The 55299-nt window shown below is 65.4% G+C and carries 54 protein-coding genes and 2 pseudogenes (1 of these 56 only partly in view); 19 read left to right on the top strand and 37 right to left on the bottom strand.

Going from position 1 to position 55299, the window contains the following annotated elements:
* The 3 genes from ACX80V_RS05650 to ACX80V_RS05660 all read right to left on the bottom strand — a co-directional run.
* A partial coding sequence (locus ACX80V_RS05650; protein WP_485842330.1) for a PKD domain-containing protein occupies positions 1–1759 on the bottom strand: 1759 nt, incomplete at its 3' end.
* A gap of 228 nt (positions 1760–1987) precedes the next feature.
* A complete protein-coding gene (locus tag ACX80V_RS05655) occupies positions 1988–2839 on the bottom strand; it encodes a metallophosphoesterase family protein (RefSeq protein ID WP_485842331.1) in 852 nt (283 codons plus the stop codon).
* Between the two features lie 145 nt (positions 2840–2984).
* Positions 2985–4313: a DUF4241 domain-containing protein gene (locus tag ACX80V_RS05660; RefSeq protein WP_485842332.1), complete on the bottom strand. Its 1329-nt coding sequence runs from the start codon at positions 4311–4313 to the stop codon at positions 2985–2987.
* A 190-nt stretch (positions 4314–4503) separates the two neighbouring features.
* On the opposite strand from ACX80V_RS05660, the gene ACX80V_RS05665 reads away from it, so the two are divergent.
* Positions 4504–5241 (top strand): hypothetical protein, encoded by a 738-nt coding sequence (locus tag ACX80V_RS05665; protein ID WP_485842333.1) that lies wholly within the window; start codon positions 4504–4506, stop codon positions 5239–5241.
* Positions 5242–5258: 17 nt separating this feature from the next.
* Here ACX80V_RS05665 and ACX80V_RS05670 read toward each other — a convergent pair whose 3' ends face one another.
* The 6 genes and pseudogenes from ACX80V_RS05670 to ACX80V_RS05695 all read right to left on the bottom strand — a co-directional run bounded on the left by ACX80V_RS05670 (position 5259) and on the right by ACX80V_RS05695 (position 11153).
* The gene (locus ACX80V_RS05670) at positions 5259–6848 is read right to left on the bottom strand and encodes an alkaline phosphatase D family protein (protein WP_485842334.1); all 1590 of its coding nucleotides are present in this window, start codon (positions 6846–6848) and stop codon (positions 5259–5261) included.
* A 1044-nt stretch (positions 6849–7892) separates the two neighbouring features.
* Positions 7893–8246 carry a hypothetical protein gene (locus tag ACX80V_RS05675; protein ID WP_485842335.1) on the bottom strand — a complete coding sequence of 118 codons (354 nt, stop codon included), beginning with the start codon at positions 8244–8246 and terminating at the stop codon, positions 7893–7895.
* Between the two features lie 5 nt (positions 8247–8251).
* On the bottom strand, positions 8252–9373 hold the full coding sequence (locus ACX80V_RS05680; protein WP_485842336.1) for a DUF6544 family protein: 1122 nt from the start codon (positions 9371–9373) through the stop codon (positions 8252–8254).
* A gap of 349 nt (positions 9374–9722) precedes the next feature.
* A pseudogene (locus ACX80V_RS05685) lies at positions 9723–10147 on the bottom strand (DeoR/GlpR family DNA-binding transcription regulator); the annotation flags it as partial.
* A 188-nt stretch (positions 10148–10335) separates the two neighbouring features.
* A complete protein-coding gene (locus ACX80V_RS05690) occupies positions 10336–10815 on the bottom strand; it encodes an SRPBCC family protein (protein WP_485842337.1) in 480 nt (159 codons plus the stop codon).
* Positions 10812–11153: an ArsR/SmtB family transcription factor gene (locus ACX80V_RS05695; protein WP_485842338.1), complete on the bottom strand. Its 342-nt coding sequence runs from the start codon at positions 11151–11153 to the stop codon at positions 10812–10814. Before ACX80V_RS05695 ends, ACX80V_RS05690 begins: the two co-directional genes overlap by 4 nt.
* A 180-nt stretch (positions 11154–11333) precedes the next feature.
* Here ACX80V_RS05695 and ACX80V_RS05700 point away from each other — a divergent pair, with 180 nt between their 5' ends.
* Positions 11334–11534 carry a hypothetical protein gene (locus tag ACX80V_RS05700; protein WP_485842339.1) on the top strand — a complete coding sequence of 67 codons (201 nt, stop codon included), beginning with the start codon at positions 11334–11336 and terminating at the stop codon, positions 11532–11534.
* Between the two features lie 34 nt (positions 11535–11568).
* Positions 11569–11736 carry a hypothetical protein gene (locus ACX80V_RS05705; RefSeq protein ID WP_485842340.1) on the top strand — a complete coding sequence of 56 codons (168 nt, stop codon included), beginning with the start codon at positions 11569–11571 and terminating at the stop codon, positions 11734–11736.
* Between the two features lie 166 nt (positions 11737–11902).
* On the opposite strand, the gene ACX80V_RS05710 is transcribed toward ACX80V_RS05705, so the two are convergent.
* Positions 11903–12397 carry a GNAT family N-acetyltransferase gene (locus tag ACX80V_RS05710; RefSeq protein WP_485842341.1) on the bottom strand — a complete coding sequence of 165 codons (495 nt, stop codon included), beginning with the start codon at positions 12395–12397 and terminating at the stop codon, positions 11903–11905.
* Positions 12394–13266, bottom strand: coding sequence for a ribokinase (locus tag ACX80V_RS05715; protein ID WP_485842342.1), 873 nt, complete (start codon positions 13264–13266; stop codon positions 12394–12396). Before ACX80V_RS05715 ends, ACX80V_RS05710 begins: the two co-directional genes overlap by 4 nt.
* A gap of 136 nt (positions 13267–13402) precedes the next feature.
* Between ACX80V_RS05715 and ACX80V_RS05720 the strand changes: the two genes are divergently transcribed.
* The 3 genes from ACX80V_RS05720 to ACX80V_RS05730 all read left to right on the top strand — a co-directional run bounded on the left by ACX80V_RS05720 (position 13403) and on the right by ACX80V_RS05730 (position 17181).
* Complete coding sequence (locus tag ACX80V_RS05720; protein ID WP_485842343.1) at positions 13403–14824, top strand: MFS transporter; 1422 nt, start codon at positions 13403–13405, stop codon at positions 14822–14824.
* 29 nt (positions 14825–14853) lie between these two features.
* Positions 14854–15858, top strand: a complete 1005-nt coding sequence (locus tag ACX80V_RS05725) for a nucleoside hydrolase (protein WP_485842344.1) — start codon at positions 14854–14856, stop codon at positions 15856–15858.
* A 63-nt stretch (positions 15859–15921) separates the two neighbouring features.
* A complete protein-coding gene (locus tag ACX80V_RS05730) occupies positions 15922–17181 on the top strand; it encodes a S8 family serine peptidase (RefSeq protein WP_485842345.1) in 1260 nt (419 codons plus the stop codon).
* A gap of 22 nt (positions 17182–17203) precedes the next feature.
* Here ACX80V_RS05730 and ACX80V_RS05735 read toward each other — a convergent pair whose 3' ends face one another.
* From ACX80V_RS05735 to ACX80V_RS05750, 4 genes are all read right to left on the bottom strand, one after another.
* Positions 17204–17986: a GntR family transcriptional regulator gene (locus ACX80V_RS05735; RefSeq protein ID WP_485842346.1), complete on the bottom strand. Its 783-nt coding sequence runs from the start codon at positions 17984–17986 to the stop codon at positions 17204–17206.
* Between the two features lie 150 nt (positions 17987–18136).
* Positions 18137–19441: a diguanylate cyclase domain-containing protein gene (locus ACX80V_RS05740; protein ID WP_485842347.1), complete on the bottom strand. Its 1305-nt coding sequence runs from the start codon at positions 19439–19441 to the stop codon at positions 18137–18139.
* Between the two features lie 86 nt (positions 19442–19527).
* Positions 19528–20061, bottom strand: coding sequence for a GNAT family N-acetyltransferase (locus ACX80V_RS05745; protein ID WP_485842348.1), 534 nt, complete (start codon positions 20059–20061; stop codon positions 19528–19530).
* Entirely contained in the window at positions 20058–20327 is a 270-nt protein-coding gene (locus tag ACX80V_RS05750) for a type II toxin-antitoxin system TacA family antitoxin (RefSeq protein ID WP_485842349.1), read from the bottom strand. Before ACX80V_RS05750 ends, ACX80V_RS05745 begins: the two co-directional genes overlap by 4 nt.
* Between ACX80V_RS05750 and ACX80V_RS05755 the strand changes: the two are divergent.
* Positions 20278–20499 (top strand): annotated as a pseudogene (locus tag ACX80V_RS05755) (hypothetical protein); the annotation flags it as partial. The gene ACX80V_RS05750 and the pseudogene ACX80V_RS05755 sit on opposite strands and share 50 nt — an antisense overlap.
* Positions 20500–20930: 431 nt before the next feature.
* On the opposite strand, the gene ACX80V_RS05760 reads toward ACX80V_RS05755, so the two are convergent.
* The 9 genes from ACX80V_RS05760 to ACX80V_RS05800 form a co-directional block, all read right to left on the bottom strand.
* Complete coding sequence (locus ACX80V_RS05760; protein WP_485842350.1) at positions 20931–21281, bottom strand: ribbon-helix-helix domain-containing protein; 351 nt, start codon at positions 21279–21281, stop codon at positions 20931–20933.
* On the bottom strand, positions 21278–21553 hold the full coding sequence (locus ACX80V_RS05765) for a hypothetical protein (protein WP_485842351.1): 276 nt from the start codon (positions 21551–21553) through the stop codon (positions 21278–21280). Before ACX80V_RS05765 ends, ACX80V_RS05760 begins: the two co-directional genes overlap by 4 nt.
* Before the next feature lie 90 nt (positions 21554–21643).
* Entirely contained in the window at positions 21644–22936 is a 1293-nt protein-coding gene (locus ACX80V_RS05770) for a Wadjet anti-phage system protein JetD domain-containing protein (RefSeq protein WP_485842352.1), read from the bottom strand.
* The gene (locus tag ACX80V_RS05775; protein WP_485842353.1) at positions 22926–26351 is read right to left on the bottom strand and encodes an ATP-binding protein; all 3426 of its coding nucleotides are present in this window, start codon (positions 26349–26351) and stop codon (positions 22926–22928) included. Before ACX80V_RS05775 ends, ACX80V_RS05770 begins: the two co-directional genes overlap by 11 nt.
* Positions 26348–26965 (bottom strand): DUF4194 domain-containing protein, encoded by a 618-nt coding sequence (locus tag ACX80V_RS05780; protein ID WP_485842354.1) that lies wholly within the window; start codon positions 26963–26965, stop codon positions 26348–26350. Before ACX80V_RS05780 ends, ACX80V_RS05775 begins: the two co-directional genes overlap by 4 nt.
* The gene (locus tag ACX80V_RS05785; protein WP_485842355.1) at positions 26962–28404 is read right to left on the bottom strand and encodes a DUF3375 domain-containing protein; all 1443 of its coding nucleotides are present in this window, start codon (positions 28402–28404) and stop codon (positions 26962–26964) included. The genes ACX80V_RS05780 and ACX80V_RS05785 overlap by 4 nt, the downstream gene beginning before the upstream one ends.
* A gap of 129 nt (positions 28405–28533) precedes the next feature.
* Positions 28534–28926 (bottom strand): type II toxin-antitoxin system VapC family toxin, encoded by a 393-nt coding sequence (locus ACX80V_RS05790; protein WP_485842356.1) that lies wholly within the window; start codon positions 28924–28926, stop codon positions 28534–28536.
* The gene (locus ACX80V_RS05795; RefSeq protein WP_485842357.1) at positions 28923–29189 is read right to left on the bottom strand and encodes a type II toxin-antitoxin system Phd/YefM family antitoxin; all 267 of its coding nucleotides are present in this window, start codon (positions 29187–29189) and stop codon (positions 28923–28925) included. The genes ACX80V_RS05790 and ACX80V_RS05795 overlap by 4 nt, the downstream gene beginning before the upstream one ends.
* Before the next feature lie 48 nt (positions 29190–29237).
* The gene (locus ACX80V_RS05800; RefSeq protein WP_485842358.1) at positions 29238–30035 is read right to left on the bottom strand and encodes an alpha/beta fold hydrolase; all 798 of its coding nucleotides are present in this window, start codon (positions 30033–30035) and stop codon (positions 29238–29240) included.
* Between the two features lie 317 nt (positions 30036–30352).
* Here ACX80V_RS05800 and ACX80V_RS05805 point away from each other — a divergent pair, with 317 nt between their 5' ends.
* From ACX80V_RS05805 to ACX80V_RS05815, 3 genes are all read left to right on the top strand, one after another.
* Positions 30353–30556, top strand: a complete 204-nt coding sequence (locus tag ACX80V_RS05805) for a cold-shock protein (RefSeq protein WP_024365339.1) — start codon at positions 30353–30355, stop codon at positions 30554–30556.
* Positions 30557–30749: 193 nt separating this feature from the next.
* A complete protein-coding gene (locus ACX80V_RS05810) occupies positions 30750–31439 on the top strand; it encodes a hypothetical protein (protein ID WP_485842359.1) in 690 nt (229 codons plus the stop codon).
* Positions 31440–31474: 35 nt separating this feature from the next.
* Positions 31475–32494 (top strand): plasmid pRiA4b ORF-3 family protein, encoded by a 1020-nt coding sequence (locus tag ACX80V_RS05815; RefSeq protein WP_485842360.1) that lies wholly within the window; start codon positions 31475–31477, stop codon positions 32492–32494.
* An 86-nt stretch (positions 32495–32580) separates the two neighbouring features.
* Here the strand turns inward: ACX80V_RS05815 and ctaD are convergent, their stop codons facing one another.
* Together ctaD and ACX80V_RS05825 are read right to left on the bottom strand one after the other, a co-directional pair.
* Positions 32581–34335, bottom strand: a complete 1755-nt coding sequence (gene ctaD, locus ACX80V_RS05820) for an aa3-type cytochrome oxidase subunit I (RefSeq protein WP_485842361.1) — start codon at positions 34333–34335, stop codon at positions 32581–32583.
* A 94-nt stretch (positions 34336–34429) separates the two neighbouring features.
* Positions 34430–35164 carry a FadR/GntR family transcriptional regulator gene (locus ACX80V_RS05825; protein WP_485842362.1) on the bottom strand — a complete coding sequence of 245 codons (735 nt, stop codon included), beginning with the start codon at positions 35162–35164 and terminating at the stop codon, positions 34430–34432.
* Between the two features lie 191 nt (positions 35165–35355).
* Here ACX80V_RS05825 and ACX80V_RS05830 point away from each other — a divergent pair, with 191 nt between their 5' ends.
* Together ACX80V_RS05830 and ACX80V_RS05835 are read left to right on the top strand one after the other, a co-directional pair.
* The gene (locus tag ACX80V_RS05830) at positions 35356–35919 is read left to right on the top strand and encodes a gluconokinase (protein WP_485842363.1); all 564 of its coding nucleotides are present in this window, start codon (positions 35356–35358) and stop codon (positions 35917–35919) included.
* A 69-nt stretch (positions 35920–35988) separates the two neighbouring features.
* Positions 35989–37392: a GntP family permease gene (locus tag ACX80V_RS05835; RefSeq protein WP_485842364.1), complete on the top strand. Its 1404-nt coding sequence runs from the start codon at positions 35989–35991 to the stop codon at positions 37390–37392.
* Between the two features lie 94 nt (positions 37393–37486).
* Here ACX80V_RS05835 and ACX80V_RS05840 read toward each other — a convergent pair whose 3' ends face one another.
* Positions 37487–37864 carry a TfoX/Sxy family protein gene (locus tag ACX80V_RS05840; protein WP_485842365.1) on the bottom strand — a complete coding sequence of 126 codons (378 nt, stop codon included), beginning with the start codon at positions 37862–37864 and terminating at the stop codon, positions 37487–37489.
* 139 nt (positions 37865–38003) lie between these two features.
* Between ACX80V_RS05840 and ACX80V_RS05845 the strand changes: the two genes are divergently transcribed.
* From ACX80V_RS05845 to ACX80V_RS05860, 4 genes are all read left to right on the top strand, one after another.
* Positions 38004–38822 (top strand): SDR family NAD(P)-dependent oxidoreductase, encoded by an 819-nt coding sequence (locus ACX80V_RS05845; RefSeq protein WP_485842366.1) that lies wholly within the window; start codon positions 38004–38006, stop codon positions 38820–38822.
* A gap of 194 nt (positions 38823–39016) precedes the next feature.
* Positions 39017–40468, top strand: a complete 1452-nt coding sequence (locus tag ACX80V_RS05850; protein WP_485842367.1) for an amino acid permease — start codon at positions 39017–39019, stop codon at positions 40466–40468.
* An 80-nt stretch (positions 40469–40548) separates the two neighbouring features.
* Positions 40549–41316: an IclR family transcriptional regulator gene (locus ACX80V_RS05855; RefSeq protein ID WP_485842368.1), complete on the top strand. Its 768-nt coding sequence runs from the start codon at positions 40549–40551 to the stop codon at positions 41314–41316.
* Positions 41317–41460: 144 nt separating this feature from the next.
* Positions 41461–41868 (top strand): ester cyclase, encoded by a 408-nt coding sequence (locus ACX80V_RS05860; RefSeq protein WP_485842369.1) that lies wholly within the window; start codon positions 41461–41463, stop codon positions 41866–41868.
* Positions 41869–41976: 108 nt separating this feature from the next.
* On the opposite strand, the gene ACX80V_RS05865 is transcribed toward ACX80V_RS05860, so the two are convergent.
* A complete protein-coding gene (locus ACX80V_RS05865) occupies positions 41977–42798 on the bottom strand; it encodes an IclR family transcriptional regulator (RefSeq protein WP_485842370.1) in 822 nt (273 codons plus the stop codon).
* 127 nt (positions 42799–42925) lie between these two features.
* On the opposite strand from ACX80V_RS05865, the gene mmuM reads away from it, so the two are divergent.
* Positions 42926–43906: a homocysteine S-methyltransferase gene (gene mmuM / locus ACX80V_RS05870; protein ID WP_485842371.1), complete on the top strand. Its 981-nt coding sequence runs from the start codon at positions 42926–42928 to the stop codon at positions 43904–43906.
* A gap of 9 nt (positions 43907–43915) precedes the next feature.
* Here mmuM and ACX80V_RS05875 read toward each other — a convergent pair whose 3' ends face one another.
* The 4 genes from ACX80V_RS05875 to ACX80V_RS05890 form a co-directional block, all read right to left on the bottom strand.
* A complete protein-coding gene (locus ACX80V_RS05875; protein WP_485842372.1) occupies positions 43916–44470 on the bottom strand; it encodes a hypothetical protein in 555 nt (184 codons plus the stop codon).
* A 150-nt stretch (positions 44471–44620) separates the two neighbouring features.
* The gene (locus ACX80V_RS05880; protein ID WP_058929733.1) at positions 44621–44797 is read right to left on the bottom strand and encodes a CsbD family protein; all 177 of its coding nucleotides are present in this window, start codon (positions 44795–44797) and stop codon (positions 44621–44623) included.
* A 162-nt stretch (positions 44798–44959) separates the two neighbouring features.
* Positions 44960–45589 carry an FMN-binding negative transcriptional regulator gene (locus ACX80V_RS05885; protein WP_485842373.1) on the bottom strand — a complete coding sequence of 210 codons (630 nt, stop codon included), beginning with the start codon at positions 45587–45589 and terminating at the stop codon, positions 44960–44962.
* A 4-nt stretch (positions 45590–45593) separates the two neighbouring features.
* Positions 45594–46565 (bottom strand): DMT family transporter, encoded by a 972-nt coding sequence (locus ACX80V_RS05890; RefSeq protein WP_485842374.1) that lies wholly within the window; start codon positions 46563–46565, stop codon positions 45594–45596.
* Between ACX80V_RS05890 and ACX80V_RS05895 the strand changes: the two genes are divergently transcribed.
* Positions 46564–47976 (top strand): aminotransferase-like domain-containing protein, encoded by a 1413-nt coding sequence (locus ACX80V_RS05895; RefSeq protein WP_485842375.1) that lies wholly within the window; start codon positions 46564–46566, stop codon positions 47974–47976. The genes ACX80V_RS05890 and ACX80V_RS05895 overlap by 2 nt on opposite strands.
* 25 nt (positions 47977–48001) lie before the next feature.
* Here the strand turns inward: ACX80V_RS05895 and ACX80V_RS05900 are convergent, their stop codons facing one another.
* Positions 48002–48553 carry a dihydrofolate reductase family protein gene (locus ACX80V_RS05900; protein WP_485842376.1) on the bottom strand — a complete coding sequence of 184 codons (552 nt, stop codon included), beginning with the start codon at positions 48551–48553 and terminating at the stop codon, positions 48002–48004.
* 245 nt (positions 48554–48798) lie between these two features.
* Here ACX80V_RS05900 and ACX80V_RS05905 point away from each other — a divergent pair, with 245 nt between their 5' ends.
* The gene (locus tag ACX80V_RS05905) at positions 48799–49311 is read left to right on the top strand and encodes a hypothetical protein (protein ID WP_485842377.1); all 513 of its coding nucleotides are present in this window, start codon (positions 48799–48801) and stop codon (positions 49309–49311) included.
* 6 nt (positions 49312–49317) lie between these two features.
* On the opposite strand, the gene ACX80V_RS05910 is transcribed toward ACX80V_RS05905, so the two are convergent.
* From ACX80V_RS05910 to ACX80V_RS05925, 4 genes are all read right to left on the bottom strand, one after another.
* Positions 49318–50226 (bottom strand): GGDEF domain-containing protein, encoded by a 909-nt coding sequence (locus ACX80V_RS05910; protein ID WP_485842378.1) that lies wholly within the window; start codon positions 50224–50226, stop codon positions 49318–49320.
* Entirely contained in the window at positions 50223–53741 is a 3519-nt protein-coding gene (locus ACX80V_RS05915; protein ID WP_485842379.1) for a PAS domain-containing hybrid sensor histidine kinase/response regulator, read from the bottom strand. The genes ACX80V_RS05910 and ACX80V_RS05915 overlap by 4 nt, the downstream gene beginning before the upstream one ends.
* A gap of 101 nt (positions 53742–53842) precedes the next feature.
* Positions 53843–55168, bottom strand: a complete 1326-nt coding sequence (locus tag ACX80V_RS05920) for a rhodanese-like domain-containing protein (RefSeq protein ID WP_485842380.1) — start codon at positions 55166–55168, stop codon at positions 53843–53845.
* A gap of 52 nt (positions 55169–55220) precedes the next feature.
* On the bottom strand, positions 55221–55299 hold the 3' portion of the coding sequence (locus ACX80V_RS05925; RefSeq protein ID WP_485842381.1) for a putative bifunctional diguanylate cyclase/phosphodiesterase. Its footprint extends 2048 nt past the window's final position; 79 of the gene's 2127 nt are visible here — the last part of the coding sequence; its start codon lies off the right edge, out of view — the gene reads right to left on this strand; it ends in the stop codon at positions 55221–55223.

Consider the following 55299-nt stretch of genomic DNA (forward strand, 5'->3'; position numbering starts at 1 on the left):
TGGCCGTGAAGGAGGCAACGGGCGGTGGTGCCGGGCTGACCGTGATGGTCGAGGTGGTTGAACTTGAGCCTGTGCTGTTGGTGGCGGTCAGGGTGGCGGTGTAGGTTCCAGCGGCGGTGTAGGTATGGGCTGGGTTCTGCGCGGTGGACGTGTCGCCGTCGCCGAAGGCCCAGGACCACGACGTCGGCGAGTCGGTGGAGGTATCGGTGAAGGCCACGTCCAGGGGCGCGGTGCCGGAAGTGGGGGTGGCCGTGAAGGAGGCAACGGGCGNCGTGAAGGAGGCAACGGGCGCCCGGTCGTAAAAGTGCCAGTACCGGCTGGTGGCGTTCACATCGGCGAGCACCAGCAGACCGCTGTTGGCCGTGCCCCGCGCCGCGCTGTTGAGGTTCTGCTTCGTTGACGTCACGTTGTGGACATACTGGTCGGCGTCCACGATACGAGCCGTCTTCGTCGCGGTGGTGAAGTTGATGTTGTCCAGCGGCGAGGACTTCTCGTAGATCGCACCCCCCGAGTTAGAGCAGACACCAGCGTTCGTCGTGCCATTCGGCTTCGGATAGGTGGCGAAGGTTCGCAGTCTCTGCGTGCTCTCATCAATCAGGACGATCACCCGGTTCGGGCACTCCGACACAGTCGCGATCGTGTGCGCTGACCACGTCGTGCCATTCAATGCCAACAGCTGGATCAGCGGCTGCGGAGCCGACGTGAACGACGTCTTGACAGCGGCGAAAACCCGACCGCCCGAGGAGTCCAGCCACTTCAAATTCATGTGGTCGTCACCGCTGGCCGGCCCCGACACCGCCGCCACAGGTTCGCTCCAGTCGGTGTTCGACGCTCCATCGACGTGGGAGCTCCAGTACATGCCGTCGGTGGCGTTACCGACCTGCCGGCTCCACATCAGACCCATCTTGCCGGGTCCGAATGCGATCACGGCCGAGGTGTCGTCCACAGACACGTTACTCAACGACGCAGGATGCGGGAACGGCGTGCCCCATGTTGTGCCGTCCGTGCCAGTCACGTTCAGATAGATCTTGTTCCCCTGCTGCCACGTGGCCCACACCCGACCCGTCGAGTCCTTATCGATGGTCAGGACCTCAACGCGGTAGTTGTTGATGTTTGTAGGACTCTGCGCCAGCAGCGAGTACGTCTTGGTACTCGAGTTGTAGCTGTAGCGCCGCATCGTCGTCGGGAAGTTCGGCTCAGCCGGCACACCGTCGGCGACGAACCGATGGCTCGCCACATACAACGTCGTCCCGTCCCACAACACGTCATGATGAGTGCTCGCCCGCGGGTCCGTCGCCACACCCGTATCGACCCACGAACTCGACGCGGCATTGAACCGGAAGATATGAAAATCCGAGCTGGCAGTGTCCCACAGGTTCCCCCACCAGAGCCCGTCGTTGAACCACAACGCACTCGCCGCCCGCTTCGTACCCGTCGGCGTCCCCGTCCCCGAATGCGACGGACCCTCAACCCCAACATCACCCTCAGCAGCCGACGCCGCAACCGGCACCACCAGAACACCACCCAGCGCAAGCAGCAGCGCTGTCAGCAGTGCAGGGAGCCGCAGACTCCGCGACCCGCGTAGACGAAGACCAGCCGAGCGACCACCTCCCCGCTTTACGCCAAGCCAGGAGGTCCTGCGACCTCTACCACGCCCGCCCATGTGGGGAAATGCATCGTCCAGTAACGTTGCTCCCCGGAGCTGAACGTCGATCCTCCGGGCGAATGCCGTGATGAACGCGAGCAGGGTCCTTCTCATGGTCTCTTTCCGGCGGATAGTGGATTCTTCGGTTGCCGCCGCTGTCACCGGCGACGGGCATCAGGTTCTGTGAAATTCTTCTCTCTTCGATTTTTGTCAGGCGTCGCGGCAGGCGTCTGGTCAGTGTATGCCCGGGTCAGGAGGCCAACCAGCGTGGTGAGGGGCTGCCGTGTACTCGTATTTCTCGCATGCGCTACCCGTCTTTCAGCCCGGACTACGCGGCTTTTACTACGGTGCGGAACGCGTACCTGCGTCTGCGTCCGTGCCCGACCCCGACGTTGGAACGAAGTTCCAGTCGAAAGACCCGTCGTCTCGGAGTGTCATCCGAAGGAACCCGTGGGTGTCGCTGAACCGCTTCACGATGTACGGCGGACGGCTAGTGAAGGGACGGAGATCGATACCTCCCGTGGAAACCTGGAACGCTGTCATCCCGTCACTGACGCACTGGTCAGCGTTGTTCACCGGACATGACCGTTCGTAGTTGTGCTGTGACCCTGACAGGGTCAGACGGACCCGGTGCTTCCACATCACGTCGATCCACGGCTTGTGGTCAGCGGCCCGCTCATGTTCGTTCGTGTTCGACGTGAAGTATGGTTCGTGGTATGCGACTGCCAGGTGCTTACCCGCCGCCTTAGCAGCAGCGAGGTCGTTGTCGAGCCACGTCGTCAACGCCCGAGCCTGCGTGGGGTTGTACCGCCAGTGCGCCGACGACAGGAACGCGAAGTGCCAGTTCCCGAAGTCCTTCGAGTACGGTTCCCCGTTCCCGATGAACCCACGCTGTTGGTTGATCGCAGCCTTCGCCGCAGACCCCGGGCATTGGCCATTCATGAACTTGCCGAGGTCTTCGTTGCGGCCGGGTTGCCAGTCGTGGTTGGGGGCGGACACCCAGTACAACTTGGGCATCGTGCCACCCCACAACGGCGTCCAGTAGTTCACGTAGTCATCGCAGTACGCCGTGTCGTACTGGAAGTCCCCGAGCCCTAGGAACGCGTCAATGTCGTTGTTCTGAACGAGCCGGGTGATCGCCGCACCGTTCCGACCGGACGGGCTATCAGGCGCATAGTTCTTGACGCCGTTCATGTCACCGACAGCAGCGATCCGAACATCAGGCGGCTCCGGAGCGCTGGTGCAACCCGCGACAGAGACCGCCAGAAGGACCGCGGCGGTTGTGGCCACCTTCCGGAAGGATCTGAAACGAGTGAGCGCTGACTTCATCCGATAACCCTCAGATGTGTCGGTACCCGAGGTACTCGGTGACCTCGAGGACGGAGCCGGGCGGTGGAGGCGCGTCCGGGTTCCACGTCCTGCTGGAGATGCCTCCTGTGATGAAGGTGCCCAGATGGTCTCCGTCCAGAAGGAGCGCGCCGTCCGGTGCCAGCACCCGGAGGCCGGTGATGTCCTCACCCTTGCTGCTGACGACGAACGACCCGTCATCCGCGGTGATCTGCAGTTCGTGACCGGCGAGTTCCGGGGTGCTGACGGGGCCGGGTTGGAACGGCACGCGGCTGGTGCGGAGGATGTTCTCTGCGAGCACCCGGAAATCGATAACGAGTGAGGTGAGACCGCCGTCGGCGGCCAAACCCCAGTAACACGGGTAGGTCCCGTCGCCGTACCCGCTCGAGACCATGACCGCGTCCACCACCTCGCCGGCGAGGCCGAACATTGTGCCCGGCGTCTCCATGAGCCGTTCCACGTGCTCTTGAAACATCGCCTCGACGCGCTGGGCCTGACACTTGACCAGCGATCCGACGTCGAGGAGGGCGACGTTTCCGGCATCGACCCCTACTCCGTGCGTACCGTCGGTGAACTCGGCGGGGTGCCAGCTGACCGCCGGCGCCTCGGAGAGCAGCAGCCGTACTGCGACCGTCACGTCCGCCGCCGTGGCGACTTCGACGGCATACGTCCCCGGCATGATCCGCCGCGCCAAGGGGACGAAGTGTGCGTCAACCGAACCCAAGTCCAAGACCGTGAGCACGCCGGAGGCGCAGGTGAGCTTGCCAAGGTGAAGGACCTCGAGCGGCGCCGGTTCGCCAAACATTGCGACCACCCGGCCCGCCGTAAACAATCCCGGTATGTCGAGCTCCAGATGGGCTGGCAGGTCGGGAAGGGCGGCTTCGGGTGTTGCACTCTGCAAGAGTGCCTCGGCCTGTGCCGGATCGATCAACGGTGTGCCGGGCGGGTCGAGGAAGGTCGAGAGATGGGAGATCCGCCAGCCGTCGTCGCCTCGCAGCAGCTGGTACTCGTAGTAGAAGGTGGTGTTCCCTGCCGTTTGGATGACCGAGCGGACCGTCGCCGTGTCCTCGTCGACCTCGACGTCGGTGATCTGCTCGGCGGACGGGTCGTGCGCGGGACTGGAAGACAACGCACCTTCCTGGCCGGAGCGGACTCCCGGGGTGCAATGGGTCGCGACCAGGTCCGCCAACTCGGCGTCCCAGGCTTCGAACACCCCAGGGTCGAAAGCGAACATGCCCGGCGATTTGCCTGACCGCTGCCACCTCGTGTGGAAATCGGCCACGAAGGCCTCGATCCTGCCGCGTACCTCGTCCTGAGTCATGCGGCACATCCTACCGCCCCACGGTGACCCCTCGTCCTAAGCCATGGGGCAGTGTCCTCTCCATGCGGAGTGTTCGTACAGGGGGTTCAGGTTCAGGACGGACTGCACTACCTTTCTCGTATGGCCATGGGCAAGCAAGGGTGCTCTGACCCCCTACAGGAATTTCTACTCAGAAGGAGTGGGATAGGTCATGAATCAACGATCCAAAATATTCTTTGCTCTCGTCGTCCTGTTGCTTGTTGTTGGCGGGGCGGCACTTTTTGTCTTCGACAACACAAAAAGGAGCAGGGCCGCGGAGTACGATCCGCAGATCAACCCGGCCGATTTCACCACCAAAATTACCAATCAATATTTCGCCCTCCCCGTCGGCAAGAAAATGACTTACGAAACGACCGAGCAAGGACGCGTCACCGAGAGGATTGAAATCGAAATCCTGCAGGAGACCAAGACCATAGAGGGCGTTGAGACGGCCATCTACCTGGACAAGGAATACAAGAACGGGCAGCTCGTAGAGGAAACCCGGGATTACCTGGCGCAACACAAGAACGGTGACGTGTGGTACTTCGGCGAGGACGTGAACAACTATTGGTACGGGATGTTGCTGGACCACGCCGGCAGCTTTGTGCACGGAAAAGATGGCGCAAAAGCCGGCATCTGGATGAAGGCCGAGCAGCGCACCGGCGATTCCTATAGGCAGGAATTTTACGTTGGTCATGCAGAAGACATGCGGGACACCGTCGCTACCGGCGAGACCGTCTCCACGAAAACCCGCACCTACACCGACTGCATCAAGGTTTATGACTGGACGCCGCTTGAAAAGAATTCCCGGGAGCATAAATATCACTGCCCCGAGGTCGGTGCGCTCGTCCTGACCGAGGACCTGCAGACCGGAAAACGGTCAGAACTCGTGAATGTTGTCCAGCCCTAGCCTTCCAACAGCAGGTCCTACGCCCGCGGCACCAGGCCCGGCACTCCGTCCTGGATGGCGTAGGAGGCTTTCGTGCTGACGGGGGATCCCGGCGTCGTGACGTAGTCCAGGACCCGGAAGTCGGCGGTGAGTGCGTCCTTGGTGATCGTGGTGTTCACATAGCCGCGGTTGTCGTTGTAGAACTTCAGGTGCGGGTTCCAGGCCATCACGGGATCCACCGTTGAACCGGTGCCGTTGCCGGTGGAGGTGATGGACGTGCAGACGAGTTCGGAGCCGACTACGGGGAAGGCCGGGTCCTTGTAGTCGACCTTGATGTCGTTGGCCCAGTTGCGGTGCACGTCGCCGGTGAGGACCACGGCGTTGCGGACGTTCGCGTCCACCCAGCCCTGGGTGATGCGGCGGCGGGAGGCGGCGTAGCCGTCCCACCCGTCCATGGAGACGTCGTCGATTTCCGGGGCCTGGTTGCGGTCCTTTTCGGCGAAGAATACCTGCTGGCCCAGGATGTCCCAGCGCTGGGTGGAGTTCTTGAAGCCGTCCAGCAGCCACTTCTCCTGCTCGGCGCCGGTGATGGTGCGGTCCTCGGCGAGACGTTCCGCCACGTTCTTCTTCCAGCCGTCCCCGGCGAGCTGGTCGTCCCGGTACTGCCGGGTATCCATCATGTGGAAGTTCGCCAGCTGGCCCCACTGGATGGTGCGGTAGACCTTCATGTCGAACCCGGCCGGCACGGACGAGGGCCGCAGCGGCATGTTCTCGTAGTACGCCTGGAACGCGGCGGTCCGGCGCTGCCGGAAATGCTCGGTGGTGTCGTTGAGCTGGCTGGCGTCCTTGTTCTCCGGGATCTCGTCCGCCCAGTTGTTGTCCACCTCGTGGTCATCCCACACCACCAGCCACGGCGCGATCGCGTGCGCGGCCTGCAGGTCGGCGTCGGACTTGTACTGCGCGTGGCGCTGCCGGTAACCGGCCAGGCTGGACGTCTCGGGACCCTGGTGGTCGCGCGGGTTGCCGCCGCCGATCACGTAGCTGCCCTTCTTGTACTCGTACATGTAGTCACCGAGGTGCAGCACCAGGTCCGGGTGGTCCTGGGCCAGCCGCGAGTAGGCGGTGAAGTAGCCGTGCTCGTACTGCGAGCAGCTGGCAAACGCCATGGCCAGCGCCGCAGGCGTCTCGTGCGGCGCCGGGCTGGTGAGGGTGCGGCCCACAGCGCTGACGTGCCAGCCGGTGCGGAACCGGTAGAAGTACTCGCGACCCGGGCGGAGGCCCTTGAGTTCGACGTGGACGGAGTGGGCGGTTTCGATCCTGGCCTGCTCGACGCCGCGGGCTACTACGGTGCGCATGCCGGCGTCTTCAGCCACTTCCCACGCCACCGCGACGTTGCGGGAAGGCATGCCGCCCAGGCCGTCCTCGGCGATGGGGTCCAGTGCCAGCCGGGTCCAGATCACGAAGCCGTCCGGCCACGGCTCGCCGGAGGCGATACCCAGCAGGAACGGATCGGTGCGGAGACCGGCGTCGTCCGCTGTGGAAGTGGCGACGGCGGCACCCGGCCAGGCGGCGACGAGCCCGGCCCCGAGGCCGGCGGAAAGGAGGGATCTGCGTGAAATGTTGTCCATGTGTTCGACCGTACGGAGGCCGGTTGGACAGGTTGTAAGGGCGGCGTGAATGCGTGGTTAACTGCGTGACAAAAGCTGTCGATTTGGAGCAGTTTCTACTTGCTGGAGTTCAGCGCGTCGAACTGCTCCTGCCAAAGGGCCAACTCCTCATCGACGTATCGCCTGTGGGCAGGAGTCCATTTGGGCCAGATGTCGGACGAGGCCGGGGCTGGTGCGGGCCGCGGTGCCCGGTCTCGAACCGGAGGTGCTGCCCGGGGCGGAGCCGGGTCCGGGACGGGGCGTTGGACCCGGGGTGGGTCCCGTCTGGCGCTGGTAACTTTCTTCTGACTGGGCCGGGGCTTCAGGCCCAAAATCCAGAACGCCAGACTGGACAGGGCCCAGAGAATGCTGGCCAGGACCAGCACGACAAGTAGGAAGGCAATCCAGAGCAGGAGTCCGATGGCTGGGAAGACCAACATGGTCCATTTTAGCGTCCGGACCCTCGATTGGATCAGGTCTCTGCTGTACTTGATTCCGCCAGGATCCGGCAGGTCTGCACCGAAGCAAGTCGGTTGTGGGCAACGTGCAACACGCGTAGTCGACAACACCAACCCTGCGATGCCCCGCATCACGTAGGCCGGGGAAGTAGAGCACCGTGGGCACCAGGCCGGCCTCCTAGGCCGGTGAGGTCTCGCCAGATGGCCGTGGTGCCGAAGGTGACCTGAAGTCCGGTACTCATGCCGAGTCGGTAGCCGGTTTGCAGATGGCCGGAATCAGGGCCGGGATTCTGCGGGTCCTCTATCAACGAGGTGGTAACCCTTACGACGACGCTTCACGCTTCCTGTGTGTTCCCAAAGCTTTGTTCCGGGGGCTGTTCGGAACACGATGCTCCGGCGTTCGAGCGCGAAGTTCACCGAAAGTCCCAGCAGGCCAGGGCATGGACTTCGGTTCCGAATGCAGCGGCAAGGCGCTGTCCTTGTATGAGCGCTTCAATTGATGCTGGCGAAGCCCGCCGACAATTACTTGGGCCCTGTTTTTCTCCGGGCCTGCTCTCACTGATATCCCTTAGTGCCGTCTCGTAGTTGAGAGGTTTCGCCAGTGAAGGACTCCGGCGGCGATGATGAGCGGAACATGGATTGCCGGGAGGTTTCTCGCCAGCCAGTGCGGAAGGTAGATGTCGGTGACGGATCCTGTGCTGTCTCCCAGGTTTCGGGCGACCGCGGTCAGGGGGCAGCGAAATCCGTTGGCCGCAAACACTAACGTTTCCAGTGCCACGACAGTGGCAGCCAGCCCGGCCCGCCGATCCGACTGTCCCCGGATGCCGGCGTACAGGACGTAGAGCATGCAGGCCTCGATGGTGAACCACGCGAGCGTGTGAAAAGCCTTCACTGCTTTGAGTAGCTTGCCGCGTTCCCCCATGCTCGTCATTGCCGTCCGCTGGGCAGTGCGGCGACGTTGTACTCGATCGAGTCGAGGACGAAACGCAGGTAGGAATAGTCTCCGGCGGGGGCATGCCAGATCCCCTCGCCGCGCTCCATGAGCCGGTGCGGACCGAACTGTCGATAGTCACTCAGTGGGGTGGACCACCGCATCCTGGTGAACGACTTTCCGTCCGCCGACGCCGCGCCGCGTCCGTCAGCAGCAAAATCTATCAGCTCACCGTGATCACTGAACGAGAGGACCGCACTGACGGTGTGGCTACCGTTCGTGAAGGATGCACTGACGGTGTGCGGATTGATCTCGCGCCACTGGATCCCTGGACTGACCAGCGCGCCTGGCGCGAACACGCACAGGTCATTGAACAGCGTCACCGTCTCGGCCTCGTCCATTTCCGGGCCTTTGGCGTCGACCACGGTTACGGCTGAGGCGAGTTTCACCCGCATGGTTGCGGACGGCCCGACGAACCGGTGGAACGCCTGGAACGGGATGCCGGCCCGTGAGGCGTCCATGAGGAAGAGGCGTGATGGCCGGTCGTAGAAGTTGCTTTGCCGTCCCGTGAAGGGCATCCAGGGCGCCGACGGTCCGCTACGGATCTGCCCGTGATAGCGGGCAGAGAAGTTCTGAACCTTCGGAAGGCCTATAGCGCCGCTGAGACGAACATAGCGTTGCACTACGGTGGGGAGCCGCGAGAGATCGGTCTCGGTGAGTACCGGGGACTCGACGGCGCGGGCCAGTCCCTGTGAGATGTCGCGGTCGTATTCGGCGCGGAAGCTCCGGGGCCCTTCCGAGAGGTAGCCGTATACGACGCCGACGAGCACGATGACGTTGGCAATCGTCCCGTAGGCGGCGTCGACCCAGGACGCAATGATCACGATCTGGGAGACGACGATGCCCCCGGCGCCGAACACCCACCATCGTCCCGGCAGGGCGAAGATGGAAACCGAGGCGGCCAGGAAAAGTGTCGCCGCCAATAACCAGAGAACACCCAACAGCAAAGGTATCTGCTGCGTCAGTTGCGGAACGTCGCCGAACCCCAAACCCTTGACAGCGCCGAGCAGATGGATGAGCGCGTGCAAGCCGAGGAAGGCCGCGAAGACTATTTTCACGACAGCGGACCTACCCGCACGGGAGGGAAAGTCACGAGCACGCTTGGACTGTGACACGGGCGGCCTCCTAACGTTCACATGAGCGGCTGGCTAAGAAACGTTCAACGGAGACATCAATCCGGCGGTGCGGTCAGCCCCGGCCACGTAGACGAGGGAACGAAGGGCGATAAAGGATGCCGTGCTGTCGCGTGCATCCAACGCGTCAACGCTGATGCTCCGAGCGTACTCCCCCTGTCCAGAGCAGGCCGGGAGTTTCCCGCAATAACAGCGGTCCCCGGGGAGGTGGTCCAGCACATGCGCGTGCTCGAATTGGACGCGGCCCGAGGCAGCGGGCGGGGACGCCGCCGCCGGCGGCCACCTCTACCGTGACCCCGGCGTCCCGGAACTTCTGCACCTCAGCCGGGGCGGCGCCGTCGTCCGTCACCAGGGTCCGCGGCAGCGCGAGCCGGGCCCGCGCGTGGAATGGCCGCAGGCCCAGCTTGGAGGAGTCCGCCAGGACATTTCCTGCATGGTGTTGATGCCCGGCGTCGTCACGGACAACCGGTCAAAACCCCGCAGTTCGTGGGCCAGGGCACCCACGGTGGAGCCGGCGTCGAGCAGGATGTTCTCTCCGGGCCGGATCACGGACGCCGCCCAGCGGGCGATGGCGTGCTTCTGCTCGAACGCCTCGCCGGTGCGCTGCCGCAGCGATGCTTCCGGGTGTGCGCCCAGCGCCATGGCGCCGCCGTACGTGCGGGCCAGCCGGCCCTGCCCGTTCAGGAGCGCCAGGTCGCGACTGGAACAACAGAGGCGGGGCGGTCAGCAGAAATGCTGTCCGCCTCGCCCAGCACGCGGAAGTCGGCGGTGAGGGCGTCCTTGGTGATCTTTGTGTTCACGTACCCGAGGTTGTCCTTTATCTGCGTGACAAGAACTGTCGTTGGGTTTCTAAAGGGTCGGTTTCGATGGGTTTGACCATCGGCGTCTTACAGCGCCTGTTGCTCTGCGAGTTTGGCGAGTTGCCTCGTGACGGTGCCCCACCCGTCATAGAAGCCCATCTCTTCATGCATGTTTCGATCTGCGTTGTTGCGGTGCATCACGTTGGCGACGTATTCGGTACCTTCCGGGTGGTCCGTCAGCGTGATGATCGCGGTCATGAATGGCTCTTCAGCCGGTCGCCAGCCACCGACCAGGGAATTCGTGAAGACGATTCGCTCGAGTTCATCGATTGCGAGAAAGCACCCCCTCATGTGCGGCATGAACTCGCCGTCGTTTTCGCTGATCTGGGTGAGGAATGATCCACCGGGCCGGAGATCCATTTCCAGGACCTTGCAGGCGGCAGGTGCGGGCACCCACCATTGCTCGAAGCTCGCCCTGTCCGTCCAGGCCCCCCAAACGACGGAGCGGGGCGCGCTGATGATTCGCGAAATTGTCAGATCGAGATCCGGGTGTGTGGCTGAGTTCATTGTTCCTGTTCCTTTTCATGGGTGGTGGTGACGAAGTGCTCGAGCCGGTCAGTGCGGCCTTCCCAGATGTCGCGTTGTTCGGACAGCCATGCCTCGACCACGGCGAACGATTTCTTCTCGATGACGCAAGTGCGCACCCGACCCTCCTTGCGCGTCTGGATCCATCCGCTCTCCTCAAGAAAGTGGATGTGCTTCATGAACGAGGGCAACGCCATATCGAAAGGCTTCGCCAGCTCGCTGATGCTTGCAGGGCCTTGACCCAGCCGCCCCAGCACGGCACGGCGAGTGGGGTCGGCCAGCGCCTGGAAGACGCCATTCAGCTGCGGATACTTAGCCATAAGGCAAAGTATCACGGGGGAACACTAAGTGCAATGGCTAAGTGATTCAGGGAATGTGTCGGGCTCGGTTTCGGAAGGCTCAACCACCGGCCGGCGTGCTATTCCACTGCCCGCTGCTATCCCGCAATTTTTCTTCTATGACCTACTACCGCAGCATCAATCCGGCCACCGGCGAAGCCGTTGCCGAATATCCCCGCCAGCGCGGAACAAATCTCCGCGTCGCTGGACTCGGCCCACGCGGCATTGGGCGGCTCCAAGCTGGAGCAGCTCCAAACCAACATCGCCGCGGCCGCGCAGGGCCCGCTGCCGGCGGACGTGGTGGCCGCCTGTGACGCGGTCGCCGCTGGAATCCGCGGGCCCATGCCCAACTACAACCGATAGCCTGACCGCTCCACCAACTGAAGAGGAGTCTGCCATGAGTGCCGCATCGTTTGCCGCAAAAGCCCGAGCCAATGAGCCCGTCGTCGGATACTGGGTGGTCCAGCGCATTGCGGAGGGCTTTACATTTGTCACCGTGGCGTCCGACCTGACGCACCTGGAAATCGCGGCGGCGAACCACCTGTCCACGGCGCGGGGGGAGTAGTCAGTTCACCCCTCCAGCGCTCTCTCACTTCCTGCAAGTGAATTGGGTGACGCTCTCTCAATTTGCGCAGGTAAGCTCCCCACAGAAAGTGAAAGAGGGTGGCCCAAAAACGTGCAGAAAGAGAGAGTGCCTTGGGGGTTCATGACCGGTCGGCCGGCGGCTATCGTTACAGCTCGAGGCGGAACACCCAGAGGAGGACGTCCTCGCCGGGCACGTACCAGTCGCGCTTCGGGACCCTCTGGAAACCCAGGGATTCGTAGAGAGTATGTGCCCGTTCCATGAACGTCGCGCTCGTGATGCTGATTGCCCGGATGTCAAGCATCGCATGTGCGTGTTCTATGACCCGGCGGACTACAACGCGACCAATCCCGCCGCCCTGAAACGCAGGATCAACGGCCAGCATCCGGAACTCGAGCTCATTGTCCACCGCGATCTCGCTGTACGGCTGGCCTGCGAAGGTCAGCGTCACGGCCGCGACAACCGCGCCGGAGGCTTCGGCCACCCACACCTCGGCATGCTCCGCCCGGTGTTCCACGTCCTCAAGCACGCTCATGTACGGGTGATCGGCGGTGAAATGCCCCGCATGGAGGTACGCCTCCCGAGTGATTCTCCGGACCTCTGAGTGATCGGCGGGCGTTGCCTGCCTGAAGACCATGTTCATCGTCCAGCAACTCCTGCTCCAACTGCGCGGGCAACGTACTCCTCCAGCGGAGCCAGAGCCGGCTGCGACGAGGGATCGCCCACAGCATCCGCCCCCACGGCGTTGGCCGCCGCCAGCGCTGTGGAGTAGTCAAGTCCCGCGCCGAGTGCCAGGACCAGGGCCGCACAAAACGCGTCGCCCGCGCCGATGGTGTTCGCCACCGTCACTGAGGATGCGGGAGCCTCTGCCACCCGGCGCCCGTGCTCGAACATCCCCGAGCCGTCCTTCCCGTACGTCACGGCGACAAGCTTCGCGGTTGCCAGGGCAGGAATCAGGGCATACTCGGTCTCGTTGACGATGACCAGGTCGCAGCGCTCGAGCAGCTCCGCCGGCAGGTCCATGGCCGGGGCCGCATTCAGGACAAAGAAACCGGCCGAACGCCGGGCGGCCTCCACCACCACGGGCAGGCCCACCTCCAGCTGGCACAGCACCGTCTCGCCCGGCCCGAACTCCTGGCCCTCCAGGGAGAAGCCGGAGTTGGCACCCGGGCACACCACGATCTGGTTTTCACCGTCGCGGTCCACCACGATCAGCGCCGTGCCCGTCGCGCCGCCGTCGAGCACGGCAACGGCCGAAGTGTCCACGCCGGCGCCTGACAGGGCGTCCAGCATCAGGGTTCCGGAGGCGTCATCGCCGACCGCCCCAACCATCCGGGTCCTCGCGCCCAAGCGCGCGGCTGCTGCCGCCTGGTTGGCTCCCTTGCCGCCGGGCTGCTGGGTCAGGGCGCCGCCGCCGACAGTCTCTCCGGCTACCGGGAGCCTGTCCGTGGTGGCGATGATGTCGAGGTTGATGCTGCCGACGACGGTGACGGCAGGAAGTCGAATGCTCATGGGAAGTCCTATCGGGGGGCAAAGCGGGTGGATTAGGAAATAGTTTACGGCACGGTTGTACTTGTGCGTCATACATGGTTGTATAACAACTCACATCCCAGGGCAGGAACCGCCCTGCAGAACAAAGGAGTTTGATGTGAACACCCCAACCTCAGTCGCCGCTTCGCCGCCAGCCATCGCCGGGGACGAACAGAAACTCGGCGGCCGCCGCGCCGCCATGCTGATCTCCACCCTGCTGCTCGGCGTGCTGTCCTTCCAGCTCAACGCCAGCATGGTCACCCCGGCGCTGCCGCAGATCGCGGCCTCGTTCGGCCAGGGCGCCGAGAGCGCAGCTCCCGTCCAGTCCATGTTCTTCCTCGCCGGGGCCATCGCCGGGCCCGTCATCGGACGCTGGAGCGACTTCATCGGCCGCCGCGCCGCCCTGCTCCTAGTCCTCGGGATTATGGGCGCGGGAACGCTTCTCTGCATCGCTGCCCCAACTTTGCCGCTGCTCATTGCCGGCAGGTTCCTCCAAGGAGTCTCCAGCGCGGTCTTCGCACTGGCCTACATCGTCCTCAGTGAAAACCTGAAGGCCCGCGTTTTCGGCACATCCGTGGGCATCATCGCCGCCATCAACGGAGGAGTGGGCGGCGTGGACGGCTACGTGGGCGGGCTCATGGCCGAGACCCTCGGCTTCCGCTCCATCTTCGTCGTCGTGCTGGTCCTGACCGCCATCGCCGCCGCCTGCATCATCAAGATTGTTCCGGCCGGACGGCCGCGGGGCGTGCGCGGCGCCATGGACTGGTGGGGCGCCGGATCCCTCTCTGTGTTCCTTGTGTTCATCACCTACTTCGTCTCCGGCGGATCCGCCGCGGGCTGGACAGCGCCCAGCACCCTGGCCCTGCTTGCCGGCACCGTCGTATCCTTCGCCGCCTTCTGGATGATCGAAAAGAAGCGCAGCCACCCCCTCATCGCAGTCCACCACCTGCGCTCCCGCCAGGTCTGGCCCGTCATCGCCACTACCGTCCTGACCCTCGCCGGCATCTTCGCCATCATCAACTTCACCGTGGTGCTCCTCAGCCAGGACGCCGGTGCCGGCTTCGGGCTGACCGCATCAGTTTCCGCGCTGCTGTTCCTCACCCCGGCCGCCCTGATCGGCGTCTTCGCCGCGCCCCTCGCCGGCTGGCTCGCCGACCGGCGCGGCTGGATCAAAACCCTCCGGGCCGGAACGGGGCTCAGCCTCGCCTGCGCCATCGCCGCTGCCACGTTCTCCGACAACCAGGTCGCCGTCCTGATCGCCATCGCGGCCCTCGGCATCTTCTACAACGGCTTCTTCCTCACCGCCATCAACGGGCTCTCGGTGCTGCTCTCACCCAAGGAAGCCCCGGCTGCCCTGCCCGGCATCAACGGTGCCTCCTTCGGCATCGGGGCGAGCCTCGGCGTCGTCCTCGTGGCACCCTTCGCCGCCCAGGCCACCGCCGCCGGGTACACCACCGCCCTCTGGATCTCGGTGGCCATCACGGCCGCTGCGTTCATCGTCAGCCTCTTCGTCGCCGCCCCCAAGGGCGAGACGGTCTAACCCCCCTTTACCGAAAGAGAACCACCGCCATGACCGACACCTTCCCGTTCTACCTGGACTGCGACACCGGAATCGACGACGCCCTAGCCCTGGCCTACCTGCTGGCCGCCCCCACCGCCGACGTGGTTGGCATCGGGACCGTCAGCGGCAACGTGAGCGCCGCCGTCGGCGCCCGCAACACCCTGGACCTCCTCCAGCTCGCCGGTCACGCGCACATCCCCGTCGCGCTCGGCGCCCACGATCCGCTCGCCGGCTCGTTCGGCGGCGGGGCGCCGTGGGTGCACGGGGAGAACGGGATCGGCGGGGTTTCCCTTACGACGGCGTCCGCCACGTTGGAGTCCGAGAGCGCGGCCGAGATGCTGGTCCGGCTCGCCCATGAGTATCCGGGAACGCTGCGGGTGCTCGCCATCGGCCCGCTGACCAACATCGCGGAGGCGCTGCGCCTGGACCCCGCGCTGCCCTCGCTCGTGGACGAAATCACCATCATGGGCGGGGCGGCCCTGGTCCCCGGGAACATTAGCCCGGTGGCGGAGGCCAACATCTTCAACGACCCCGAGGCCGCCGCCCTGGTGCTGGCCGCCGACTGGGACGTGACCCTGGTGCCGCTGGACGTCACAATGGCCAACGTCCTGGAGGAAAGCCACCGGCAGGAACTGCTCGCCGCGGACCACCCGGTCCCGCAGGCCCTCGGCGACATGCTGGGCTACTACTTCCGGTTCTATGAGGGCATCTTCGGCCAGCCCTGCTCCGCCATGCACGATCCGCTGGCGGCGGCGCTCGCGGTGGGCGGCATTAAGGCGACGGTGGCCCCGGTGGTGCATGCCGCCGTCGACACCTCTGCCGGGCCGGGCCGCGGGCAGACCGTCTGCGACATGCGCGGCTCCTACCTGGGCTACCCGGAGCAGCCCGGCGCCCGGTGCCGCGTGGTGCTCTCACTTGAACAGGACTTCGCACCGCACCTGGTGGAGACACTGCTTTCCTTCGCTGAAACTACGACGGCGGCACTCGCCGCCGCGGTTCCGTCACCTGCGTGATTAGGTAGGGCGATTTGCCGCGCCGAACTATCCAGCCGGTCCGGGTTGGTGCAAGATAACCCCATGAAAAAGACAGTTATCGCCGGTTTCGCAGCGCTCATGATGGGGCTCGGCACCATCACCTTCGCAGGCCCAGGCAACGCAGCGCCCGAGCCGTCGCACATCGCGGGGCAGATCATGGTCAAGTTCCGTGACGATGCGGCGGCAGCCGGGGTACTGCGCCGCCATGGCCTCAACGACGGCCCAGGGATTGGCAGCACGGGCGCCCACCTGATCGCAGTGCCGGCCGGTAAGGAACTCCAACTCATCGAGGCACTGAGCCGGAACCCGGCAGTTGAGTACGCCGAGCCGGACCACGTTGTTACTGCCGCTTCAACTGACGAGTATTTCCCCCGTCAGTACGCGCTGCAAAATACTGGTCAGTCTTTTAAGAACACGGCCAACACACTGACTGTCGCCGAAGGCACGGCGGACGCTGATGTCGACGCCGTCGAAGCGTGGACGGTAACGACCGGCAGCGGCATCAAGGTTGCTGTTCTCGATTCCGGTGTGGACAGCAAGCACGAAGACATTTCATCGAAAGTCGTGGACCGGGCCAATTTCAGCAGTTCTGCCACGCGCGGCAAGGACCCGGTGGCCGAGGACTATTACGGCCACGGCACGCATGTGGCAGGTATTGTTGCCGCTACCGCTAACAACACGTACGGCGTGGCCGGCGTATGCCCTGGCTGCACAATCCTGGCTGGCAAAGTGCTCAGCGACAACGGGATGGGATCCAGCTCAAGCCTTGCAAATGGTATCAACTGGGCGGTTAGCAAGAACGCCAAGGTGATCAACATGAGCCTCGCAGTGGGGGCGTCTATCACTCTCGAAACCGCTGTAAACAACGCTTGGAACGCTGGTGTGGTGCTTGTTGCAGCCGCAGGAAACGGCGGTAACGAGAATAAGTTCTACCCCGGCGCATACCCCAATGTCATTGCCGTCGGCGCCACCGACAACAACGACGCGAAAGCATCGTTCTCAACCTACGGAGCCAGCTGGGTGGACGTGGCAGCACCCGGTGTCAACGTTTACTCGACCTTCCCGAACCACAGGTTCGCTCTTGCGAGTCAGTACAACCGCTCTCGGGGGTACGACATCGGCAGCGGAACCTCGATGGCTTCGCCGATCGTCGCTGCAGTTGCCGGGCTGGCCTGGAGTTCCCACCCTGGTGCCACAAACGCCTCAGTCCGGGCAAACGTCGAATCAACCGCCGAGAAGATCACCGGCCAGGACTCCTACTGGGCATATGGCCGCGTGAACGCCGACAAGGCCGTCCGGTAGTTACTGTTCGGGGTCTGCAGTACTAGGACTGAAGGGACTGCATTACTGACAGGTGGCCGGCGCGGGCCGCGATGAGGCACTTGGCCAGGTAAAAGGGCCGGTTGCCGTATCTGACGTACTGGGTGAGGACCAGCACAGGGTCCGACGGCCGGAGGTCCAGCAGCTTCGCGCGACTGGGCCCCACCTGGCTCAGGCTGATCTGGCACTCGCCCGGACCGGACTGCCGGCCGAGCTGCTTGGTGAGCGTGGCAAGCAGGGTGGCGCCGCCGTCGTCCTCGATGTCCAAAGGTGCGGCGGGGCGGCTGCCGAGGCTGACGGGCTGGGCGGAGACGTTTTCCTGCAGGTGGGCGATGGCCTCGCCGTCACGAATCAGGACGGATTCCCACAGCCAGCAGTCGCTGCAGGGCTCCACGCCGACGCCGGGGGCGACGAACTCGGAAGCGGGCTGCCGCTCCCGGAGGACGCGTTTGATTTCGAGGTGCTGGCCGGGGCCGCCGAGGACTTCCTCGAACGGGCGGATCCGCTCGATTCCGATGCGGGGGAGGGTGTCGGCGACGAACCGGCCGACGCCGCGGCGGGCCCGGATGAGCCCGTCCTCTTCGAGCAGCATCAGCGCTTCGCGGACGACGGTGCGGCTGACCTTCATGTCCGCACCGAGCTCGGTTTCAGTGGGTAGCATGGAGCCGGGCGTCAGCAGGCTGTTGCGGATGGCCTCGGCTATCCGGGAGTACACCGCCACGCGGAGGGGTGAGCCGGGCTGGGCCTGCACCGGCTGGGACAGGAACCTTGCGGCGTCCTCGTGCACGTTATTCCTCGCTTAGTGGTCTGGGGATTCCCAGCCTACCGGTCCGACACGTTTGTTGGACAAGTGGCACCTGCTGCTGGGTTTTGCTCCGCTGCTCGACAACCCGCCGCAGGGTCTGGAAGTTCAGGCAGGCCTGGTTTCGATGCGGGTTCAACCGCCGTGGATTTCGTACCGGGCCTTACCGCCGTGCTTGGCCCGGTACATGGCCGAATCCGCCTGCCGCAGCAGCTCCGTCACGTCCGCAGTGTCCTCGGTCCGCCGCGCGACGCCCATACTCAGGGACACCCGCAAAAACCGGTCGCCGATCACGAACGGCTCGCTGAGCGCCTCATAGATCCGCTCGGCGACGAGCCCCGTTGCCGGAGTGCCGTCGTCGTTATCCAAAACCACGACGGCGAACTCGTCGCCGCCCAGCCGGGCCACCAGGTCGTGGCTGCGGACGCTTGCCCGCAGCCGCTCGGCCAGCTGGGCCAACAGCGCGTCGCCGCCTTCATGGCCCAAGGAATCGTTGACGTCCTTGAAATCGTCGATGTCGATGAACAGCAGGCCTTCGTGCCGGGTCCGGCGGTCGCTGCCCGGTTCGAACGACGCCAGTAGGCGCTCGGCCAGGGCCGCACGGTTGGCGAGCCCGGTGAGGTCATCGTGTGTGGCCCGGTACGTCAGGGCCTTGTGGCTGTCCTGGAGCGCGGCGGCCATCCCGTTGAACGCCACGGCGACATCGCCGAGTTCGTCACGCCGGGCCACGTCCAGGCGGTGGCTGTAGTCGCCGGATTGCAGCTTCAGGACGCCCCGGCGGAGGCTGTTGACGGGCCGCATCAGGTCCTTGGCCATCCGGCGGCGGAAGTACAGGGTGGCGCCGATGGCCACCACGAACAGCCCGAACCGGCCAACCGCCAGGAGCCCCTCGAGCTCGCGCGTGTCCACGAGCCCACTGTTCAGCGCCTGGAGGGACGACTGCTGGACCTCGGCCAGCTGCGTCCGGACGTTCGAGCTGGCCGCCGCGAAGGCAGGGGAGCCAGCCACGTTGTTGGCGGCGGGGTTCTGTGCAGGGTCGCCCCAGAGGCCTGCTTTCTCCAGGCCGGACTGCCAGTCCTGCTGCACAGCGGACAGGGCCTCCGGCCTGCCTTCGTCCACTGCTGGGACCGCGGCGGCTGCACGGAAGCGCTTTTCAATATCCTGCTGATCCAGGACAAACGCCTCCCGGTTCACGGGCGCCGCGGCCAGCAACTGGTGTCCCAGCTGCTCATGCGTCTCAAGGGCGGCGGCCAGCTCAGCGACGGTGCCGTACTCGGCCTGGAGCCGGCCGTTCGCAGCTTCCATCTCGTTTACCACGAACCGGACTCCCACGACGGTGACCGCCGCGCCGACGAACAGGGCCAGCAGCATCAGCGTGAATGCCCCGGACCATTCACGCTGCAGGCTAAAGGAGCGCGGCGAAGTGGGGGTCTTATGCATGGGCGTCCTCGGACCGGGGTGATGTTATGCCTAAATTACACGGCACTGCCTAGAATCGTGGTTCGACAGGCGCGGTTTCGACGTGCTCAACCACCGGGCGACAAGTATTTCCTGGCTGTTGCAACCTTCATGTAAAGCCGCAGGTTGTCGCCTCCGGTTGGGACAAATCCATGACGGGCATACCAGCCAACCAAGCCGGGATTGTCGGCATCAACCACGATGATCTGGCCACCACCGAGCTCCTCGGCAGCGAGGATAGTCTCCAGTGCCACGCGCAGAAGCTGCCAACCCCACTGGTTGGCCTTGTCGCCGCGCAGCGAACTGTCGAGTGCCAGCTTGGCCAAGAGCCAGCCGGGGGCATTGCGCAGTACTTTTCGCTGGAGCGGCTTCGGCGTGCCGTCGCGGACCACGAGCGTGGGGCAGATCGCGAAGTATCCGACGACGCGATCGTCCGTATCGGGCCTGCTCTCCAGAAGTAGATACACCATGCTCGCGCCGGCCTCCACGGCTTGTCCCGCGTGGTCTGTCAGCCACTCGTTGTAGGCGGCTTCACCACAGTCAAAGGCCCCCAGGTCATACCCGGAGGCCAGTTTCACAGTGCGGAAGGTCGGACCGTTCATGGACCGATGCGCCGCGGAAGCTGGGCGAGCCTGGCGAGTTCTGCGGATTCGTCCGGAACATTTAGTGATGCCATCATGGCGTCGAAGACCTCAGGTGCCATCAAAGTGACGTCCGAACGCGAGATGATTTTTTGTGCGGCCTGTCGGGCAGCCTCGGTTACAAACGCCGACTTGGAAACGCGCAGAAGTTCGGCAGCTTCCGTGATCAACTCATCCGTGCTCTCGTCCGTGCGTAGCTCCAAGCGCCGCGTTTTTGTGCTTGCCATTGTGTATACCTCCAAAAATCAATGTACGGCATTTGTACGGCCGTCGGTAGAGGTTCGACAGGCTCAACCACCCTCCAGCTACACCATCCCGACCATCATGGTGATCGACTGGCTTGTTGACCTGCCCAGAACCAGGGTCCCCGTCCGCACGTCGCTGATCTGGCTCGGGTTCCCCCTGCTCTATCTGGTCTACAGCCTGATCCGCGGTCGCATCGTCGACTGGTACCCTACCCATTCCTGGACCCCCGGGTCAGCGGCTACGGAACCGTCGTCGCCATGTCGCTGGCCATCGCGGCAGGGGCATTCCTGTTCGCTTTCGTGGCCGCGGTCTCCACGCGACTGCACATCGCCCCGACGCCGGCGGCAGTCACCCCTGGCGCGAGCGAGCGCCGCTGATCGAGCTCAGCGCCGGGTGATCGAGCCTGTCGAGATCCAGAAACACCGCGGTGGTTTTGACGGGCTCAAGCAGCGCGAGTCTTTCCACTGGCCAGACTTTACTAATCTATCGAGGCTTTATTTGAAACCAATAAAGTTAGATCGGGCTGTTCCGACGAAGGCATGAGCTCCGTGTTTCGTCAGGCTCAACCGACGGGTTTCGCCAGGCTAACTGGCGAGCTTCTTGTGGTGTTCCAGCAATAGGTGCACGGCTTCGCGAATCAGCTCGGACTGCGGCTTACCCAGTTCAGTCACCAGTTCCATAAAGGCGCGGTATTCGACATCGCCGATCCGCCCACGTACGGTGGCGGATTCGCCCCGTGTCGAGTCCCCGACGCGGGGCCGGCCACGGCGTATGGCATGCCTGATGGCATCATCGCCGCCGTACTCTCGCACCAAGAACTCGCGCCCAGATGCAGCGGCGTCGCTGCCAAATTGTACAGCAGCCGCCTCCAGGGGCGAGTCGCCGGTCAATCGATCGGCCAGTGCATCGTAGTCCGGTTTCCTCTGATCAGTCATGGCTGGTACTCCTCCCGCAATCGCTTGAATTTTGGACCGAGTGTCATTGCATGAAACACGACGGCTTCTTTCCCTGTGCCAGGAAAATCGTTCACGAGGATCTCTAATTCACGATCGGTCTGCTCATGAGCCGGTCCAATAAAGAGCAATATCCGGCCCTCTTGCGCCTCGCCCTTCAGTTCGGCCTCTAACGTGGCATTTAGGATGGCGTAGATCTGGTCAGCTCTCGGGATCCCGTGTCTGTCACTTGATCCCAGCCACTTCGGCGCCATGGGCTTATTCTAACATTTTGTAGCCGATAATCGTGGCCGAATTTTGTCGATGCCTAACGGCATGGATGCGCAGGCCCGGTTGCGGCAGGCTCAGCCACCGAGGCGGGCCAGCGCCCAGTCCCAGCGGATCAGCTCCTGCTCCAGCCTGACCGCCGTCCCGAAGGCGTCATTGCGCAGTCCCTTATAGAGCGCGGACTCGGCTGCAGTCAGCCGGCTCAACACAGCCTTCGACGGCGTCGGCTCACGGACCCAGGCATCGCGGTGGGCCAACAGCGTGGCCTCGTCCATCAGCACGCTCAACACATGAGGGTGGACCGCGCGGAGCTGGTCCAGAATCCGGAACCCGTGCGTGTCCAGATCGCCCCAGTACAGGACCTCACAGTCACGTAGCCACCCGGCGTCCCGTAACGACGTGAACCCATAACCGCCGCCATAAAGCGCCAGCGTGTCCGGGCGGTCGGGGAGGGCCAGGAAGTTGACCAGGTTCTCCGTGATCAGCACCTTTGTGACGGGCAGGCTCAAAGTGCTGAAGGCTTCAGCTGTCACGGTCAGATCACGGGCCCGGCCCAGCAGTGGCACGGCCGGATCCAGCAGGCGGAACCTGACCAGCTCCGGCGGATGCAGGAAGCCGTGGCCCGCGGCAAAGCGCGCTGCCGGCGTCCGGGCCGGCGTCAACCCCAATAGCGAACCGGGCTCAGCGGGAAAGTCCGGAAGAGAGTCCTCGTCTGGCTCAATCTCGGCGCGCACGGAATCAGCATGCAGCACCATGGCCAGCTCGCTGATCACCGCCCTGTGGTTCTCGATGAACTTGGTGTGCACACCGGGAAGGCTCAGCTGCCGCACATAGATGCCGGGCTCGGGATTGTCCTCCAGCCAAAGGGCCACCCGGGCCGCTGTCAGCGCGTCAGCCCCGAGTTCCAGCAGCTTGAGCGGCCGCTTCAGCGCCCACCCGCGGAACAAGGAGTGCAGAGAGGCCAGACTCCCGGCGAGCTCCACGAACCGGCCTGAGTCCTTTGCCTTACCTACAAATGCGACCTCGGCATCGGCGTTTGCAAAGACCGCCGCCGCCGGAAGCTGGTTGGCCCCCACCGTGGTGCGCCCCACCTCTGCGGTTTCCAGGCTGAACGGACCCACGGCGGCGAACAACTCAGCCGCCCACGCACTCGCCGCCGCGTAGTCACTCCGGAGCGTCGCCGCCGTCGGACGTTTCAACGGACGACGGCGGGGGTACTGTCCGCTGGGTTCCAGCACCTCGCGGAGCAACGCACCGCTGCCCCAGGCCTTCAGCGACTGCGCCCGCAGGTCAGCCAGTGTGGTCCAGCCCTGCGCCCGGCCCGCCTGCGCCCGGCCAGGAGCGGAAGCCGAAAGCCGGTCACCCGGCACGCCGGGCCCGCTCGTCCCGGTACTCCTGGATGGTCATGTTCCGCAGCTGCGAATCGTCGCCGTTGGTGTTGGCCACGAACCCCACATGGGAGACAAAGGGTTCGATCACGTGGATTTTCTGCAGGGGAGTGACAATCAGCAGCTGCAGCTTCATCCGCTGGAACAGCTCCAGCCCGTACCGGGCCGACTCGTCGGAGCCGCGGCCGAACGCCTCATCAATGACCACGAACCGGAAACTGCGGCCACTGCCGGCGTTTTTACCGGCACCCTTGCCGGACGCCAGCCCGAACTGGAACGCCAGTGCGGCGGCGAGGATGGTGTAGGCGAGCTTCTCCTTCTGCCCGCCGGACTTGCCGCCCGAGTCCGTGAAGTGTTCAAATTCCTCGCCGGTTTCGGTCCATTTTTCCGAGGCGGAGAACGTGAACCAGTTCCGGACGTCCGTGACCTTGGCGGTCCAGCGCTCGTCGATGGTGGTGTAGCCGTCCCGGCCCCGGAAGCGCTCGATCAGGCGCGCCACCTGCAGGTACTTCTGCTCGGAGTACTGGTCATCGTCGCCGATGGTCCCCTCCGAACAGGCCCGCAGGTCCAGGCCGAACTGCCGCACGTCGAGGTCGGTGCTGTTCTGGTGCTCCAGCTGGATGTGCCGGCCGGCGTTGTACTCAATCCCGGCCAGGGACAGGTTGATTTCGCCGATGCGGTTCACGATGTCCTGCCGGCGGCTGTCCAGGAACGCGTTGAACGCCACCACCTCATGGATGGTGTTCTGGTTCAGGGACTCCTTGAAGTGGGCCTCGAAGCGCGGGAGATCGTTGCTGACCAGCTGCTCCAGCAGCTTGCCGAACTCGCCGGCTGACTCCAGGGCGGCGTCAATCTCCGTGGTCTCGTTCGGGTACTTGTTCCGGAACTCGGCCATGAGCCGGACGGTCTTCTCGGCGGCCCGGGCGATCTGTTTGGACAGTGCGTCGATGGTGTCTGTCAGCCCTGACCTGACGGAGCTTTCGACGGTGCCGGTGTTTTTGTAGGTGAGTCCTTTGCCGGCGAGTTCCGCGGCGGCGAGCCTTGCGACGGCGGCCAGCACGCCGCCGTCGTCCGTCAACGGGGTCTCCCGCAAGACGTCGCGGCAGTCCTCGATCGCCTCCACGATGTCCTTGGCGGCGCCCTCGTTGGAGCCGATCCGCCGCTGGACATCATCGGCCCGCACCTGCAGGCGATCCAGCTTTCCGGTGAGCTCGGCTTCCTTCGCCGTCAGCTGGCGCAGCACATCGCTGGTGGACTCCAGCTGGGCCTTCTCCGCCTTGAGCTCCTCGATGCGGCGTGCGGTGAGCTGCCAGCTGAGCTCGGCGAAGTCCGACACCGCCCCGATGATGCCCAGCTGCTGGTTCTGCCGGCCGATGGCGCCCAGGGAATCGTTGACCCGGGACAGCTGGCCGGCCACGACGCTCAGCTGGCCCTGGACCTCGTCCTGCTCGGTACGGAAGCGGCTGATCTTGTCCAGGTTGTCCCAGCCCAGGACGTAGTTCCGGCGGTCCGAGAGCTCCTGCCGGTCATCCTTCTCGTGCCGGCCGCGGCCGCCCTTGAGCTGGCCGTTGGCGGTCAGCGCCTTGGAACGGCGGCGGAAGTCCTCCAGGGTGTCGCAGCAGAAATAGTCGAAGCGGCTGCTGAGCTCATCCAGCAGGAAATTGCGGAACGGCGTCCCCTGCTTGATGGCGATCTTCGTCGCCAGCGTGCCCGCCTCGGCCGGCTTCGGCGTGTACGATTCGCCGATCTTCAGGTACACCAGCCGGCCGCGGAGGTTGTTGCCGTCCACCCAGCCGCTCACCGCAGCGTAGTGCTCCGACGGCACCAACAGCGACAGTGCAAAGCCGCGCAGCGTGCGTTCGGCGGCGCCTTCCCACGCCGCTTCGCCGTCGCGGACGCGCAGCAGCTCACCGGCGTACGGCAGCTCTGATTCCTGGATGCCGGTACCGTCGCACAGCCGACGGCGGAGCTCCACCTGGGGGCGCGGCAGCAGGTTGGGACGCGCCTGCAGGCTGGTCAGCTCCGCGGCGATGTCGCTGGCGCGGCCGGTGAGTACCGTGCGTGTCATGGTCAGTTCGGTGCGGCTGTCCTGCACATCGTTGGCCGTAGCGGCGAGGTCCTTTTCGACGTCGGCGAGCCGGGCGCGGTTGGCGTCGAACTGGACGCGGTCCGCCGGGGCCTGAAGACCGAGCTCTGCCGCGGCTTCGGCGTACTTTTCGAAGCGCACCCGCTGCGCCCTGGACTCCTCGCCCAGCCGCGCGGCCTCCGCCTCGATGGCGGCCAGACGGCCGCCGCCGTTGCTCCTGATATCCTCCTTGACGGCGGCCAGGTCCAGGCGCAGCTGGGTGATTTCGGTGGCCAGCTTGCCGCTGTCCTCCTGCAGCCGCGCACCGGTGTTCCGCAGTTCCGCCTGGTGCTCGATGCTCAGCTGCAGCTTCCGGTCCGTGAACCACGGGTGCAGCTGGTCCCGCTGCTGGCGGGCGAATTCATCGTCCCGGCTCAGGGCGGCGTGTTGGGCCGCGCCCTCGGTGATGGGGGTGAGCAGGGCGATCTGGTCCTTGGCGCGCAGGACGGCGTCATGGGCTTTCTTGAGATCGTCGAAGTGGTGGATGAGGTTGCCGATCCGGGCCTCGACGTCGTCTTCCTCAAGCATGTTGGTGCGCACGAAGTTGGTGATGTTCTCCACCTGTTTCATGGACACCGTGCGGTGGAACAGCTCCATGGCCTGGTTTCCGCTGATGCCGAACTGCCGCTTGAACGCCGCCGCATAAGGCTCGAACGTTTCATGGAGGGACGCACCCGCGGCCCGGAGCTGCTTCTTCAGCTTCGCGGGGTCCTGGCCGAAGTTGGCGAAGTCCCCGGCGATGGACTGCTCGCCCTCCACCAGCGAGTAGAAGCGGTTGGGCTGGCCGGCCTCCTGGGTGGCCCAGAGGGTGATGGCCAGGGTGATGGATTTGCCCAGGACGGCGTTGTGGAAGACGCCCAGGACCACTGTGAGTTTGCCCGTCCCGCGCAGCGCCACGGGCTTGGAGTACTCGCCGCCGGCGCTCCGGGTGCTCTTGTGGAAACCCCGCACGTACGACATCAGGGTGCGTTCCTTCTTCTGCGCACCCGCGGCCTTGTTGTACTCGATCCTGTTGGCCGGTAGCAGCAGGGTGGTGATCGCATCCACCACTGTCGACTTCCCGGAGCCGATGTCGCCGGTCAGCAGGCTGTTCGAACCGTCCAACCGGAACGTCCGTACCTCCTGGTGAAAGGTGCCCCAGTTGAGCAGCTCCAGACGGTGCAGCCGGAAGCCCGGGGGAGTACCGGCGTCGTCCGCTTTTTCATCCAGGCTGAACAGCATCTCCTGCTCGTCTGTCCCGCCTTTAACTGCGGTGGCCGTCTCGGTGGTCATATGCGGTCCTCTTCCTTACTGCTGGCGCCTGTGAGCGAGGCGCGATAGTCAGCGAGCCGCGCCTCGAATTCCTCCAGCCACTGGGCATCCACGTAGGCCTTCAGGATCCGGGCCACCTCGTAGGTGCCCGTCTGGCCGCGCAGTTTCCGCAGGAAGCCCAGCTCCACCACCTTCTTGATGTTGGTGCTGAGCTGGTCCAGGATCCGCGCCTCGTTGCTGGATTCGGGCAGGAAAACGGCCACCATGTCCGCGATGTCCCGCTCGGTCATGATGAGGCGCAGTTCGCTGCTGTTGGTGTCGAATTCGAGCATCCGGCCGCGGAGCAGTGCCAGGAGAAGGCTGACGTTGAAGGTGAGCGGGCGGCGGGGGATCAGCCGCGGCAGTGTGCCGTCCGGATCCTCGCGGGATTTCAGGAACGCGTAGCCCTCGGACTCGTCCAGGATCAGGTCAAGGCCCAGGACGGCCACGTAGTCGCGGACATGGGAGGACAGGCCCAGCAGCGACTGCCAGATCTTCTCGTCCGTCTCGGCGTAGACCACGCCCTTGAAGAGCTTGGTGACGACGCCGGGAAGTTCCTCCGGCGTGTGTGTTTCAGCTGCGTCTGTGGTGGTCATGCCGGCCTCACGAAGATGATCTGTTCGACGGTGGCTTCCCGGATGCTGCCGTCCGGGAGCTGCCAGGACAATTGCTGTGACTCGTCCGGGTTGATGGAGGCCCAGTCCGATTCGGTGGCGAGCTGGTAGTAGGCCACGATCTCCGCCAGCCCCTGCGACAGAGGGTGCGCGGCCGCTACTTCGCCGAGGGTGGCCTGCTCGGCGCCGGCCAGGACGTCGTCGATATTGGACTTCAGCCGCTCCGTGTCCACATGGAACTGGCTGAAGAGGGCGCCGGCATCCACTTCTGCATCGTTTGCCGCCACCACGACGTCATCCACCATGATCCGCCGGCTCGGCTCATACAGCGGCCGTTCGAACGGAAGCGCGACCTCGACGGACTGAGCCGCGATCTCCATAAAGACGCCCGACGGCGGCACCTCCCGGGTGCCCAGGGCGCCGGATTCGATGCTCCGGACGAGCTGCATGATGCGCTTGTTTTCCAGGAACACCTTGTCGTCCAGGAGCCGGCGCATCTGCTGCGAGAGCTGCCGGACTGTGGCCTGGGTCTGCTCGACGGCGGGTAGCCAGTCCTGGTGCAGGTTGGTGACGGCGTGCAGGTTGTCGAGTTTGGCGAGGGCGTCGATCTGGGTGGCCCGCTGCAGCAGGTCCCGCAGTTCGGTGCGCAGCTGCGGCGACATCAGGTAGTCCCAGAAGCCCTGGAACGTTCGGCCCTGGAGGGAGCCGCTGATGTCCTGCTGGTTGGCGAAGATGGAGGCCAGCAGCTCGCCCTGGGTGCCGTCCCACGTGGCGATCTGTTCACGGACCTGCCGGTCAAGCTTCCGGAAGTTCTGCTCCACCTCGCGGAAATCGGAGAGCAGGTCCTTGGCCAGGGTGGTCAGCTGCTGGAAGTGGTCCAGGGCTTCCGGTGCCGTCATCACGCGGATGTTGCCGGCCTTGATCCGCTGCATCTCGGCGTCGATCCCGTCCCGCTGGCGCTGGAGCTCGGCCAGCCTTACCTCCGGATCGGTCTCGGACTGCTGGACCAGGGCCTTCAGGACGGCGAAGATGCTGGTCAGCCTGGACTGCGTGGCCACGAAGTCCCGCCCGCTCAGGCTCTCCACCCAGCGGACCACGTCCTCGGCGGCGGCCGTGAGATCGTAGCGCGGCTCGTCCTGGCCCGGGACGTAGTATTTCCGCAGCCAGGCCCGTTCCGGGGCCGCCCACTCGTCCAGGTACTCACCGGCCGGCCGAGGATACTTGTCCTCGCCGAAGACTTCACGGAGGCCGAACAGGACATCATCGAGGTGGTCAATGAGCTCCTGCCGGCCGATGTCCCGTTGGTTGGGTCCGGTGAAGGCCTTGATGAAGAAACTGACGGCCAGCGGGGCGTTCTGAGCGCGGAGCAGGGACCACCCTGCGTGGTTCTCACGCAGTGCGTTGATGGCGTAGAAATCCATGGCGTCCTCATGCAGGGTGCTGTTCTTCCTAAGCTACACGGGGACGGTGACAGTGATCGAACTTGTCGTCCCCGGTGATCGAGCCTGTCGAGATCCAGGGCATTCGACAGGCTCAATCACCGGGCGCCGTCAACCGCCGGGGGATAGGACGTTGATGCCCGCATCGACGGCAGCAGCCAGGAGATCGGCGTCATACGCCACCATTAAGTCGGACTGCAGCCGGATGGCTGCGGCCAGATGTATGGCGTCGGCGCTTCGGAGCTTGCCGGGCAGGGCCGCCGCGTACATAAGGTCCGAACGGGCAAGATCGACCAGGTTGATGGCGCCGAGGACCGTATTGACGGGCTCGCCGGGAAATCCGCGACGATGGGCCGCGCAATGAAGTTCCGTATAGAGGAGCATCGAAGCCACCAGCTGGTGGCCCTGGGCTGCAGCGGTTGAGAGGTAGTGGGCGGCCGCGGATGATTCTGGCTCTTCGACCACAAGCTTGAGGACAGCCGACGTGTCCAGGTAGATGATCACCGGTCCCCGCGGAGGTCAGCCAGGATCTCAGCAGTGCCGGCTTCTGACGGGACGCGCGGCAGCGTCTGGAAATCGACCGGACCGCTGGCGGCCGGGCGGACCTGGCCCGCCAGCAGCAGCCGCTCAAAGGGTGACGCCGACGGCGGGATCAAGGTAGCGGCGATCTCGCCGTTGTTCGTTACGTCGATGGTTTCGCCGTTCTTAACGCGCTCCAGGATTTTGCTGCTCTGGTTGCGCAGTTCCCGATGTGGGATGGTCGCCATGGTTACCTCCGTAGCAATCGTAGCAACCTGTGTGCCCGAGGGTAAGGATCAACCACCGCGGGTTTCGAGAGGCTCGGTTTCGGCAGGCTCAACCACCGCCTGCTCCCAGTGGCGCCGGAGCAATTCAGCCAGCCGCTCGGGCTCGATCCGGTGTGGCGGATCGAAATGGTGGCGCTTGGGGAACACTTCCAGGTGGAAGTCCGGGAAGAACACCCTGGACAGCCGGCTGGCGATATCGCCGTAGTCATGGGGATTGCTCAGGCCGCCCAGGGCGAAGTAGACGGGCTGGCGAAAAGCAGCCAATCGCGCCCTCTCCAGGTCATAGTTTTTGAACGTCCGCAGGAACGCCCTGATACCCGCCGGCCGGTTGGCCATCCACGGCGGCGGGGGATCCGGCGGCGGCGGAAGGACGACGTCGGGCTTAACGCCCAGCCTCATGAAGGCGGACATGAACTGTTCCGGCGGGAGTGTTTCCAGCTGCTCGTACTTCTTCCGGAGCTCCGTGTACGCATGGCTCCAGTCCCAGTTCCCGGCCCAGGCAGGTTCCAGCAGCGCCAGGCTCAGCAGCCTGCCAGGGTGCTTGGCAGCGAACGCCAGCGCCGCCGCGCCGCCACCTGAATAGCCCGCCAGATGGAACGTCTCCCATCCCCGGGTATCGGCTTCGCGCAGCACGCCGTCGATCTCTGTGTCCAGGCTCCAGTCCGCCGGCGGCCCATCGTCCGCGTAGAGCTCGAGATCCTTGGCGATTGCCTGGACATCCGGCCCGAGGGCTGCGATGAGTCCGCTGAAGGCGGCCTGGGCGGGGAGTACAGCGCCCGGTAGAAGAACGGCCCGAATTGGTCCCATGGGAGAACGGTACGCCTGGGTTTCGCTCCCCACCAGCTCCCTAACCTCGCAGGCTCGGCCAGGGAACCCTGCGGTCGTGGGCCCAGGCTCAACCACCGGATCTTGGGGGGGCTCAACCACCCGTCTCGTTGGCGGTGGTAAATAGTCCGGAAAATCTCCTGTAGTGTTGATCCTGTTGTTGTGTTTATGCAGTTGGTAGTTCAGGCAGTACGCGCGGTCGAAAGTCCGCGTCTTTCTGAAGTAGCGGTTTTGAACACCCCACACCGGAGGACCCGAAAGTCGGGACTTTTCCTCCACCTTCACGAAGGACAAAAATAATGGCTACTGGTACCGTCAAATGGTTTAACGCTGAAAAGGGCTTCGGCTTCATTTCCCCCGATGACTCCTCACAGGACGTTTTCGCTCACTACTCCGCGATCGCCTCTTCCGGCTTCCGCTCACTCGAAGAGAACCAGAAGGTTTCCTTCGAAACCGAGCAGGGCCCCAAGGGTCCCCAGGCCGTCAACATCCAGGCACTCTAATTCTTTAGAGATTCTGGGGCCTTAGGGTTTCATTATTCAAAGCAGGGCCGGTCACTAGACCGGCCCTGCTTTTGTTAACCCGGATGTGCTTCAAAGCGCCCGACTGGCAACTTGCGAGAAACCCCTTCAAGATAGTCAGTGGGCAAGCAGGGGGGATCGAGTCCATCCCGCCGCGCAGAGAGGCCCGCACTTCGTGCCAATACCAAAACGTCAACTCAGTCCGCTCATCCGCAAGTACGTCAACGGCAGCCGCCCCGCCCAGGCAGAGACCAGAGGCCTCGGCGAGCTCAAGCCGGTGGAGCCCGCCGCCCGCCGGGAGGGGATGCCCGTACTGGGCGATGACCAGGTCTATGTGATGAAATACGGGACGGTCTATCACACGGCGTGGTGTCCGGTGGTGGCCGACACCTGGGACCACGCCCCCAGAAGACTGCTAGTGACCCTCTTGGCCGCTGTGGGGGAGCGAACCCGGTGCGCGGAATGCAACCGGCACGCGAAGGCAGCCAGGGCGTCAGCCGCGCAGGACCACCACCAGCAAGCCCGGCCCACCCCCGAACCCCCACCGCCTGACGCCGTGGTCCCGCTGAAAGTCATCGGGCTGGCCCATGGGATACTCTTCCTGGCCGCAGGGCAGGAGTATCGGGAACGTTTTAAGGAAACCGCCGTGGAGCCGGCCACCCCGCTGTGGGTGGACGGGCGCCGCGACGGCATGGTGGTGCGGCTGGACTCCGCCAGCGACGAACCACTCGTGCTTGTCCAGTTGGACCCCCGCGCCACGTTCCGGAACGGTCCGTACCAGGTGCGCCTGCGTCATCCGCTGCGGCGGTCGGCCACCAAACCCTATGCGGTTGAGTCCGTTGAGTCGGTTGAACCCGCACCATGACGGATCCACGCCGGCACTCTGGCAGGATTAACTCCATGCAGCTTTCCGGAACCGTCCCCGCCATCGACCTCCGGATCAGCATTACGGACACCGAACCGTTGATCTGGCGAAGGCTGCAGGTCCCCGTGACGCGGACAGTTCCCGAGTTCCACCTCGCTGTCCAGGCCGCCTTCGGCTGGGAAAACAGCCACCTCTACGCCATCCGCTGCGTGGACCGCGCCGGAAAGCCGCGGGAGATTGTGGGTCCCCACGACCTCACGGAAGACCTGGACGCAGAGCCGGCCTCCGGCGTCGTCCTTTCCGAACTGCTGGATGCCCAAAAGCCGGGAAGCGCACTGGAATACGAATACGACTTTGGCGACAGCTGGACGCATCACGTGGAGGTGCTTGGTTCGGCGGACCTTCCGGCCGGGGAACTGCTGTGCGTCGATGGCGCCAACCGCGGACCCGTGGAGGACTCCGGCGGGCCCCACGGGTACACACGACTGCTGCAGATCGTCGCCGACCCGGAGCATCCGGAACACGCGGATGCGACGTCCTGGATCTTCGGCGTGACGGGCAAGTACGGCAGCCACTTCGCCCCCGTAACGTTCGACCGTCAGGCCGCCAACCGCAAACTCCGGCTGCTCAGCCTCCAATGGTGGCCGCAGCCACTCGCCGACGAGGAGCGTGACGCCGTGCTGCTGCCGGTCCGCTGGCTGTTGGAAAACGCCGCTCCGGACGGCTTGGAACTCACCAAGGACGGCTACCTGAAGCCCGCCATGGTCAAGCGCGCCATGGACGAGCTCGGCTGGAGCGACCCCATCATGGGCAAGGGAAACCGCGAGACGCACGCACGGCCGGTTCTCGAGCTCCGGCGGAAAACGCTGCCTGGAACGGCCCGCGGAGCTGTGGGACTACCTGGTGGATGCCGTCGGCTGTCAGGAGCACGACGCCGTCCGGCTGGTCACCCGCGTCCACACGGACTGGCACCTCAGTGGCATCGCGCCCACGTGGAACCGCGAGATGGAGGCGATCCGCGGCGCCATGCTGGCCGCCGGGTTTGTCCGGCGTGAAGTTCCTGCTGGCGGTCCCGGCTGTGGGCCGCTCGGTTTAGGTTTCTACAGGCTCAACCACCGGAGGTTGGCAGGATCAACGCCCGTCACTCGTCCGGGTTCGGATTGCGTACGTCCTTTTCGCCGATATCCGCAGCACCCAGAGCGGCCGCGGCAGGGCTGTGGGAGGTGTCATGTAAATGCTGTGCCAGTTCCGGATGGTGGAGGTCCAGGGCGGGACGCTCCGAACGGATCCGGGGCAGCGACCTGAAGTTGTGGCGCGGCGGCGGGCAGGAGGTGGCCCATTCGAGTGAGGCGCCAAAGCCCCACGGGTCATCCACCTCAACGCGCTCCCTGCTGCGCCACGTGATGTAGACGTTCCAGAAGAACGGAATGGTCGAGGCGCCCAGAAGGTATGACGAGATGGTGGAGAACTGGTTCATCCAGGCGAAGTTGTCCTCCACCAGGTAGTCGGCGTAGCGGCGGGGCATGCCCTTGACCCCCAGCCAGTGTTGGATCAGGAAGGTCCCGTGAAAGCCCAGGAACAGCATCCAGAAGTGGATCTTTCCGAGGCGCTCGTTGAGCATCCTGCCGGTGAATTTTGGCCACCAGAAGTAGAAGCCTGCGAACATCGCGAACACCACGGTTCCGAATACCACATAGTGGAAGTGCGCCACCACGAAGTAGGAATCAGATACGTGGAAGTCCAGCGGCGGCGAAGCCAGGATGATCCCGGTCAGACCGCCGAAAAGGAACGTGATCAGGAAGCCGAGGCTCCACAGCATGGGAGTCTCGAACGTCAGGGATCCCCGCCACATGGTGCCGATCCAGTTGAAGAACTTCACACCGGTAGGTACTGCGATCAGCATGGTCATAAAGGCGAAGAACGGCAGCAGCACCGAACCGGTCACGTACATGTGGTGTGCCCACACGGTCATGGACAGGGCGGCGATGGCTATTGTGGCGTAGACAAGGCCCTTGTAGCCGAAGATCGGTTTGCGGCTGAAGACCGGGAAGACCTCCGAGACGATGCCGAAGAACGGCAGCGCGATGATGTAGACCTCGGGGTGGCCGAAGAACCAGAACAGGTGCTGCCACAGAATCGCGCCGCCGTTCTCCGGATCATAGATGTGGGCACCGAACTTGCGGTCGGCCCCCAGGGCAAACAGTGCCGCGGCGAGCGGCGGGAATGCCATGATCACCAGGATGGACGTCACCAGGGCGTTCCAGGTGAAGATGGGCATCCGCCACATGGTCAGGCCCGGGGCGCGCATGCAGATGATGGTGGTGATGAAGTTGACCGCACCCAGAATGGTGCCGAAGCCGGACAGCGCCAGGCCGAAGACCCACAGGTCACCGCCCACGCCGGGGGTGAATGTGGTGTTGTTCAGCGGCGCGTAGGCGAACCAGCCGAACGCCGCTGCGCCCTGCGGGGTGATGAAGCCCGCGACGGCGATGGTGGATCCGAAGAGGAAGAACCAGAAGGCCAGGGCGTTCAGCCGCGGGAATGCGACGTCGGGGGCGCCGATCTGCAGCGGCATGATGAAGTTGGTGAAGCCGGCGAACAGCGGTGTGGCGAACATCAGCAGCATCATGGTGCCGTGCATCGTGAACAGCTGGTTGTACTGCTCCTTGGTCTGCAGGACCTGCATGCCGGGTTCGAAGAGTTCGGCCCGGATCAGCAGGGCCATAACTCCGGCCATGAGGAAGAACACAAACGAGGCGATCAGGTACATGTACCCGATGACTTTGTGGTCAGTGGAGGTGAGCCAGCCGACCACCATGGAGCCTTTGCGCCGCGGCACTACAGGGGGAGCAGCGGTTGAGGCAGTCCCTATTCGTGAATGTCCGGTGATGGCCATTTTTCACCTCACAGATACTTCTGCATGACAGCTATGGGCCCTTTGCATGAGCCCCTAATTGCAGGCTACTCACTAACGCGGCATCCCGAAAGAGTCAGCGCAGGCCCATCGCGTTCCGGACCTCGTCCAAAATGTGGTGGACGGCGGTCTCCGCCCCCACCGCGTCTCCACGGGCCACCGCCGCCGCAACATCCTCGTGGGCCTGTAAGGCTTCGTTCCGCGGTTTGAAGGGCATAAGCCCCTGTTTGGTCCGGCTGGTGAGCACCTCGGCCACCATGCCTTCCAAAGCTGTGAACATCTCATTGCCGCAGCTTTGGAGCAGCAGGCAGTGGAACTCGATGTCCACCGCCAGGAACGCCTCAAGTTCTCCGGCTTCGCCGAGCCGCCGCAGCTCTGCAGCCAGGGCAACCAGCCTGGCCCGTTCCGCGGCGCTCGCCCGGCGGGCAGCACCTGCAGCTGCAATAGGCTCGACGGCGATGCGCAGCTCCGTCAGGCTGCTGTACTGGAGATCGCGCCGGACAGAGCCCAGGCGCCAGCGCACCAGCTTGGGATCGAAGACGTTCCACAGCCTGCGCTCCTGGACCACGATGCCCACCCGCCGGCGCGAGTACACCAGGTTCATGGACTCCAGGACCTTCATGCTGTCCCGCGCAACGGTGCGGGAGATGCCGTACTCCTGCTGGAGGCCCTCAAGGGTCAGCCGGCTGCCCGGAGGAAGGCTCCCTGCCGCGATGGCGGAGCCAACCGCCTCGAGGACGCGTTCATGCATGGCGGGGGAGGCCCCGCCGTCGTGCGCGTCATCCGCGTCTGGTGGTGTCGCCGTCGACATCTTTCCTGCTTTCGTCTGCGCCTGTGCGCCCTCCAATCGTACCGACAAAGTCCCAAAGGTATGACTTGTGACACCAAAAGATAGTATCTGTGGCTCGAAATGGTGATACCTTATCTCCCGGCGCAGTTCCCTGTGAGATGCGCAATGAGCTTTCTTCACTTAGCCAACGGCGTCTTCTTCGGAGGTAAAACATGCAGTATCCAGCCACGCACCTGGTGGTGATGGGCGTTGCCGGTTCCGGCAAGTCCACCATTGCGGCAGCGCTTTCCCAGCAGCTTGGCTGGGCCTGCGCCGAAGCGGACGAGTTCCACCCCCAGCCCAACATCGACAAGATGACCCAGGGCATTCCCCTGCAGGACGGGGACCGCTGGCCTTGGCTGCGGGAAATCCAGGACTGGATGACCGAAAATGCCGCTGCCGGGAGGAGCACAGTGCTCACCTGCTCCGCGCTTAAGCAGAGCTACCGGCAGCTGCTCGCCGACGCACAGGGCCGGGTCCTGTTCATCCACCTCGACGGCGGCGCCGACCTGATCGGCCAGCGCATGCAGGGCCGCGAGGGCCACTTCATGCCGTCCACGCTCCTGCCCAGCCAGCTGGCCACCCTGGAACCGCTGACCGGCAACGAACTTGCCGCCGGCAGCCTCCGCCTGGACATCTCCAACTCCCCGGAGCAGATCGTCGTCGCCGTCCTGGCTGGCCTCGCGCTTCCCGCGGGTTCGGCGCCGAGCGCCCGCCTGGAGCCCAGCGCCAGCTGATCCCGGCGCCTGCTGAGCCCGCCCAATTTTTCCCCAATATTTTCATTAGTTCTGTTTCAAAGGAGAACCATGGTCATCGAAGGATGGACCCAGACGCTGGGCGCAGGACCGCTGCTGCTCATTGCCGCGGCATCGATTTTCGCGCTGCTGTTCCTGATCATCAAGCTGCGGATGCACGCCCTCGTGGCCCTGATCGTGATCAGCCTCGCGACGGCATTCGCCACCGGGATCCCCGCCAACAAGGTGGTGCCGGTGCTGATCGACGGCTTCGGGACCACCCTGGGCACCGTGGCGCTCCTGGTGGGACTGGGCGCCATGCTCGGGCGCATCGTTGAGACCAGCGGCGGCGCCAAGGTGCTGGCCGACTACCTGATCGGCGTGTTCGGCGAAAAGCGTGCACCGTTCGCCCTGGGCCTTGCCTCGCTGATCTTCGGCTTCCCCATCTTCTTCGACGCCGGCCTGGTGGTTATGCTGCCCGTCGTCTTCGCCGTGGCCCACCGCCTGGGCGGGGGAGTGCTGCGCTACGGCCTCCCCGCCGCCGGTGCGTTCTCCGTGATGCACATCTTCCTGCCGCCGCACCCGGGCCCGGTTTCCGCCGCCGCCTTCTTTGACGCCAATATTGGCCTTGTCCTCATCGCCGGCCTCATCACCGCCATCCCCACTTGGTACGTCACTGCCTACCTGTTCGGCCTGTGGACCGGCAAGAAGCTGGTTCTTCCGGTTCCGGAGATCCTGGGCCACGCCAGCGCCGAAGCCGAATCCCACCCGCCGCGCTTCCGCACCATCATCGGCCTGCTGCTCCTGCCGCTCGTCCTGATCTTCATCAACACCGGCCTGAACACCCTTGCCTCGTCCGGAGCGCTCTCCGAGGCCGTCCGGAACGAGCAGTGGTTCCAGGTCCTGCGCACCATCGGTGAAACCCCGGTGGCCCTGCTGATAGCTGTCCTGGTGGCCGTGTTTGTCCTGGGCGCCCGCCGCGGCAAGGACGCTGGCGCCATCGAGAAGCTGCTCGAATCCTCGCTGGGCCCAGTCTGTTCGGTCATCCTGATCACCGGCGCTGGCGGTATGTTCGGCGGCGTGCTCCGCGCCTCCGGCATTGGCGCCGCGCTGGCCGATGTCCTGGGCAACCTGGGCATCCCGCTGATCCTGGCCGGCTTCCTGATCGCCGCCATCCTGCGCATCGCCCAGGGTTCCGCCACCGTGGCCCTGACCACCACCGCTGGCCTGATCGCCCCGGCCGTGGCCGCCGCCGGACTGACCGGCATGCAGATCGCCGCCCTGGTTATTGCCGTGGCAGCAGGCTCCGTGGTGGTCTCCCACGTCAACGACTCCGGCTTCTGGCTGGTGGGCCGCTTCTTCGGCATGGACGTCAAGACCACCCTGCGGACTTGGACCGTCATGGAAACCCTCATCGGCGTGATGGGCTTCGCCATCGCCGCGGTCCTCTTCCTGCTCGCTGGCGTGGCGGGTTAGCGCTCTGACTCCAGCCACGGCTGACTGAAGTACGACGGCGGGGTGTCCAGGGAAACTCTGGGCGCGCCGCCGTCGTCGTACTCCTGGTGCGCCGCTACTTGCGTGGTTTGGCTGCCTTGGGCGCTTTCGGCGGGAGCGCCGCGACGTATTCGAAGGCCTTCTCCACCCAGGCGCTTGCCCGAGCGTCGTCGCCCTCACCCTCGGCGTTCCACACCTCCGGCAGCCCGGTGTAGCCGCCCATGGGCCGCTCCGCCGGGCCGAACGGGACGGTTCGCTCGGTGCTTTCGAGCACCTGCCGCTCTGCGTCGGAGAGCTTCACGCCGATCGTGGAGCCGAACAGTCCGGCGAACATGTTGCCGTTGACGAAGGCGCCCAGGTTGCCGAACATCGGCTTGACCACCACCTCGGGGCTGTCCGGCACTACTGAGCGGAAGCGCTCCTTGGCTTCGTCGGACGCTTTGGCCATCTCCATGTCGCTCTCTCCCAGGGTTGCGGTGTGATTCCTTGTGCAGCTTATGCCCGCCGGTGCGCCGGGGACAGAATTGCCGTACCGATAGGCTGGCAGGAGTCCGCACTCACCTCCCAGGTTCCACCCAACCGAAGGACACCCCTTGACCCAACGCACCATCGTGATCACCGGCGCCAGCGACGGCATCGGCGCGGCAGCCGCGCGGACGCTGACCCAGGCAGGCGACCGGGTGGTCCTCGTCGGCCGTTCCGAGGAGAAGACGCAGGCCATCGCGAAGGAACTCAACGCGGACTACTTCGTCAGCGACTTCGCCGAGCTGGACCAGGTCCGCACGCTCGCCGCGCAGCTGAGGGACGACTACGACCGGATCGACGTCCTGGCCAACAACGCCGGCGGCATCATGGGAAAGCACCAGCTCACCGTGGACGGCAACGAGTCCACCTTCCAGATCAACCACCTGGCGCCGTTCCTGCTCACCACCGAGCTGATGGACGTCCTCACCGCCAGCAACGCCAAGGTCATCAACACCGCCAGCGCGGCCAACGGCTTCGGCAAAATGGACCTCTTCGACCTCAAATCGGAGCACACCTACTCCACCAACCGCGCCTACGGCACCGCCAAACTCGCCAACATCCTCTTCACGTCCGAGCTGCACCGCCGCTTCGGCGAGCAGGGAATCACTACGGCGGCGTTCCACCCGGGCGTGGTCCGCACCAACTTCGCGGCAGAGTCCACCAGCCCCATGCGGCACGCCTACAAAACGCTGCTCAACCGCTTTATGCTCACCCCGGACCAGGGCGCCGACACCCTGCTCTGGCTCAGCAACGGCACCCCCGGCACCGACTGGATCTCCGGCGCCTACTACGCCAAGCGCGCCCTGGCCAAGGCCAACGCGCAGGCGTACGACGCCGAGCTGGCGCAGGGTTTGTGGGAGGCCAGCGAGGCGCTCGTCGCGCGCTGAGTTTCCAACCGGTGGCGGGTCACCCGAGGTAACAAGCGTGCAATATGAACAAGTTCGCATGATTTTAACGAGCGTAATTCGGTGATTGTGCTAATTTCTCTCTGTTGACGCGCATATCTTCGGTACCCGGGACGGGACAGGGGAGTCCGCCCAGCTGCCGCACACCTGCTGACCACCCCCTCCTGGAGACGCCCGTGGAATCCCCCTCACCCCTGACGCTCGACGCGACGCTGGCCTTGAAGCCCGCCGGGCCTGCGCCGGTCCAACCCGGACTCCGCAGATCCATGGGCACCAGGCACCTGGTGATGATCGCCATGGGCGGCGTCATCGGATCGGGCCTGTTCCTCAGTTCGGGCTACACCATTTCCCAGGCCGGTCCGCTGGGCGCGGTGCTCGCCTACCTCGTGGGCGCGTTTGTGGTGTACATGGTGATGGCATGCCTGGGTGAGCTGGCCATCGCCTATCCGGTGTCCGGCGCCTTCCACATCTACGCCGCCCGCTCCATCGGGCCCGCCACCGGATTCGCCACCGCCTGGCTGTACTGGCTTTGCTGGGCGGTGGCCATCGGCTCCGAATTCACCGCGTCCGGGCTGCTTATGCAGCGCTGGTTCCCGGACGTTGACGTGTGGATCTGGTGCCTGATTTTCGCTGCCGTGCTGTTTGGCTTCAACGCGGTGTCCGCCAGGTTCTTCGGCGAATCCGAATTCTGGTTCGCCATCATCAAGGTGGGCGCCATTATCGGCCTGATCGTCCTCGGCGGCGCCGCACTGTTTGGGTTCCGTCCGCTCAGCGACGGTGGCAGCCACCCCTTCCTCTTCGAGAACTTCAACACGGCGGGCGGCCTCTTTCCTAACGGCTTCACCGGCGTCCTGGTCACCGTGCTCGCCGTCTTCTACGCCTTCTCGGGGTCCGAGCTGATCGGCGTGGCAGCGGGCGAAACCAAGGACCCCACCACCAACATCCCCAAAGCCATGCGCACCACGGTGATCCGGCTGCTGATCTTCTTCGTCGGCGCCATCGCCGTCATCGCAGCCACCATCCCGTACACCGAGGTGGGCCTGGACGAGAGCCCGTTCGTCACGGTCTTCTCCGCTATCGGGATCCCGTTCGCCGCCGACATCATGAACTTCGTTATCATCACGGCCCTCCTCTCCGCCGGAAACAGCGGCCTCTTCTCCTGCGCCAGGATGCTCTACTCGCTGGCCGACGAGGGCCACGCGCCGCAGGCCTTCCGTCGCCTCACCCGCCGCGGCATCCCGATGATCGCCCTGTCCGTGAGCATGGTGGGTGGCATCGCGTCCCTCATCAGCAGCGTGGTGGCCCCGGAGACGGTGTACCTGGTGCTGGTGTCAGTCGCCGGGTTCGCCGTGGTGGGCGTCTGGATGTCCATCACCGCCTCGCACTACTTCCACCGGCGTGCCTTCGTGCGGAACGGCGGGGACGTGGGCGCCCTTGCCTACAAGGCGCCGCTGTTCCCGCTGGTGCCCATCCTGGCGTTCACGCTCTGCGTCATCTCGCTGGTAGGCATCGCCTTGGACCCCAACCAGGTAGCCGCCCTCTACTTCGGCATCCCGTTCGTCGCCGCCTGCTACGCCTACTTCTACTTCCGGCACGGCCGCAAACGTCCGACGGCGGCAGTCCAGTAACCAGCCCCAAGTCACTTGCGTCACCGACCCCGGGCCCCGTGGAAGAATAGGGCGAGCACCGGCAGTGAGGGGTAACAAGCGTGGATTCGTCCGCTGACGCGTCATCGTTGGCGCAAGGGCTCTGGATTGTCCGCCTGGTGGTTGACCGGGAGAAACGCGGGCGGCAGCTGCTGGGCGTTTCCCAGCTTGCGGCGGAGCTGGACATGGACCAGGGCCGCGTGTCGCGGCTGGCGCAGGAACTGTGCGATCTGGGTTTGCTGGAGCGGGTGGACCGAGGACCCTTCCGGACCGGGCCGCGGTTCTTCAGCCTTGCTGCCTCGCTCAACACCGGCTGGGTGCGTGAAGCCAAGCCCGAACTCGAGTCATTGGTTTCCGCCCTGGGGCTGCGGACGCGGCTCTCCGTCCGGGACGGGTTCCGGGCGATCCTGGTGCGCGCCTCCAGTAACGACGCCGCCCTGGGCAGCTTCGTTGCGCCGGGCATGGTGACGCCGGTATGGTGCACCGGCGCCGGCAGGGCCCTGCTCTGGGACCATGACCTGCCTGCCCTGGACCAGCTGCTGCGCGAGGTGAACTTCATCGGCGTGGGCGGCCCTGGCGCGGCGCACTCCGTCGGTGAAGTCTGGAAGCTGATGGCCCGCGACCTGCAACGCGGCTACATCACCTCCGACGAGGAATTTGAGCATGACATCGTGGAGCTGGCCGTCGCGGTCCGTGACGGGGGCGGCAACATCCTGGCCGCACTCAGCGTGCTGGGACGCCGGGCCGAAGTGGGCGGTGACGCCGCGGGCATTGCCACTGTTCTGCGCGGCGCCGCGGACCACCTCGGCTCCCTCGCCGCCGACCGCTAGCTGGTCGCCAGAGTGTCCTTACACGAGGAGCCCCGGCCCCTTCTATTTGGGAGTGCGGGTGCGGGACAATGTTCCTACAGCGCCCTCGTGAGGTTGGTGCTGGCAAATGCCTGAAAGGTCCTTTAGGGAAGGGTGTGGATAAGTATGTCCGAAGAAAACAAGGCCTTGGCGCGTCGTTCTTGGGAGGCCCCGGATAACCTGGACATCATCGACGAGGTGTACGCCCCCGATCTCGTCTGGCACGACCCCGGTCAAGAGATCCACGGCACGGAGGAAGCCAAGCAGTTTATCGCCATGTACAAATCCGCTTTCCCCGACATGAGCGCAACCGTTGAGGACGAGATAGCCGAAGGGGATAAGGTCGTCACCCGCTGGACGCTACGCGGCAGCCACCAGGGAGAGATAGAGGAGTTTGGCCCTCCCACTGGGAGGCAAGTAGAGATCAAAGGCATTTCCGTCAGCCGCATCGAAGGAGGCAAGATAGTCGAGGAGTGGAATAGCTACGATAATCTGGGCGTGATGCAGCAACTTGGGCTCGTCCCTGAAAAGTAGCACGCCGACAGTTGGCTGCTTACTGGCCGGGGTCCTTACCCAGACTCTCTGTGGGGGCTTTGGCTCTGGCTATCCGATTTCTCTAGTGAGTTGTTCTAGGTCACACCCTTAGACCCGCGACCCCTCCACACGCTCAGGAGCGGCAACATCCAGATCCGCTAGCCTTTGCCCGGGCTGGTAGCCAAGCCTGGTCTCGAGCCATCGTCCCTGCTCCACCAGGGCCGCCGCGCAGCCGGTCCGGCGCGGCTCCAGGCGGGCCTTGGTGCCTACGATCTGCAGCGCCGCCGCCACATCGCCCTTGAAATCCCGGACGGGGACGGCCAGCGAATAGAGCCCTGGCTCCGCTTCCTCATCCACCACTGAGTAACCCCGCACCCGCGCCGCAGCCAGCCGCACCAGGAAGTCGTCGACGTCGGACGGGGTATTGGGGCCGTGCCGCACAAAGTCGACGCCTGCGAACACCGTCCGCACCTCGGCTTCCGGCGACTCCCACAGCACAGCCTGGCCGGCGTCGCTGCAGTACGCGGGGTAGGGCCTGCCCAGCCATGAGCCCACCAGGTTGCTGCTGGCCGGAACGCTTTCGCCGATGGTTAAGGTGCTCGCGCCGTGCAGCACGCCCAGGAAGCACCCCTCATCGGTGTCGCGGGCCAGCCGCTCCAGCGCCACGGCGCCGTCTGTGTGCAGCCTCCGCCCCGTCAGCTGCTGCGCGTCGGTCAGGATGGACCAGTCCAAAGTGTAGGTGCGCTCGAGGGTCCGGCCGAGGAATCCCTCCTGCTCACCGCTGCGGAGATTCCGCGAGACCTGGCTGCGGTCCTTGCCCAGGTCGGCGGCGATCCCGGCTGCGGTGCCACCCGGAAGTCCGGCCTCATGCCGTGCGCCCAGGGCCAGGATGGCCATCATGCCACGGCCCATGCTGGAGGTTTTCGACATAGGCCAGAGTCTAGTGGAGCTTCCGGGAGCCAGCCCGGTAACAGTTCGCCATGCTCGTTACCAGCATGTCCAGTTGCTTATGATGAACAGAATGCCCTTCACGCCACCGACCCCGGGAGCTCACGCCATGCCCCGCAACACCGCGCTGTCCCAACTGCTTGCTGCCGGAGCGCATCTCACGGCCGACGGCGCCCTCGCTACCGAACTTGAAGCGCGCGGCTGCAGCCTGGATGATCCGCTGTGGTCGGCCAAGGTCCTGCTGGAGCAGCCGCAGCTGATCCGTGACGTGCACCGCGACTACTTCGAAGCCGGGGCCAACGTGGCTACCACCGCCAGCTACCAGGCCACACCGCTGGGGTTCTCCCAGCGTGGGCTATCTGAGGACGCTGCACTGGACCTGGTCAGGCTCTCAGTCCGCCTGGCCGATGACGCCCGGCGCGGACACCTCGCCCGGCACCCACAAGCAGGTTCGCTGCTGATCGCCGGATCAGTCGGCCCGTACGGCGCCTACCTCGCGGACGGCTCGGAGTACCGCGGGGACTACGTCCTGGACACCGAGGCCTTCAAGGATTTCCACCGGCCCCGCATCGCGGCCCTGGTGGATGCCGGAGCCGACTTCCTGGCCTGCGAGACGCTGCCGTCCCTTGCCGAAGCAGAGGCGCTGCTGGCACTGACCGGGGAGTTCGACGTCGAATCCTGGTTCTCGTTCTCGCTGCGGGACGGTGCGCACATCAGCGACGGCACTCCGTTGGCTGCGGTATCGGAGCTCTGCGGGTCCGAGCCGCGGGTGGTGGCCGTGGGCGTGAACTGCGTGCCGCTGAACCTGGTCCCGGCCGCCCTTGCAGCCCTCGGCACGGCGGGCTCCAAACCGCTGGTCACGTATCCAAACTCCGGCGAAAGCTACGACGCCGCCACCAAAACCTGGGCACCCGCATCAGGCAATGCCGCTGAAGCGGTCAAAGCCCACCCCGCAGGCCTTGCAGCCGGAGCCGGTGCCTGGCGGGAGCTCGGGGCACGCATCGTGGGAGGCTGCTGCCGCACCACGCCACGGGACATTGCCGCACTGGCTGCAGGCCGGCCTGCCGAGCCGCCACGGGACCCTGAGTGAGCTGTCGTCCTAGGATGAGTCACTTTCTTCCCGGGTTGGATACCCAAGGTGGCGCCGGATATCTGCGAGCTCACTTTTGAGCTCCTCAACCTGGAGTTTGTACTTGAGGAATTCGGCTTTACGGCGTTGTGCGTCCGCATAGCTGACAATTAGGGCGGCCAGCCCCAACGGCAGGGCGAGAGCTAACGCCCAGCCTGCTGCCACGAAGAATTCCATTGCCACGGGAAGAGCAGCCCGGAAGTCGACAAATTGGTTGACGCTGTCAGCCACTCCGTGAATGACGTCGTCGAGGGAGCCCATAAAACGTCCGATAACGGGGGTCTCCGTGAGTGGGGGAGCGCTGATGCGGTCCTCGGCTTTGCTGCCCCAGCGGGGATCGCCAACATGATTCAGAACGTAGATACCTGCCCCGGCGCTTGTACCCATATATACGATCACGGAACCGAGTGCAGCCAAATGGAGCCGGCGTTGGCGCCAGAAGGCCAGCAGCAGCCCGGTGGCGATGGCAAAGATCCAGGTAAGGGCCTTGAACCAGTCAAGGCTGACGCCGCTCACTACGTCCACAGTTACCGCGATTCTTTAGAACTTCCCAGTGCAGGCTAAACCGTAACCCATTCCGCTGCCCACGGGACGATGACCCGAAAGCTGAACTGCAGCCGGACAAGGCGAAGGGTCCACCCCTTCCTCAGAGATGCACCCTTCGCCTGTGCTCGGTCAGTCCTTCTTGAAGGCGTCCTTAACCTTCTCGCCGGCCTGTTTCAGATCGCCCTTTGCCTGGTCGGTCTGACCTTCCCTCCGCAGGCTTTCGTCGCCCGTCGCCTTGCCGGCAGCTTCCTTGCCCTTGCCGCCCGCCTTCTCAGCAGCGTTCTCGATCTTGTCGCCCAGTCCCATGGTGTTTCCTCCTCTGGTTGGCAGTTGTCCTATCCGGACAGTCATATCATAAGCATGCTTACAATTATCATTCCAGCCCAGACGAGCTGCGTGAATTATCGCCACCCTGTCTGCCCAGTCGGGCAGGCCGGCCCCCGGGGTCAAAGTCCGTGCCGTAGTCGCCTACGAACGTTCCGGCCGTGCCCGCACGACGTCAGCGGCGCTGTCCGACTCACCCCCCGCGCTGAGGCCAGCGACCACGCCGTCGATATCGGCGTCGGGCCGGTTCTGGCTGAGTTTGGTCTTCGCCTCGATCCTGGTGATCAGCAGTTCGATGCCCACGATGCCGCGAAGCTGGCCAGAGATGTAACGCTCCGGCGCATCGTCCACGCTCCACGGGTGGTCAAAGCCCGCCTCGTGGACGCCGGTGAGCCGCCTGACCTGGCCGGCAACCCAGGCCGGGTCGTCGTGGACCACGAGGCGGCCATATACGTGCGCCGTGGAGTAGTTCCAGGTGGGTACAACGCGCCCGTGCTCGGCCTTGGACGCGTACCAGGAGGGCGAGACGTAGGCGTCCGCCCCCTGGATGATCATGAGTGATTCTCCGATCGCTGGCTCGGACCACTGGGTGTTGTTCCGGGCCACGTGTGCCAGCAGTGCACCGTGTTCGCCGATGGAGGGGTCGTAGACGAAGGGCAGCAGGGTGGCGAGCAGGCCCTGCGAGGTCTTGGTGACCAGGTTGGCTGCGGCCGGCCGGGTGAGGAGGTGGCTGATGGAGTCGGGGCTGGCTGCGAAATGGGCTGGGGTGTACATGGGTCTAATCCTTTGCTGGCTGGAGGGTTCTTGTGGCGTGGAGGATGGCTGGTTGAGCGGGGGTTGGCCTGACCCGGACGGCGGCGCCGGCGCAGAGGATAACGGCAACGCCGCCGATGATGGTGGCCCACGTCAGGGTTTCGCCGAGCAGGAGGCCCGCCCAGCAGATGCTCAGCACCGGCTGGATGAGCTGGATCTGGCTGACCTGGGCGATGGGGCCGATGGCCAGGCCGCGGTACCAGGCGAAGAAGCCCAGGAACATGCTCACCACACCGAGGTAGGCAAAAGCGAGCCACTGGACAGGGCTGGCGGACGGCGGCTGCTGGGCGACGGAGACTGCCGCGAGGAACACCATCAGCGGCGAGGCGAGCACCAGCGCCCAGGACACGGTCTGCCAGGCGCCGAGCTCGCGGGCCAGCAGTCCGCCCTCCGAGTAGCCGATGGCCGCCGCCGCCACGGCGCCGAGGAGCAGCAGGTCAGCCCCATGCAGCTGTCCGAACCCGCCGGACTGCATCGAAGCGAAGACGATGGCCGCAAGGGCTCCCGCCCCGGTGATCAGCCAGAACGCCAGTGGCGGACGCTCACGCCCGCGGAGGACTGCGGCCGTCGCCGTCGCGGCCGGGAGCAGGGCGATCACCACGGCGCTGTGGCTGGCCGGCGTGCTGGTGAGCGCGAACGACGTGAGCAGGGGAAACCCGACGACGACGCCGGCGGCCACCACTGCGAGGCGCGCCCATTGCACGCCGCGGGGGAGTCGTTGCCGTGTCAGTGCGAGGGCGAAGGCGGCCAGTACGGCGGCCACCACTGCGCGGCCGGAGCCGATGAACAGCGGGGACAGGCCTGCGACGGCGATTTTGGTGAACGGAACAGTGAACGAGAATGCCGCTACTCCGACGAGGCCCAACCAGAGTCCAGAGGGCTGACGGGACGGTACCACTGGCCGAATAAGCCTAGTAGCGCTACTGTTGTCTCTCATGAACAACGATAGCAGTTCCCGGATCGTGGCGCACCTGAAAAAATGGATCGCCGAGGCCGCGCCCGGGGCGAAGCTGCCGTCCACCCGCTCGCTGGTGGCCGAGTACCAGGCTAGCCCGGTCACGGTGCAGAAGGCCCTGCAGACCCTCACGGCGCACGGCATGATCGAGACCCGGCCCGGCGTCGGGACCTTCGTGCGGGCCGTCCGGACTGCCCGGCCGTCGGACTACGGCTGGCAGACGGCGGCCCTCCGTTCCCCGCTGGCGCTGCTGCCCCCGGCCTCCAGCACCATGCGAAGTGTGGCGAACGATGCCATCTCCTTCCACTCCGGCTACCCGGACCGCGAACTCCTGCCCGAGCGGCTGGTACGTGCCGCCCTCACCCGTGCGGCCCGTGGTGATGCAGCCTTGTCCCGTCCGCCCGCAGCCGGGCTGCCGGAACTGCAGTCGTGGTTCGCCCACGAACTCGGTGCGTCGACCCCGGCGGGGATCACGCCGCCGAACCCGAGCGACGTCGTCGTACTTCCTGGAAGCCAGAGCGGACTCAGCTCCATCTTCACTGCGCTGGTGGGCCGCGGACAGCCGCTGCTGATGGAATCGCCGTCCTATTGGGGCGCCATCCTGGCCGCAGCGCAGGCGGGCGTGCGCGTTGTCCCGGTGCCCACCGGACCGGACGGACCGGACGCGGCGGAGCTGGCACGCGCTTTTGAGGAGTCCGGCGCGCGGCTGTTCTATGCCCAGCCCAACTACGCGAACCCCACGGGCGCCCAGTGGTCTGCCGAACGGCGTGAACAGGTCCTGGACGTGGTGCGCGCGAAGGGTGCGTTCCTTGTGGAGGACGACTGGGCGCACGACTTCGGTATCACCTCCAATCCCGTGCCCGTCGCCTCCCGCGACGACTCCGGCCACGTTGTCTACCTGCGCTCGCTGACCAAGAGCGTGTCGCCGTCGATCCGCGTCGCCGCGGTCATAGCCCGCGGCCCGGCACGTGAACGCATCCTGGCGGACCGGGCGGCCGAGTCGATGTATGTCAGTGGCTTTCTCCAGGCGGCAGCGCTCGACGTCGTTACGCAGCCCGGGTGGCAAACGCACCTTCGCAGCCTCCGCCACCAGCTCGAGTCCCGCCGCGACCTGCTGGTCACAAGCCTGCGCCGGCACGCCCCGCAGGCGCACATCGAGCAGGTACCCAAGGGTGGCCTGAACCTCTGGGCGCGCCTGCCGGACGGGACCGACCTCGAACGGCTGACCCGCGGCTGCGAAACCGCCGGGGTGATCATCGCCGGCGGCAACGAGTGGTTCCCGGCCGAGCCGGCAGGTCCGTTTATCCGACTCAACTACTCCGGGACGAATCCGGGCGCCTTCCCGGAAGGCGCCCGGATCATTGGCCAGGCACTGGAACGGAACGGGGGCTAGGGGTCAGCCGGCCAGTAGGCGGAAGCTATGCGCCCAGCAGTGCGTAGGTGCTGATCACGTTGCCTTTGCTGGTCTTGTACTGGTCCTTCAGGCTGAGGCGCGTGACGGGGTCGCCGTCCTCGAACAGACGCCTGCCGCTGCCGGCCACCACCGGGTGGGTCATGAGGGTCAGCTCGTCCAGCAGGCCGGCGAACAGCAGCTGGCGCACAACGGAAATGCTGCCGGTTACGGCAATTTCGCCGCCGTCGCGCGCTTTCAGGCCGGACACGAAGTCCTCCAGCGGTCCCTCGATCAGATGGGAGTTCTGCCACTCGAGCGGTTCCGTCAGCGTCCGGGAGGCCACAAACTTCTCCACCGGGTTAATGAAGCCGGCAAAGTCGTCATCCACGGACGCGTTAGGCCAGTAACCGGCCCACTCCTGGTAGCTGACCCGGCCCAGCACCACCGTGTCCACTCGCTCCATCATGTCCGTCATGCCCTTGCCCAGGTCCTCGTCGAAGCTGTCAAATTGCCAGAGAAACGGGTCCGAGACCACGCCATCAACGGAGTGGAACAGGCCGGACGTGACTTTGCGCATGAGGTCCTCCAAGGTCAGGGGCAGTTGGCATCCACGCTATTGACTGTGCCCTCATCAGGGAAGCCCCCGCCGGTGGTTGAGCCGGGCGAAACCTGGATCTCGACGGGCTCGATCACCGCTCTCGACCGGGCCGCAGTTAGGTTCGTCACCACCGCCTGCGTGTTGCGCGAATCCGCGGGCCTGCAGCCGCATACTGGTGTTCATGCGGCCTCTCACCGCACCCCGGCCAGGCAGGAGGAAAATGCATGGAAACCCTGAAGAAGATCGTACGCAACCAGTACTTCCCCGCGGCCGCGGTGCTGACGGCGGTGTTGCTTTTCTGGATCATCGCCATGTTCGGCGGGCTCTCCCTGTTGAACAACAACCAGCCGCCCATGGCTACCTTGACGTGGATGCTGTTCGTCTATGCCGCAGCTGTCCTGACGCCGCTGGCAGGCATCCTTGCCGGTGTGGACCTGGTCCGCCGCTGGCGCCGCAACCGCATGTACGCGTTGGTTGAGCTGGAACGGGACGGGACCGCCGAGTACGAGGCCGCGCAGAACGAAACGGTGCACAACGAAACGGTGCAGGATGAAACGGCACAGCCCGCCGAGCCTGAAGCCCCAAGGCAGTCCGCCCCGAAACAGCCTGCACAGCACCGCCCGGTAACCCAGCAGCAGCCCGTGAAGCGCCATCCGGTGCAGCAGCAGCCCGGCAAGAAGCAGCAGGCGCAGACGAAGCAGCCAGCCCAGCCGAAGCAGCGCAAAAAAGCCGCGTAGCCGCTACTACAGCGCCAGCTCCACCCGGTTCCGGCCGGCCGCCTTCGCGGCGTAGAGGGCGGCGTCGGCTTCGCCCAGGAGAGTGTCGGCGTCGGCCCGGTGCTCGGCCGTGAACGCGGAAATCCCGGCGCTCAGCGTCAGCTGCCCCAGCGGATCCCCGGAGTGGACAATCTCCAGCCCGCGCACGGTATCCAGCGCCCGCTCCATAAATGCCTTTGCGCTCAGCTGCGACTGGTTCGGCAGGACCAGCAGGAATTCCTCGCCGCCGTACCGGTACACGCCGTCGCTCTTCCGCGCCGCACTCACCAGCGCCCCCGCCACGGCACGCAGCGCGAGATCGCCCGCCTGGTGCCCGTAGATGTCGTTGTAGCTCTTAAAGTTGTCCACATCGCACATCGCCACGCAATACCCCTCCGTGTACCGCTGGCTGCGCGCATGCAGCTGCTCAAGGTCCTCGGAGAGTTTGAGCCGGTTGTGCAGGCCGGTGAGCGGATCGGTCCGCGCCTGCAGCGAGAGCACCTTCCGGTAATGCGCCAGGTCCGCGTGAAGCGTGGTCACCCGCAGCGCCACCAGCAGCCGCGCATGCAGGACAAACGGGTCCAGCGGCTTGGTGACGTAGTCGTCCGCCCCGGCTGCGAGCCCGGCGAGCACATCGTCCCGGGACCCCTGCGACGTCAGCAGCACGATGTACGTGTACAGGTCCGCCTCGCGCGCCCGGATGGCCCGGCACAGCGCCAGCCCATCCATCCCTGGCATCATCCAGTCCGTGACCACCACATCGGGCTGGTGTTCCAGGTAGAGGGCCCACGCCTCGTCACCGTCCGCCGCCGCCAGGCAGTCATGCCCGGAGCGTTCGACGGCGGCGCGGGCCACCAGGAGCGAGCCCGGATCGTCATCTGCCACCAGGACTTTCACTGTGCCACCTCCAGCGCTAGATCGAGTTCAAAGTCCACGCGCACAAGTTCAGCTTCCAGCCGGCTGACCAGCTGCCGGCCGCCGTCGAGCTTTCCGCTGCGTCCCATGTCCTCCAGCTCGCCGCTCAGACTTGCGACGGCGGTAGCTCCGATGTTGGCCGCCGCACCCTTCAGGGCGTGCGCGGCCTGCGCCAGGGCCGGCCCGCCGCCGTTGGTCACCGCTTCGCGCAGTGCCGCGAGCCGCGCGGGAACGTCCTTCCGGAACGCCTCCGTCGTTGCGGGCAGCAGGCCTAGGCCGTCCTCGGGGCCGAGGTCGCGCAGCATGGCCAGCCGGTCCGCATCCAGCGCCGGCGGACGTCCACCGGTGACGGCCAGCAGCTGTGGAGCCTCCTGCTGGGGAGCCTCGTCCAACTGGGGTGCCTCCAGCTCCTGCGGCGAAGAAATCTGCGGCGCCTGCTCGGGGACCCAGCGGGCCAGGGCGGCTTCAAGCTCGGCGGCGTCCACCGGTTTGGAGAGGTAATCGTCCATGCCGGCGGCGAGGCAGCGTTCCCGGTCCCCGTCCAGGGCGCCGGCGGTCATGGCGATGATCGGGAGATGGCTGGCCCCGTCGTCGCGCCGGCGGATGACGCGCGTGGCCTCGAACCCGTCCATTACCGGCATGTGGCAGTCCATCAGGACGGCGGCGTACCGCGTGCTGGCGGTGGCGGCCACGGCCTCGGCGCCGTCGGCAACCACGTCCACCGCGTAGCCGAACTTGATCACCGTGGCGCGGGCCACCAACTGGTTCACGTCGTTGTCCTCCACTACCAGGATGCGGCCCCGTGATGCGCCCCGGAGGGACGACGCATCGGACGAATCAGTGGATGACTCCGGGGAGGACCCGGGGGACGAACCGGACGACTCAGCCGACGGCTCAGCGTCGGAAGGCCGGCCGGACCCAAGAGCCGCCGGGGCATGGTGTTCACTCGTGGACATCAGCCGGATCAGGCGGTTGTAGAACTCGGAGCTGCGGACCGGTTTCATGAGCCATTCGCGGACTCCGGCGTCGGCGATCTCGGCGGCGTTGACCTGCATGGTGGACGTGAGCATGATCAGCTCGATGTCCGCCAATGCGGCGTCGGCCTTGAGTTCGCGGGCCAGCTCCAGGCCATCGGTATCAGGCATGCAGAGGTCCAGCACGGCCAGATGGAAGGGTACTCCGGCTGCTGCGGCTTCGTGGGCGCGGGCCAGCGCGGCGCGGGCATCCGGCACCGCCTCCGGCTGCAGCTTCCAGCCGCGCAGCTGGGATTCCAGCACCAGGCGGTTGGTGGCGTTGTCGTCCACCACCAGGACGCGCAGTCCGGTGAGGAAACGGGCGGCCGGCACGGGATCCGTGGACGGCGGGGCAACGGGCACGGGGATGCGGAACCAGAACGTGCTGCCCTCGCCCAGAGCGCTGTCCAGCCCGATCTCGCCGTCCATGGCCTCAGTGAGCCGGCTGCAAATGGCCAGGCCCAGGCCGGTGCCGCCGTAGCGCCGGGTGGTGGAAGCGTCCGCCTGGGAGAAGGATTCGAACAGGCGCGCGTGGTGCGAAGGGTCGATGCCGATGCCCGTATCGCGGACCTCGAAGGAGACCATGGCGGTGGCGCCGGGTTTCGCGTCCGGCGTCTCCGTCGTCACCCGGATGGATACCTCCCCGGCCGCTGTGAACTTGACGGCGTTGGAGGCCAGGTTCAGCAGGACCTGGCGGATCCGGCCGGAATCACCGTGCAGCCTGGCCGGAACGCCCGGCTCGCAGTAGGCGATCAGCTCAAGGTTCTTGGCCTGCGCGGGCTCGGTCAGCAGGCCCGCCACTTCCTCCACAAGGACGCGGGGATCGAACGCCCGCACATCCAGGTCAACCTTGCCGGCTTCCAGCTTAGAGAAGTCCAGGATGTCGTTGATGAGGGACAACAGCGCCTCGCCGGCGCCCTTGACGCCCTGGGCGTACTGCTTCTGCGTCTGATCAAGCGGCGTCTCCAGCAGCAGTGCGGTCAGCCCCACCACTCCGTTCATGGGGGTCCGGATCTCGTGGCTCATGGTGGCCAGGAACTCGGACTTGAGTCGGCTGGATTCCAGCGCCGCTTCCCTGGCCGCCTTCAGCTCCAGTTCGGCGGCCCGGCGCAGCGTGATGTCCCTGGCGATGACGGCGACCCCGCGGACTGTGGCTCCTTCACGGATGGGGGAAATGGTCAAGGACACGGGGATGATGGCGCCGTCTTTGCGCAGGTGCTCGGTTTCGAAGCTCATGGCCTCGCCGCCGTCGCGGAGCTGCTCGAAAACCTCGTCGTCGCCGTCCGTGCTGCCCGGCGGCAGGAGGAAACGCGCGTCCCGGCCGATCGCTTCCGCGGCCGTGTAGCCGTACTGGTGCTGCGCTCCCGGGTTCCAGCTGGTGATGATGCCGTCGGGCGTGGTGCTCAGGATGGCGTTGGTGGAGGAGTTTACGATCGCGCCCAGGCCCTCCAGCTCAGCCGTCCTGGCCACCACTTCCTGCTCCAGCCCTGTGGTCAGGGTGAGGTTCTCGATGATGATCAGCACCTGGCGGACCAGGATGAGGGCAACGGTGGCTCTTGCCACCACCAAGAGGAAAGTGCTCATCTCATGTACATGCGGGGCCGCGAGCACCATCAAAGCGACCAGGATCGGCACGTACGGCAGCAGCTCAAGGGCCAGCGCAAACGCCTTGCGGTCCGGCCGAGGATTCTCCGCGTAGGGGAGCAGCGGTGCCAACGCAATCAGGAGGAAGGCGCCGATCCAGCCCAGGGCGAGGGGCGATCCCGTGACGCCCGTGACGCCGTCGAACGTCAGCCTCACATAGGTGCTGTCCGTGATGGTGAGCACCAGCAGGCCGCCGCCGAAACACAGCCACGGCAGCCGCTCGCCGGGCTGCCGGCGCATCCCCAGAACCAGCACCAGGGACGTGATGACCACGTCCACCACGGGGTAGCCCATGGACGTGAGCCGGGTCAGGAGGTCGCCGTCCGCGCTGAAGGCCGGGCCCAGCGCCGTATACCAGCTGACCACCAGGACTGAGCCGGCGATCACCGCGGCGTCCAGCACCGTCCGGGCAAGCCCCACGCGGGTGGTGCCACCGGGTCGCTTGAAGCTGAAAAGCGCGACGCCGGCTGGCACCGAATACGCGAGGAACAGGGCATCGGCCAGGGAGGGGAACGGGTACACGTGGTTGTTGGCGAGGCCGTAGTACGTCCAGACGGCCTGGCCCGCCGCCCAGACATAGGCGGCCACCGACATGAGGGTCCAGGCCCGGGCGTTCACCCCGCCGCGGCGCGCGACATGGGCGCAGCTGCGGCCGGCCAGCGCGGCGGACAGGAGGATGGCGAAGTCACCCGCCACCAGGGCCGTGGGCGTGCCGCTGTTGGCGGCAAAATACACTCCAAGAACGCCCAACACCACAGCACCAAGCGCGATCAGCCAACCCAGCCTGGCCGTGCTCCTGCTGATGGCGGGACGTTTCTCCAGGAGACCTGTCTGAGACACGCGGATCCCTCCCCATCGGTGCGCCCGTCACCCGAAAAGCTTGAGACCCGGGCCCGCCCGAGACCTGGGCGGAGACGCAACCTTATGATATCCCTCACATCTCAAGAAGGACCGTACTTCGCGTCCACATGTACTACTTGCCGGCCCGCGCGCTGCAGCAGGCTGGCCGCCACCCCGGAGCGGTATCCGGTGGCGCAGTGCACCCACACCGTTCCCGCCGGAATTTCGACCATCCGCCCCAGCAGCTCATGCAGCGGGATGTTCACCGCCCTGGCGAGGTGGCCGGCGTCGTACTCATCCGTCCGGCGGACATCGAGCACCACGTCCCCGGCGCTCCGCCCGTGCAGCATTTCGGCCCAGTCCACACGCGGATAATGCACGACGGCGGTGCCCGGCGCGAGTGCCGACGGGTCCGTTCCGAGGGCGGCGTCTGGGGAGTCGATGCCGATGCGGGACAGGTCCCGGATGGCCTTTTCGATGTCCTCTTCTGATCCCACCAGCGTCATTTTTTGGTTCCACGGCAGGACCCAGCCCAGGTAGGCGGTGAAGCTGGAGCCGCGGCCATACTCGAAACTCACCGAGCCCTGCAGGTGACTGCTGGCGAAGGCCACCCGGTGGCGCAGGTCCACCACCCATTCGCCGTCTGCGAGCCGGCGGCTGAGTTCCACCGGATCCACGGATTCCGGCACGGTGAGGTCCGCCGGCCCCGGGCCCTGCCGGTTTGCCGGCGCCATGTGCGCGTAGTAGGACGGGTAGGCGGTCAGGTTGTTGATGAGCTCCCGCACAAAGTGGTCCTCATCGGCGTCCGTGAACGCATGGTTGGTTTGCTGCTGTTCGGCGACGGTGGACGATCGGACACTCGACGCCGGCCCGGACGAACAGAACGAGCCGAACCCGTGCGTGGGGTACAGGGCTGCCGCCGGCTTGGCCTCGGCGGCCAGGCGGCGGACCGAGGAGTACTGGGCGCGGGTGAGGTCTTCGGTGTCCTCGTCACTGACCAGATCAGTCCGGCCCACCGACCCGTAGAGCAGGCTGCCGCCCGAGAACACGGCCTGCTGCTCGCCGTCGCTGACCACATAGCTGAGATGGTGGTGCGTGTGGCCGGGCGTGGCAACGGCCTTCACGGTGAGCCGGCCCACCTGGACCGTGCCGCCGTCGGCCATTGGCGTGTGTTCGAAGCCGACGTCGTCGTTTGCGCTGACGAAATACTCGGCACCGTGCGCGCGGGCGAGGATGAGCCCGCCGGTGAGGTAGTCGTTGTGCAGGTGGGTTTCGGCAACGTGGGTGATCCGGACGTCGGCTTCCGCGGCCGCGGCTTCCACCCGGTCCGTGTCCCGCTGCGGATCGATGACCAGCGCTACCTCGCCGTCGTGGACCAAGTAGCTGCGGTCCCCGAGCGGCCGCGTTTCGATGACAACGACGTCCATGGAACCCATTGTCCTCGCGTTCCTGCCGCTGGCTTAGTCAGCGCAGGCGCCCTTACCTATCCTTCAATGCCTGGATGGCGCGGTCTGCCTTTTTCAGGGTCCGCTTCAGCCGGGCGCCAGGCTTGGGGTGG

The sequence above is a fragment of the Pseudarthrobacter arbutini genome (genome assembly GCF_054510915.1).

What these genes read in the sequence shown, in the direction of transcription:
- ACX80V_RS05690 (WP_485842337.1), bottom strand. Translation starts at nt 10,815, where the DNA reads ATGAACTCAGCCACACACCCGGATCTCGATCTGACAATTTCGCGAATC.
- ACX80V_RS05905 (WP_485842377.1), top strand. Translation starts at nt 48,799, where the DNA reads ATGGAAACCCTGAAGAAGATCGTACGCAACCAGTACTTCCCCGCGGCC.
- ACX80V_RS05760 (WP_485842350.1), bottom strand. Translation starts at nt 21,281, where the DNA reads ATGACTGATCAGAGGAAACCGGACTACGATGCACTGGCCGATCGATTG.
- ACX80V_RS05835 (WP_485842364.1), top strand. Translation starts at nt 35,989, where the DNA reads ATGGTCATCGAAGGATGGACCCAGACGCTGGGCGCAGGACCGCTGCTG.
- ACX80V_RS05815 (WP_485842360.1), top strand. Translation starts at nt 31,475, where the DNA reads ATGCAGCTTTCCGGAACCGTCCCCGCCATCGACCTCCGGATCAGCATT.
- ACX80V_RS05865 (WP_485842370.1), bottom strand. Translation starts at nt 42,798, where the DNA reads ATGTCGAAAACCTCCAGCATGGGCCGTGGCATGATGGCCATCCTGGCC.
- ACX80V_RS05800 (WP_485842358.1), bottom strand. Translation starts at nt 30,035, where the DNA reads ATGGGACCAATTCGGGCCGTTCTTCTACCGGGCGCTGTACTCCCCGCC.
- ACX80V_RS05885 (WP_485842373.1), bottom strand. Translation starts at nt 45,589, where the DNA reads ATGTACACCCCAGCCCATTTCGCAGCCAGCCCCGACTCCATCAGCCAC.
- ACX80V_RS05710 (WP_485842341.1), bottom strand. Translation starts at nt 12,397, where the DNA reads ATGAACATGGTCTTCAGGCAGGCAACGCCCGCCGATCACTCAGAGGTC.
- ACX80V_RS05765 (WP_485842351.1), bottom strand. Translation starts at nt 21,553, where the DNA reads ATGGCGCCGAAGTGGCTGGGATCAAGTGACAGACACGGGATCCCGAGA.
- ACX80V_RS05825 (WP_485842362.1), bottom strand. Translation starts at nt 35,164, where the DNA reads ATGTCGACGGCGACACCACCAGACGCGGATGACGCGCACGACGGCGGG.
- ACX80V_RS05750 (WP_485842349.1), bottom strand. Translation starts at nt 20,327, where the DNA reads ATGGCAAGCACAAAAACGCGGCGCTTGGAGCTACGCACGGACGAGAGC.
- mmuM (WP_485842371.1), top strand. Translation starts at nt 42,926, where the DNA reads ATGCCCCGCAACACCGCGCTGTCCCAACTGCTTGCTGCCGGAGCGCAT.
- ACX80V_RS05785 (WP_485842355.1), bottom strand. Translation starts at nt 28,404, where the DNA reads ATGGATTTCTACGCCATCAACGCACTGCGTGAGAACCACGCAGGGTGG.
- ACX80V_RS05840 (WP_485842365.1), bottom strand. Translation starts at nt 37,864, where the DNA reads ATGGAGATGGCCAAAGCGTCCGACGAAGCCAAGGAGCGCTTCCGCTCA.
- ACX80V_RS05695 (WP_485842338.1), bottom strand. Translation starts at nt 11,153, where the DNA reads ATGGCTAAGTATCCGCAGCTGAATGGCGTCTTCCAGGCGCTGGCCGAC.
- ACX80V_RS05665 (WP_485842333.1), top strand. Translation starts at nt 4,504, where the DNA reads ATGAATCAACGATCCAAAATATTCTTTGCTCTCGTCGTCCTGTTGCTT.
- ACX80V_RS05670 (WP_485842334.1), bottom strand. Translation starts at nt 6,848, where the DNA reads ATGGACAACATTTCACGCAGATCCCTCCTTTCCGCCGGCCTCGGGGCC.
- ACX80V_RS05895 (WP_485842375.1), top strand. Translation starts at nt 46,564, where the DNA reads ATGAACAACGATAGCAGTTCCCGGATCGTGGCGCACCTGAAAAAATGG.
- ctaD (WP_485842361.1), bottom strand. Translation starts at nt 34,335, where the DNA reads ATGGCCATCACCGGACATTCACGAATAGGGACTGCCTCAACCGCTGCT.
- ACX80V_RS05740 (WP_485842347.1), bottom strand. Translation starts at nt 19,441, where the DNA reads ATGCATAAGACCCCCACTTCGCCGCGCTCCTTTAGCCTGCAGCGTGAA.
- ACX80V_RS05660 (WP_485842332.1), bottom strand. Translation starts at nt 4,313, where the DNA reads ATGACTCAGGACGAGGTACGCGGCAGGATCGAGGCCTTCGTGGCCGAT.
- ACX80V_RS05890 (WP_485842374.1), bottom strand. Translation starts at nt 46,565, where the DNA reads ATGAGAGACAACAGTAGCGCTACTAGGCTTATTCGGCCAGTGGTACCG.
- ACX80V_RS05780 (WP_485842354.1), bottom strand. Translation starts at nt 26,965, where the DNA reads ATGACCACCACAGACGCAGCTGAAACACACACGCCGGAGGAACTTCCC.
- ACX80V_RS05860 (WP_485842369.1), top strand. Translation starts at nt 41,461, where the DNA reads ATGTCCGAAGAAAACAAGGCCTTGGCGCGTCGTTCTTGGGAGGCCCCG.
- ACX80V_RS05655 (WP_485842331.1), bottom strand. Translation starts at nt 2,839, where the DNA reads ATGAACGGCGTCAAGAACTATGCGCCTGATAGCCCGTCCGGTCGGAAC.
- ACX80V_RS05745 (WP_485842348.1), bottom strand. Translation starts at nt 20,061, where the DNA reads ATGAACGGTCCGACCTTCCGCACTGTGAAACTGGCCTCCGGGTATGAC.
- ACX80V_RS05775 (WP_485842353.1), bottom strand. Translation starts at nt 26,351, where the DNA reads ATGACCACCGAGACGGCCACCGCAGTTAAAGGCGGGACAGACGAGCAG.
- ACX80V_RS05730 (WP_485842345.1), top strand. Translation starts at nt 15,922, where the DNA reads ATGAAAAAGACAGTTATCGCCGGTTTCGCAGCGCTCATGATGGGGCTC.
- ACX80V_RS05795 (WP_485842357.1), bottom strand. Translation starts at nt 29,189, where the DNA reads ATGGCGACCATCCCACATCGGGAACTGCGCAACCAGAGCAGCAAAATC.
- ACX80V_RS05880 (WP_058929733.1), bottom strand. Translation starts at nt 44,797, where the DNA reads ATGGGACTGGGCGACAAGATCGAGAACGCTGCTGAGAAGGCGGGCGGC.
- ACX80V_RS05675 (WP_485842335.1), bottom strand. Translation starts at nt 8,246, where the DNA reads ATGGGGGAACGCGGCAAGCTACTCAAAGCAGTGAAGGCTTTTCACACG.
- ACX80V_RS05805 (WP_024365339.1), top strand. Translation starts at nt 30,353, where the DNA reads ATGGCTACTGGTACCGTCAAATGGTTTAACGCTGAAAAGGGCTTCGGC.
- ACX80V_RS05705 (WP_485842340.1), top strand. Translation starts at nt 11,569, where the DNA reads ATGAGTGCCGCATCGTTTGCCGCAAAAGCCCGAGCCAATGAGCCCGTC.
- ACX80V_RS05920 (WP_485842380.1), bottom strand. Translation starts at nt 55,168, where the DNA reads ATGGACGTCGTTGTCATCGAAACGCGGCCGCTCGGGGACCGCAGCTAC.
- ACX80V_RS05715 (WP_485842342.1), bottom strand. Translation starts at nt 13,266, where the DNA reads ATGAGCATTCGACTTCCTGCCGTCACCGTCGTCGGCAGCATCAACCTC.
- ACX80V_RS05900 (WP_485842376.1), bottom strand. Translation starts at nt 48,553, where the DNA reads ATGCGCAAAGTCACGTCCGGCCTGTTCCACTCCGTTGATGGCGTGGTC.
- ACX80V_RS05830 (WP_485842363.1), top strand. Translation starts at nt 35,356, where the DNA reads ATGCAGTATCCAGCCACGCACCTGGTGGTGATGGGCGTTGCCGGTTCC.
- ACX80V_RS05725 (WP_485842344.1), top strand. Translation starts at nt 14,854, where the DNA reads ATGACCGACACCTTCCCGTTCTACCTGGACTGCGACACCGGAATCGAC.